Raw genomic sequence first — 57671 nt, forward strand, 5'->3', positions numbered from 1 at the left:
CTTCGGTCATCGGTCTTCCAACCAGTCAAGCAAAGAAAATAAGGCAACTGGCATGATTGTGGAGAATCAGAAAGAATTATAAGTCTTTAAACTTTTCCATGATATCCTCAGAAATTCCCGTGAAAGAATATCCTCCATCATGAAACAGGTTTTGCATAGTCACCATTTTAGTCAAATCAGAGAACATGGTCACGATGTAATCTGCACAGGCATCCGCAGATGCATTTCCTAGTGGAGATAAGGCCTCTGCAAAATTGAAGAAGGAGTCAAATCCTCCAATTCCAGTACCTGCCGTGGTTTTGGTTGGAGATTGGGAAATAGTATTCACTCTCACTTTCTTAAGCTTTCCAAATCTATAGCCATAACCTCTTGCTATGCTTTCCAATAAGGCTTTCGCATCTGCCATATCAGTGTAAAATGGGAATACTCTTTGAGCGGCGATATAGGACAAACCTACAATTGAACCCCACTCCTTCATCACATCCATTTTCTCTGCCACATGCATCATTTTATGAAATGAGATAGCAGAAACGTCGTAGGACTTATTCAGCCAATCGTAATTCAGCTCACCGTAAGAGCGTCCCTTTCTGATGTTAGGCGACATTCCTATTGAATGCAAGAGGAAGTCAAAATCAGCTCCTAAAAACTCCTTGGCTTCAGTGTACAATTTCTCGATATCCTCCACCACAGTGGCATCAGCCGGAATTACAATTGTGTCACATTCCTTTGCAAGCTCATTAATAGCTCCCATACGCATGGCGATTGGAGCATTTGTCAACACGAACTTTGCACCTTGTTCTTTAGCCTTGAGTGCTGTTTTCCAGGCAATTGAGTTTTCGTCTAAGGCACCAGTGATGATCCCTACTTTTCCTTTTAGCAAATTTTCTGGCATATAGCTTTTGATTGATGTCAAAAATACGCTGTAAAAATAGGAATTTTCCGGGAATAGCCGCCTTAATTCAACAAGAGCTCTCGAGCACTCTCTACTGCAGAGGAGGAAGGATTGGATCCGGCAATCATTTTTGCGAGTTCTTCGACCCGCTCCGAATCATTTAATAATTTGATTTTGCTGACTGTGCGTTCAGATTGATTATCCTTGAAAACAAAATAATGTCTATCTCCTTTTGCCGCTACTTGTGGTAAATGAGTAATGCAGATCACTTGGTGCCTCTTGGAAATTTCTTTCATCATCCTTACCATCTGCAAGGCAACTTCTCCCGAAATCCCTGTGTCAATTTCATCAAAAATTAAAGTAGGCAAAGCCATTTTATCAGCCATCAGGTACTTGATTCCAAAAAGCAATCTTGAGAACTCCCCTCCCGAGGCCACCTTTTTCAATGCTTGAGGTTGGGAGCCTTTATTTGCAGTAAATAACAACTCAATTTCATCCAATCCACTGGCAGATGGAGGTATACTCTTTTGTTCTATTTGAATTTTGGCATTCTCCATTCCCAAATCCCCCAAAAGCCCTTGCAAAGAGGATTCAAATGCCTTAAAACAAGATTTTCTTTTTTCGCTCAAAAGCATTCCGGCGTCCAGCATTTCTTTTTCAGATAGCTTGAGCTTCTTTTCTGCCTCAGCCAAATTCTCATCGAGATTCTGAAACTGAAAAACTTTGTCAGCCAATTCGCTTTCAATTCGAATCAGCTCTTCTACAGAATTTACTCCATGCTTCTTTTGCAGTTGGTAAATCTTACTTAACCTTTCTCTAATCTCTTCCAGCTTTTCGAAATCAATCTCCACTTTGCTTTCTTCATCGGCCAAAGTCTCAGCAAGGTCCTTCATTTCTATATAGGCCTCCTGAAATCTTTCCTGAATTCCGGAAAATTTATGAGCCAAACGAGCCAAGGACTGTAGTCCCTGTTGCACTTGTCCCAAGCCCTGAATCAAGCCGACTTGATCTTCGTGAAAAAGATTCAACATCTCATTGATTCGAAGCTTGATATCTTCCGCATTTTCAAGGATCTCCTGGCTGGATTCCAGCTCCTCCTGCTCGCCCTTTTGCAAGGTCAGTACGCTCAATTCATCCAATAAAAATTGATTGAAGTCAGCCTCCTTTTGTAGATCTGCCGCCTCTTTTTGAAGTTTCTCAAAGGCCTTCTTGATACTTCTGTAGTGTTGGAAGGCTTTTTTATAGGATTCGAGTTCACCCGAGCTTTGCGCAAAGGCATCCACTAATCCCAGCTGATAGTTACCGTCTGCGAGTTGGAGTGTGTCATGTTGCGAATGAACATCCATTAATTTTACTCCTAGCTCCTTAAGAACGTCCAAAAGCACAGGAGTATCGTTGATAAAGGATCTGGATTTACCACTAGGAGAGATTTCTCTTCGGATGATGCATTGATGATCAAAATCCAGTTCTTGGGCTTCGAAAAAAGCATTTAAGCCATAATTACCTATTTCAAAAATCCCTTCAATGATGCATTTTTTATCCTCATGCAACAGCACTTTGGTATCAGCTCTTTTCCCCAAAAGCAAGCCCACCGCACCCAGCATAATTGATTTACCAGCGCCAGTCTCACCCGTAATCATGCTCAAGGCAGAGCTAGGTTGCATTTGCAACTCATCCATCAAGGCATAATTGGAAATACTCAGTGATTTTAGCATGACTTTTTGTAATATTACAAAGCTAAAAAAAGAGGCTTAGCTTTTCAGCAGCTCATTGTACTTTCTGGCATTATTTGGATCCACCTGAAGCAGCAACTCCACCGCTTCGGTCCGAATTTCCAGCGGAGCATTCTTCAACACGTTAGAAATCTCGTCACTTTTGGCATCCATAAATGATATAGTGAAAATCCCATTGGGCTGAGTTTTGTTTGCATTCGCAACCAGTTTGATGGCCTCCAAAATGTTTTTGTAGGCTTGATCGGGCTCAATCTGTAAAATATCCAAACCCTGTCGGTGATAGAGATAATAAGCCTCTCTGATTGAGGAAAAAACGGATGAAGTGTAAATATCATTGATCAACCAATAGCGATTTCTACGGTCTGATGTACTTTGAACCCAGCCTGCACGACCAGATTGCTGGGCATTGTTTACTATATCATTGGCAATCGCAAAAAATGGATCTCCCCCCTTATTTTCGAAGGTATCATAATCCAATCCTAAAGCGATATTGGCATAGAATGCCAAAAGAGAACTGATATTATTCAAAAAGGTAAAACGGTTGAACTCCAGTGGCTGGGACTCTATAAATTCAAAATTCCAATTTCTGTCGGCAAAGTTGAATACCAAACTTTCATAATCGGTCCCATAGATGGGTCGGACAGTTTGAATCTGAACAGTTGCTGAATAAATACCAACCTGAGGCACCTCATTAATGGTAATCAATAGGTTTCCTTTAATTCTTTCTTCAGGTCTAAATTCATCCGAAGTCCAAGATCTCCCATTGAGAAACTGCTCAAAAGAAGTTTTCATCTGATCAAAAATATTGGTATTCTGTATCCTCGCCCGATCACTGTTAATGATAACGGTAAAATTGAGTTCCTGAGCAGAAACTCTCAATCCAAGTCCTAAAAAAAGAATAGCGAAGAGCAGTTTTTTCATTCCTCTAAAAATAAGTGAATTTATCAGGCTTCTTCCCAAAGCTCCAATTTTTTGATTTCATCCAGAATAAACTCTGCGATTTCAGTTTTTGGAGCCAGTGGAGATTCTATTTTTTCTGCTTTGTTGGTGAAAATGGTAACCTTGTTGGTATCTAAACGAAAACCTGCCCCTTTTTCTTTCATAGAATTGAGAACAATGAGGTCAAAGTTTTTCTTTTTCAATTTAGCCTGAGCATTTTCTGACTCATTCTCTGTCTCCAAGGCAAACCCAACGTGGATTTGATTAAGGTTTTTATTTGCACCTAATGATTGAGCGATATCCACATTTTTTTTGAGTTGAATACTCATTTGAGAATCGTTCTTCTTAATTTTTTCAGGGGCTACTTCAGCAGGTCCATAGTCAGCTACTGCTGCTGTAAAAACTGCATAATCACAATCAGTGTGAAAAGATTTTGCTGCATCATACATTTCTTGAGCTGATTTGACATCGACCCATTGGAACTTCTCTTTTTCTATAGGAATTGAAACTGGCCCTGAAACCACATAAACATCAGCGCCTCTATTTTTAAAAGATTCTGCGAGGGCGTATCCCATTTTGCCGCTGGAATGATTGCTGATATACCTTACTGGATCTATCGCTTCTTGAGTAGGTCCCATAGTAATCAGGACCTTTTTCCCTAAAAAATCATTTTTTTTTTGAAAGAATTTAAAAAGTTCCTCCAAAATGTGTTCTGGCTCCATCATTCTTCCCTGACCGGAAAGACCGCTTGCCAATTCTCCCGACTCCGCCTCCAAAATATAATTTCCAAAATTGGAGAGTGTTTGAATGTTTTTTTGCACCGATGGATGTTGATACATGTCCAAATCCATGGCTGGGGCAACCATAACAGGACATTTTGCAGATAAATAAACAGCAGTGAGTAGGTTGTCACAGATCCCGTTAGCAAACTTTGCTAAGGTATTGGCACTAATCGGTGCAACTAAAATTAAATCTGCCCAAAGCCCCAAGTCAACATGATTATTCCATTCGCCGGTTTCATCTTTTTGGAATTGATGTAAAACAGGCCTCTTGGATAAGGTAGATAATGTCAATGGGGTAATAAAATCAAGAGCAGAAGCGCTCATGATGATTTGCACTTCTGCTCCTTCTTTGACTAATAAGCGGGTTAGAAAAGCAGACTTGTATGCGGCAATACTACCGGTTACGCCAAGTATGATTCGCTTTCCTTTAAGGCTCATTTTTATTGGCCTTCTTCCTGCTCTGGGAATCTGTAAAACACCTTTTTCTCCATAAACTCTTCCATAGCAAGAGTTGACGGCTTAGGCATTCTTTCATAAAACTTGGAGATTTCGATCTGCTCCTTGTTTTCGAATACTTCTTCTAAGTTATCTACCGTAGATGCGAATTCGGAAAGTTTGTTATTCAACTCTTCCTTCAAATTGGTAGAAATCTGCTTAGCACGCTGTCCAATAATATGGATTGATTCGTAAATGTTGCCAGTGTGATCAGCAACCTTATCCAAATCTCTTGTGATGATGGATGGGTTTGTAGCCATTTTATATCAATTTAATTAATTATCAATTTTATTTATCTGAGCTACTTCTGCAGTTGCGTTAGCTTTTTCAGCCTCGGCAGCCCTCTCAGCTAATTCTTTTTTCCTTTTGAGATGAGACTCCAATTCCTGACGAGTTTCAGTCTCTATGTTTTTAACCTGCGCGGTAAATTTACTCTCAGGGTATCTGCGGTAAAAATTGGATGCAAACTTGATAGCATCATTCAATCTTTCCTCTTTTTTGTTGAAAATACTGTTTTCAGCATATCCAGAGCTCACCTCCACCAATTTGTAAGCTAACTCTTCATTGTATTTACTTTCAGGATAGTCCTTGGCAAAATTCTGAAAGTTGATGATGCAAGCCCGGTAAAAATCTCCAGGATAAAGCCCATCCTTTAATCTGTAATACATAGAAGCCTCTTGATAGGCTTTTTCTTCAAATCTCCGCTCCAAATCCTGAAGCATTTCTATAGCTCTTTCATAACTAGCCGATCCAGGGAATCTGGTCACAAACTGCTGAATGGCAGCTACGGCCTCTCTGCTGCTTTGCTGATCCAGATTATAATCAGGAGCATCTAGATAGAGAGAATACGCATGCATAAACAAAGCCTCTTCTGCTAAAGGGCTTCGATTGTATGTTCTATAGAAATTATTGAAATACCCTGCTGCCTCAATATACCTTTTGGTTTTGAAGTGACAGTTTGCATAGTTGTAATCAGCCAATTCGGCTTTTTCACTTCCACGAATCACCGGTAAAACCTTGTCATACAAGATGATTGCTTTATTATATTCTCCCTCCTGATAATATTTATTTGCTCCGTTGTAGAGCTCTTCCCAGTTGGTACTTTTTTCCAACTTGCTGAAAGGGCCGCATGAGCCTAATAAAAGGATTACTAGAAGAAGATTAAGGTACTGTAAGCGCATGTTCATTTTCAAGACCGCAAATATACGGGATATTAATTGGTATTCAAATGGATAGGATGGGATCTAAATTACTTCTTCACAACGAGCTTTTTGGTCACAATATTTTTATTGTTTACAAAAAGAGTGTAGAAATAAACTCCGGGATTGAAGTCAGAAACATTGATGACCAGGGTGTTTCTTTCCGGATCTAACTCATATTCAGCTACTGGATTTCCGATAAAGCTGTTAATTGTAATTTTTGCTTTCGCTTTTTCATTCTTGATATCGTAATCCAGCTGTGCGATACGATTGCTCGGATTAGGATATACATCTGAAAGGGTCAAATCCTCATAATCAAAGCCATCTGCCTTTTTATTAGGATTGTTGACATTATATTCTGCTTCCACCAAGAAAGATTCTCTCAAATTATCTACATTGACAAAAACCAAATCGAAAGAACCTCTCGTTTCAGCAATTCCCATTTCAAAATCCAGGTAAAAATCTGTCACAATTTCACCAGGCTTAAGAGTTAATTTGATTTTAGCCAAATCTCTTTTGGCATCATAACACTGCTCCCCTATACAAACTTTCATTTTTTGAGAGGAACCGATATTTCCAACCAAATTTTTCAAGAAAAAGGTTTTTGTCTTATCGGATTCATTTTGAAGAATTACAGTTTTTCTTTGGGAAGTGCCTATAGAGCCTGAAAAATCCAAACTTTCACTAAGCACATGAACTTGCTGAGCTTCCGAAAATAGCGGAAACGCAAGCACTAGCCACGCGAAAAGTTTGAGAAAATTCTTCATGTAAAGTTTTAATCGATAAGCCCTTGAGTTGTTTATACTTCAATGAATATACGTACAAATTTATGTCGAGGATAGTCTTTCGGTAAAAAATTTGGGTTAATTGTTGTTAACCTCCTTAAAATATTTTTTAGACTTATTCGTTACCTCAGTTGTTCTTAGTCTTCAGAGGTGTTAAAACAGGTTTTTTCTTATTCAAACCTCTTTTTTCCAGTGATTTTTGTATTTCCTCTTCGGTCGGCATCCTGATTTCCGCATTAGGTTCATTAAAAAGATTTTTTTGATTAGGATCGATTTCAATTACCGGTCTCCAAGCGAAAATTGAATCCAAAACTGGTTTTTCCTCCAACCTCCATAAAAAGCCATCGAGTCTTGAGCTCTTTTCATCCAATTTTTGCACTGGAATAAAACGCCCATCAGGCTTAATATCATACTTCACACGCTTAATTGCTCCTTCTTTGAACTTTAATTCAATAGTGGCTGACAAGGTTCGGTTGACACCCTGAGTCAAAGTATCGCCCTCCAGCGCAAAATATAATGACTCTCCATTCCCTTCAATATTCAGTTTACTGATTTGCCCTTCCTCAAAAAAGCCAGTCATCTTCCTGCCTTTCATTTGATTGAAGTTTGTCAAAGTATCAGTCATTATGGCAAAAGCCTTTTCCTTCATAAAGACCCGTTTCAACTCTTCATTTTCAATATAAAAAACCATAGAATCAGCAGAAATCTGGCTTTTTTGATTCCATATGACTGGGTCTTGAAACAGTTGAATGGTGGAATCATTGTAATTATAAACCAAAGAATCCGCAATCCCGGACAGGTCGGCTTTGATTAAATTTATAGAATGAAAAGCCAATAAATACTTTGCAGAATCCGACTCATGATCCTGAGAAATCAAGGTATCTGCAGTTAAATAAAGCGTATCTTTTTCGAAGTATCTTCTTACCAAAGCTTTACCATGCACCAAGCTATATCCTCTATCCTCCCAATATTGGCCTACATCCCCAAAAATCTCAACTTGCCTTTCCTTGTTAAAAACTCGGACATTCTCTTTTCCTTCATAATACGCTTCCAGCTCTTTGTACAAAAGCTCTTCCGCTTTCACTCTACTAGTCTCAGTCTCCACTACCCCGTCAAAAAATCGGAAATTCTTATTTTGAGTGTCATAAAAACTCCCTTTCTGAGCATCCAGCGTATTACCTTCTTTTGATACCAGGTTAGTCAACCCTTTGGTCTCTGCAGTTTTGGGGATTGTCAGATACACCAGATATTCAGTTTTCATGGTGTAATCTGGATTCACTAAGACCACCTTATCCAAAAAAGTGATACGTTCCCGATTCACTTCATACCTACCTCTTTCACTGGTCAGTACGTTGGTCGAGTCTACCACCTTCCCTTTGTTGAAATAAGTGGCTATATTTTGAGCTCTATCGTAGTTGAGATAATCTGTGTAAAGCGTGGTTTCTCCATTGGTGAAAACCACCTTATTTCTCAGCTTGGCCAACTTAGTATTTCCATCGTATTCAGCATAAGTACTTCGGGTGGTGACCGGATCTTCCTGATCCTCTATCAAAACTCTTCCATAAAGTTTTGCCATGTTGCTCGTTCTGAAAAAATGAGCCGAGTCACAGGAAATTAGTGTATTCTGATTCTTCATCCGAACAGACCCCAGCAATCTTTCGAAACCATTTGCACCTTTTAGGGAGTCAGCTTTCAAAATTTCCAGCGTATTGGTTCCCTGCCCAAAAGACGAAAAAGTCCAAAGGGTGAAAATCAAAACGGAAAGGAAACTGAACGGGGATTTTTTCATTGATGAATTCAAGTGGGCAAAATTAGTAGAAAAAGCTATTTTTGATCAATGATTACAGCTTTTAAAGAGCATATACGCCAAAAGTCTCTTTTAGATGAGAACTTCAGCTATCTTTTTGCCTGCAGCGGAGGAATAGACAGCATGGTATTGGGGGATTTATTGCTCAAATCGGATATTCAGTTTGAAGTTGCCCATGTCAATTTTGGATTAAGAAGTCATGAGAGCGACGGGGACGAAGAATTTGTAAAAAAATGGGCAGAGAAAAATCAGCTTCGCCTTCACAACCACCATGCTGATGCAATGGCGGTGGCAGAGGAAAAGAAGATTTCAATTCAGATGGCTGCCAGGGAAATTCGATACGCTTGGTTCGAAAAGCTGAATACTGAAAGAAAACTTTCCGGAATCATATTGGCTCATCAGGAGGATGATCAACTGGAAACCATTTTTTTAAACCTTTTAAGAGGAACCGGCATGGAAGGCATACAGGGTATGGCCGACAGAAAAGGCTTACTCATACGTCCTCTACTTCCATTTAGCAGAGGCGAAATCGAGAATTATGCAAAAGAAAACGGAATAAGCTGGAGAGAGGATAGCTCAAATCTCAAAACAGATTACAAGCGAAATAAATTGAGATTGGAAGCCTTGCCTGCTTTATATGAAGTAGCCAGTGATGCCCGGAAAAATATATTGGGCAGCTTTGTAAGACTAAAGGACTCTGCCAAAGCTTTTAATCATCTTTTTGAAAACTGGAAAAAGGATCAAATCCGAGTTGATGGGGATTACCAATTTCTACCATTTCATGCCATTCAAAACACCCCTGGTGCAGTTTCTTTGGTTTTTCACTGGCTCAAACCATTTGGGTTTAATTCAGATCAGGCTGAAGGAATAGTTGATGCTTGTAGTAATCCTCAAGCAGGAAAAATCTTTGAAACTGGAGCTTACCAAGCAAGTATTGACCGAGAGGAAGTTATTTTAAGTCCTAAGCATCAAAACTTCGATCCTATTGAGATCAACAGAGATGATATTGGTTTAACTATCGAAGAAGACCGCTACGAGTTGATCAAGATGGATACTGGCTCAAGGATGGATACATTGAGGGAAAATGCCATGTTGGATTTTGAAAAATTGGATTTTCCACTGGAAATCAGAAGCTGGGAATTGGGAGATCGATTTATTCCATTAGGAATGAAAAACAGCAAGAAAATCTCAGACTTTTTGATAGATTTGAAAGTATCTCTGGCAGAAAAATCCAAAGTGAAGGTATTGATCTCCAACGGAAAAATCGCATGGGTAATCGGTTACAGAATTGCCGACTGGGCTAAGTGTGATGCCTCCACCAGAAAAATTTATTACATCAAACATTTATCCTGATGCTGAACCCATTTTCTAAAACTTATACAGAGGAAGATCAGAAAACTTTTGATTTCCTGCGGATGATCAAGTTTTTTGAGCGTCTGAGAAATAAGGAAATGGCTCGTTTTCTTCCCGCTATGCATCAGAGAAAATATGCCAAAGACGAAGTGATATTTTTCAGCAAGGATCCGAGTCAGGCTTTATATCTGGTGAAAAAAGGTCAGGTAATCCTAACCATTGATATCAAGGATAATTTTGAGTCAATTTTGGAAATTAACAAAGGAGAAGCCTTCGGGGAGAATTCTCTTTTGGAAAATGCAAAAAGAACCTATACAGCCATCGTATCATCCGATGAAGCAGATCTGATCGTGATTCCTCATTTTGCTATCCAGGAAATCTTCGATTCCAATCCAAAAATCAAAGCTAAAATGATGACATCATTGGCAGAATATTACAACGAAAACAATCAGAGGCTATTCAGGTCCTACAGAGAATCGTTTGGCTTCTTCAGCTTGAGGCAGATGTTTGAATGAGAATAATCAATTAGGAAATTGATCCTTGAGGAAAATCATCCAAGCTTGATTGAATTTGGAAATCCTTTCAGAAAATCTAAAAGCTTAACCATTAATTTATCCCTTCAGAAAGCCGATAAACAAAGTATTGGCCTGAGGGTTTCTAATCCGTTCATTGTTTAATAACTTAGCGCCGCTTTTTAAAGGCTTTATCAATAAAAAAATCAATATATCATGAGCAAAGTAACCGTAGTAGGGGCTGGTAACGTAGGAGCAACCTGCGCTGACGTATTAGCCTATCGAGAAATCGCTGAAGAAATTGTTTTGGTAGATATCAAAGAGGGAGTTGCTGAAGGCAAGGCCTTGGATATTTGGCAAAAGGCTCCTATCAATCAGTACGACTCCAGAACTGTAGGAAGCACTAATGATTACAGCAAAACCGCAAATTCTGATGTGGTTGTAATCACGTCTGGTCTACCTCGTAAACCGGGAATGACTCGTGATGACTTGATCGAGACCAATGCAGGAATCGTAAAATCCGTAACTGAAAATGTGATCAAGCATTCTCCGAATGCAATCATTATCGTGGTATCCAACCCACTTGACGTAATGACTTATCAGGCGCATTTGACATCAAAACTTCCAAGAAACAAGGTAATGGGTATGGCTGGTATCTTGGATACTGCCAGATACAGAGCTTTCTTAGCCGATGAACTGAACGTTTCTGGAAAAGAAATTCAGGCAATTCTGATGGGTGGTCATGGTGATACCATGGTTCCTCTTCCTAGATATACTACAGTGGCAGGTATCCCGGTGACAGAATTGATCGCAAAAGACAAACTGGATGCAATCATTGAAAGAACCAAATTCGGAGGTGGAGAATTGGTGAAATTGATGGGTACTTCTGCTTGGTATGCGCCAGGATCTGCAGCTGCTCAGATGGTAGAAGCTATTTTGAAAAATCAAAGAAGAGTATTCCCTGTTTGTATCAAACTGGAAGGTGAATACGGAATCGATGACTGCTACCTAGGTGTGCCTGTAATTCTTGGTAAAAATGGTATCGAGAAAGTGATCGAACTAGACCTAAACGCTGAAGAAAAAGCATTGCTAGAAACTTCTAGAGGTCACGTGAAAGAAGTGATGAATGTATTGGATGGTTTATCCAAGTAATTCTTTCTGAACTCACAATAAATGACCCGAGATGCTTGGAATACCTTGCGTCTCGGGTCTGATTTTTGTTAATTTCAGAGAAGACTAAAACCGACTAAGTGAAAATCTGGAAAAGCTTACTTGTTCTCCTTACTGTTTTAACCCTGGCTGCTGCTGGATATTGGGTTTATACCAAGTATTTTTCTTCCTCTAAAATTAGTAATCTCGAACTACTCAGTCAGGATGCAGTTTTTGTCTTAGAGTCGCAACAAACAGGAGATTTTTGGAATGAGCTAGTCGCTCATCCTTCCTGGAATATTTTCAAAAATTACCCTGCCTTCCAAAAGCTATCATCTCACTTAATCACCTTAGATAGCCTTACCGGAAACAGTGGAAAAATCAACCAACTTCTCAATAAGAATACTTTCACGGTAAGTTATCATCCCACGGGTTCCGAAAACTTTGACTTGCTCTTCACTCTTCAGGCATCAGAAGGAACTGGTCAAAATCTCCAGGAAGAGATTACTCAAAAGCTTCCAAAAGGTGCAAGGTTAAGTACCAGAAGTTATTCTGATCAACCTGTGATTGAGTATTTCGATGAAAAAAATACGCGCAGTTGGAGCTTTTCATTTTTGGGGTCGGTAATCGTTGCCTCACAGTCTTCTTTATTGATAGAAGAAGCCATTCGAAATTTCATTAACCCAGAACTTCCAACCTATCAGGATCTCATCCCAAAAAACCAGCAAAACACTAAAAGCAGACCAACCTTATGGGTAAGCGGAAAAGGGCTTGGGAGTTTATTAAGAGGCGTGGGGAATCAAAGGGAAAGCCTTGCAGTTAGAAGCCTCCAAAATATAGAAGCAGTCACTGGACTTGAAATTTCCTTGGAAGAGGGAGAAATCAGGATGGAAGGCCCTATTTTCCTTCAGGAAAATATTAATTTCACCCCATCAATCTCTGCAAACCTCACAGAAATACAGAAAGCCATTTCCATGGCCACCTATTCCGTGACCCAGTTTAATCTGCAAAGCATTTTTGAGACGCAGGCTTTGGAAAATAGAGCCTTTTCAGGGAAATCCACTTTTTTGGCAGAAGTACAAAGAAATTTAGTGGACCGTGGTTTTCTCGACAGCTTTACTGGTGAACTTTACCTTTTAGAATTGGAGGCCTTTGGTGGATCCAGTCAAAACTTGGCGCTATTGGCGCGAAGCTCTGAAAGCCAACAAGCATTTGATCTTCTCAGAAATTTCGTCAATTCACAAGGGAGTCAAACTACAGACTTTTATGCTAATAAGGAAATCCTATATGTGGGAGATGAAGAGTTTCCTGCTCATCTTTTCAAAGGAAAATTTTTTGGATTCAATCAAACCTTCATCACACAAGTAGATGAGCTTTTGATTTTTGCCAACTCCCAACAAGCAATGAAGCTGATTTTGGATGATTACCAAAACCAAAACAATTGGGCTAATGAACAAAGAGCCCCAGAAGCAAAAAAAGCACTTAGTCCAACTTCCGGTTTTTCAAGGATTTATTTGACCTCAAAAATCTGGGATTCCTGGACCAAACTCGCAAACCCCTCTTGGAGCACCTTTTTGCAGAAATATGCGTCAGCATTTCAGGCCTTCCCCTATGTCAGTTTTAAAATTAATCAGATAGGAGATGAACGTCGGGCAACTTTGATTTTGCCTTTAGCTAGCACTGACATCAAAGAAATCAAGACCGAGACCATGGTCAGCTTGAAGGCTGAAAGCAAAATCCCATTTAACAGCAAATTAATATTCGGGCCCCAGGCTATCAGTAATTATCAGGATGGAACAGAGGACATAATTGTACAGGATCAGGAAAATGTGGTCTATCTGATAAATTCTGCCGGCGAAATTGTTTACAATCAAAAGCTCTCCGGACCTATTGTTTCAGATGTTTTCCAGATAGACTATTACAAAAACGGAAAACTTCAAGCCCTTTTAGCTACCTCTGATGCTATTTATGGAATTGACCGATTGGGTAATCCTTTACCCAATTATCCTTTCAGGTTTAATTCCGAAAAAATAAGACATCTGAATCTTGTAGACTACGATAACAACAAGGAATATCGATATTTCCTAAGTACAGAACAGGGAAGCCTGTATCTGTTGGATAAAACCGGGGAAAGACTGGAAGGCTGGAACCCACTTCAGATTGGAGGAAAAACCGTTTCCCCTCCTACTCACTATAGGGTGCCTGGTAAGGGAGACTTCATGGTTGCCAGCACTGAGTCTGGATCTCTATTTCTTTTCAACAGGAGAGGCGAAAAGCAAAGCGGCAGCCCAATCAAGCTTACAGATGAATTAAGTTCAGGTTTAGTTTACAATAGAACTGCAGGAAGTGCCGGCTTTTTCCTTTCAGCCATTTCCTCCAATGGAGAAATCATCCATGTCAACTTTGATGGGGAAGTCTCCTATAGAAATCAATTGATCATTGAGGACAAAGACAATGATTTTGTCCTAGTACCAGATCAGCAAGAGATGGATTTTGTGATTATTTCCAGAAACTTCAATCAAATCAAAGTGATGAACCGAGAAGAGGAAGAACTCTTTTCTGTTCGGGTTGCAGAAGGTAATTTAAAATACCAATATTTCGATTTTGGATCAGGAAGGAAAATAATAGTGATTACGGATCCCTTGCAGGAGTTTTCTTACCTCTACGATATGAGCGGAAATCTTTTGACGCAGCTCCCTCCTGAAAGTCTGGGCAAACTGGAAATCAGCTATCAGGCTAACCTAGGTCAATATTTAATCAGAACCATCAGCGGGAATTATCTGACTACCTATCAATTAAGCGACTAATTGATTTTAAATTGCCCTAGGCTTCTAAATTGAGTACCTTTGCGGGAATCATTAGAGATCCTATGCTTCAGAAATTTCTAGTCAACTGCCTTTTTACATTCTTTTTTATTGGATTTGCCTCTGCGCAGCTTATCACTGATAATCCAAAAGTTGAAACAGTCGCCAAAGAGGTAAATTTAAGCTCACCCTATCATACCACGCTTACTTTCTTCTATAATCTAGAGGAGAGCAACTATAAGCCTGAAAGAGCTTCGAGAGCCTTGGATTTCACAGGCTTGGAAGAAGAGTATGATGATGAAAAATTAAGTGTCAAGCTAAAGCAGATTTTTGAAGGGAAAGGCGTGATTATTCGCACCAGTTCTATCCCAAACTTACCTAATTACCAAGACACCACTTCAGGCGCACCTGAATCGGTTTATTTTTTTGATAAATCAAAAATGCCTGGGGTATTCCTGGAGAAAGTTGGAAAGCAGTGGAAATTTTCATCTTTCACAGTAAGTCAGATAGATGATCTCCATCAGCAGACTTATCCTTATGGGACGGACCGATTACTCAATCTCCTTCCTAAAATAGGAAATGATGAATATTTAGGTCTTCACCTGTGGCAATTAACAGGCATATTCTTCCTGATTTTATTGGTATTTGTTGCCCATTTCTTCTTCACTTTCGTGGTAGACAAGGTGCTGGTTTACTTTTTCAGAAGAGTAGGTTATCAAAAATTAGGAGAAAATTATCTTCTCCCCGTTGCTAGAGTGACTAGCTTCTATCTGATTGTAATGGTCTTGTCCTTGTTTCTTCCGGTATTACAGTTACCCGTAGAAATATGGTCCTGGATTGTGATTATCCTGAATACTTTAAAGCCATTCCTGATCACGGTCATTTTTTACAAATTGGTCAATGTGGTAGCCGTATATTTTGCAAGACTAGCAACCAAAACAGAATCTACCCTTGACGACCAGTTAGTGCCACTGATGCGCAAAACGCTAAAAGCATTTGTGGTCATCATCGGTACCCTTTTTATCCTCAGAGATGGCCTGAACCTAGACATTATCCCATTCCTAACTGGTCTTTCTATCGGTGGTGTGGCAATCGCTCTGGCAGCTCAAGACACCATCAAAAACTTCTTTGGTTCAGTCATGATATTTATTGACAAACCTTTTCAGGTGGGCGACTGGATTACATCCGGAGATATTGATGGTACAGTGGAAGAAGTAGGCTTTAGATCTACCAGAATCAGAACATTCAGAAATTCCTTGATGTATGTCCCAAATGGAAAAATTGCAGATGCTGTATTGGATAACCATGGACTGAGACAGTATAGGAGATTTTATACTACTCTAACCATTACTTATGATACTCCTCCACAGCTGATTGAGGAATTTGTCAAAGGATTAAAGGAGATTGTCTTAGCACATCCTAATACCCGAAAGGATTATTTTAATGTTTATTTCAACAACCTTTCAGCCTATAGCCAAGACATCATGTTTTACGTCTTTTTCGAAGTCCCAACCTGGCCGGAAGAGCTTCGCTGCAGACATGAATTATTGATACAAATAGTCAAGCTGGCAAATACTTTGGGCGTTAGATTTGCCTTCCCTACGCAAACCTTGCACATGGAATCTTTCCCTGAGAAAAAGGGATTAGTACCGGAATATGCGACTGAATCTGTGTACTACCAGAAAAAACTGGGGGAATTTATGCAGCAGGAGATTCATAAGAAAAACGACTAATCTAATCTTCTGCAGCTTTTACTTCGAAATAACTTTCCCAGCTTTGTGCGCTTCCATCTTCCGATTGATATTGAATAGACATTTGGTACAATCCCGGTAAATCTGAAGTTATAATTTTGACTTCAGAAAGATCTACCCTACCTCTAGCTTCTGATTTCCAGGTTAGTACAGACCTTAAGTCTTGAAGATTTCTGATTTCCTGAGGCTGACCGAATTCGGACTCAAGCTCCACGGGAATTTGGATACCTTGATAAGGAGAATAGATGGCATTGGTCGGTAAAGGAAAGCCACCAACATCACTTTTGTAAGAAGAGAAACTAATCACCCCTTCGTAGTTCTGTTCATTCAGGTAAAAGACCCTTGCCAGCACATCCAACTTTTCGAAGCTTTTTGGATTAAATGCCGCCAATTGATCCGAATTGAAAACTGGCATTCCATCTACCAGCATCAAGGGGTTACCTTCGAACCGATTCCCGAATTCATTATTAGATCTAAATTCTTTCTTCCCTGATCGGGTCCTAACTGCTACAGAAGGGACATATTCTTTGATCACCGTTTCCACACTTTCGAAGCGAGTATAATCATCGAGATTATAGGAGTAATCAGCAACAAAACCCGTGACTACTGGAACAGGTTCCTGATTCAATTTTTCTCGAAAATAAGTTTGCACTCCACTGCTCAATAATAGTTTTTGAAGCAACTCTTGATCTGCCAATGATATCTCAAGTTGAGGGAAAGTGAATCCATTCTTGAAACGGGTTTTTACTGCCGGAGATTGAAGTTCAAAATTCATCAGATCTCCATTTTGATCTGCCTGAGCAATCAAGAACTTCCAATGCTTCAGGCCACCGATATCAAAAAATAGATTTCCATTTGCATCTGGTCTATCTGAGTAGAGTGCTGACTCTATTCCATGAACAGAAAGAAAGTAAACCTTAGAGGTGTCCACTTCATTTGGGTTCACCTTGGCAGCTACGATATGTCCAAACAATTCTGGTATTAAAACTCCCTCGGCTTTTCCTTCATACAATTGAGAGGATGAGATTTGTCTTTCCTCTTCCAAGAATGGATTAACCAAGCTTACCTTGAGCTCTTGTATTTTTTGCCCCTTTAATTCTTCAGGAATATCTATAATTTCCTTTGGGTTGAATTGACCTTGGATCAAAGTATAGCTCTCTTTTTGATGTCCTTTTTTGACTATTTGCTCTGACCTATTGGCTACTACCTTCGGAGGGATTCTTGGATTGAAAATAGTAACCAATTGTTGCTTCATCCCATTTTCCAAATTGAGCAAGGGACTGATACGGGTATATATTCTCAATAAATAATGATCTGAAGGAAGATTGGAAGGAATTTCCAAAAAGTGCAATGCCTCTCCTTGTTCTAGTAAGATCTTCGCTAAATGAACGGACTCATTTTCCCGATTTAACAATTCTGCATAGAGCACCTGGGAGGAGCTAGGCTTTCCTTTCTGAGTAACTTCTGCAGAAATCCATATTTTTTCTTCAGTAAAATAAATAGTCTTAGGAATACTGTATGAAACCTGTTCTTCTACAAGATTTTGACAGAAAGCATTGGGCAAGTGATACATAAAAGCAAGAATCACTATGCATATGGGACGATATATTTTAGGCAGCATGCTCATTCTTCCCAAAAATCAGGTCTAATATTAGTTCCTCTTCGAGTACAGTCCACGCATCTTGGAGTGGAATACCTGTAGCCGATTGGCTCAATGGCATTTTCGAGATAAATAGGCAAAGCCGGTATATTGATTTCGGAGCGGAAAACAGCATCATAATTTGCTACAAAAACCGTATCAGCAGACAAAAAGCATCCTGCATACTCAGGAACTTCCGGCCTCCATGGTGCCACTTCTCTAATATCAATAAAAAGCCTCTTTTGTTGAACTTTCCCTAAACTCACCTGCCCAATTACCGGGACATCAGGGTTTTGGTCTTGCTTTATATTCCCTCTAATATTCGAAGGGAGTGGACTAAAAATTGAGCCTAAATCATCTGTATTTTTCTTTAAAATTTCCCAAAATTCAACTGCATCTTTGCTTAGAGCCTTTTGCGAGATCAAAATACTGTAGCGAAGGGAAAGTCGCTCATCTCCTAGATTGATTTGCTTGATAGATTGTCTAAATACAAATTGATCTTGAAATCTAGAGGAGGTCTCTAAAATCAGATCAGAATTTAAGGCACTTCGATAGCATAAATCAATTCGCTCTTCGGCTGAACGCGGAATAATCCTTTTCAATTCTGGATCATATTTGTCAAAAGAGATAATTGGAGGGCGAAAAGCCCAAGTTTCCTCATAAGTCCAGAGAAAATCATCTGCATCAGGATTACCTTTGGTGGTCAAAAACACCTCCACACCAGCCTCATTTTGTTCAAAACCAACATCAATAATCTCAGGAGTAATCACAGGCTTTAATTCACTAGAGGTATAGCTCGTACCATCATTGAGAAAAATCCTTAATTGATAAGTTTCATTTTCAGGAATATCATGTTGGAATTCATAGATACCCTCACCTCGCTCTAAAAGGGAATATCTCGCGCCGGAACTGCTTTCCAAGTAAACAGTAGCACCAAGCGCTGAAGGATTGAAATTAAATTCATCTTGGATATTGGAAGTAAAGCTCAATCTTAAATTACTACTTAATCCTTCCGAATCGAGATAACCTTCTACCACCAGAACATTGAGATCCCGTGCTTCAATCTCCGGCTCAAAAGGCTCCCTACACCCCCAAAAGAGCAAAAGAAGCAAGAAAAAAGAAAGGTTCTGTATTTTCATCAAAATCTGAAATTGTAAGTAATAAATGGAATTGGTTTAGCAAAAATGGATAATTGATACCCTCTTAATTTTCCTTCTACTGGGGTGTAATAGACTGAATAAGGATTACTTCTACCCAATACATTGTAGACTCCGACTGACCAGGACGAATGGGCGAGTTTTTTTACTTTATGATTTCCTTCCAAATTGACAGAAAGGTCAACTCTGAAATAATCCGGAATTCTGTAGGCATTTCTATCCGAAAAATAAACCCTTTCAGATCCGCCATACTCAAATTTTGAAATAGGTAAGGTTACCGGTCTTCCGGTGCTATAATTCCCATTTAAAGAAGCATTTATTCGCTTACTCAATTCGTAATTTGTCACTAATACGACATGGTGGGGCTGATCAAAATTACTGGAGTAAAAAGCACCCTGATTAATTTTTTCAATACTCGGTTCATCAGAGGTTCTCAGTAAGGAACGAGAATAGGTATATGCCAGTGAGCCTTTTAAAATGCCTGTGTTCTTTTTCAATAAAAATTCAATACCATAAGCTCTACCGAGGGAATTGAGTACATCTTGCTCTATATCCTCATTTAGAATAATAGATGCTCCTGACCTATAATCCAGAATATTACTCATGTACCGGTAGTAGACTTCAGAGGAAAATTCAAATTTTGTTACTCCAATATTTTGATAATATCCTAAAGAAAACTGCCCTCCTGTTTGAGGCTTGATATATGAATCACTGAGTTTCCATGAGTCTGTAGGAGCTATTACGGAAGTATTGGAGAGCAAATGAATGTTTTGCCTTGTTGTAGTAAACCCAGCTTTAATTGAAGATTGGTTGGTTAAGTTATACCTACCAGAAAGCCGGAATTCTGGTCCATGATAGGTCTGAATAGTTTCTCCTTTTCCAAAATTTCTTTCCCCCGTAAGGTTGCTTTCAATTATGGGTGCTCCGGGCACATACTCTTTCACGGTATTGGGACCATAAAATTGGTACAACATATATCGGCCTCCATAACTAACTGAAAGGCGCTCGTTGATCGTCCATTCGTCTCCAAAATAGATTGCTAACTCCCGCGCTTGTTCATTTTCCAAATCCTGAGGAATTACAATTGACTCTGTGCCAAAGGGGTTATTTGTCCCAGGATTTAATTGGTATTGGATTGCGTGGAGCCCAAATTTATAAATATGGTTGAGGTCCTTTCTGTATTCCCAATCGGTTCTCAAATGGACTTGCTTTACATCAAAATTGAAATCAAATGCATTTAAAGGATTATCCTGCCCGATAATTCCAAATTGATATGCATCATAACCAGCAGTAAACCGAGCTTCCAACTGTTCATTATAAAAGTGACGCCAAGTCGCTGCTACATTTAGATTTTGATAGGAATAGGTAGTGTCAGGATCAAAGGCAAACTCATCTTTGGAAATGTAGCTAGTGACTTCCAAATGATTTTTCTCGTTAAAAATATGCCTAACATTGGCATTAAAATCATAGAAAGAGGCTCTTGAACCATTTAAGGCAGCTTCATCATCCAATAAATTCAAAGCCCAATCAGAGTAAGTAGATCTCCCACCTAGAATAAAAGTGGTCTTTTCTCCTATAGGGCCTTCCAAGCTCAATCTGCCAGTCATGATTCCTATACCCCCACTTCCACCGATTTTATCAGATCTTCCAAACTTTGGACTTACCTGAAGCACTGAGGAAAGCCTGCCCCCATAATTAACAGGAACAGAACCTTTGTAAAGCTCCACTCCTGCCACCATATCAGGATTGAAGGCAGAGAAAAACCCAAAGACATGTGCAGGATTAAATACGGTCGATTGATTATAGAGAATTAGATTTTGATCAGCAGCACCTCCTCTTACATTGAAGCCAACACTCGCCTCTCCTACAGTATTTACACCGGGCATGGTTAATATGCCCCTCAGCACATCCACTTCTCCCAAAATAGCCGGAAGACGCTTTACCTCTGCCATAGAAATGGATTGAACTCCCATTTCAAGTTTGTTAATATTGGACAATGCCCCAGAGCTTACTACTACTTCATCTAAAGAAAGAAAACTTTCCTGTACCTCCATATTTAAGACTCCATTTCCGAAAAGCTCTATTTGACGCTGCTCTTGATAGCCTCCTGGATTTTGAATTATTAAAGTATGTCTTCCTTTAGGCAGGGTGATTTGATAGTACCCATTTTCATCAGTGATGGACTTTTGAAAACCAATGTTTTCATAAATCACTGTTCCCAGCATGGGCTCACCATTTTCTATGTTGCTTACTTTACCAGATAGCACTGCGGTCTTTTGAGCGGGGTCTTCTTTGTCCTTTCCGATTTCATATCGCATGTTCCTAGCAAAGGCACCTAAATCTTCCTGTTGATCTGTTGCCAACTTGGAAACCTGGTTTTTAGGCTCAAAATATCCCCTTACAAATTCAACAGGCATTTTTCTTCCTGAGGTAATAAATACCCTATTGTCGGCAGCTATGGAAAACTTCCAACTGGTCCCTTGAAAAATTGCGGTCAGGAGATCATCTAATTTCCCCTCTTTCGCCTGGATATTAACCGAAACTTCCTCCATCACCTTCGGATCAAAGACAAAGCGATAGGAGGTTTCCTTTTCTATGAGCTCAGCAAACCTTTCAAAAGATACTCCCGCAAAAAGTCCTGTGATTTTCTCCTGCGTTTGAGCCTCTGCTAGACCAAAGGACAGGCAAAAAACTCCTAGCAATGCGATTAAAAATCTTTTATTCATTTTCAGTACCTATTTGTGAATGAATTTGAATTAACATCTTTAGGTATCGTCTCTTGTTGCTTCCATAATAAATACCTTTTCTAGTCAGATTCTCCCGGACAAGTTTTTTACTCAATTCCAGAGTTTTAATCGCAGACTTCTTTGTTTTTATGGAAAAAAACTGGCCACCATCCCAAATAAAAAAATCTTCGAACTCCTCATATTTAGCCACATAATCTCCCAATTCGCGGGTGGGTTTCGGAATTTTATAATGCTTGGCGAGCAAGGTCACACTCCCCTCTTCCACAATTTCATAAAATCCGTTTTTATGGTGAGCATAAGACTCATTTCCGGTCAACTGCTCGAAATTGCTTCCATCCCCAAGTCTAAATGAATTGATTTTGGCTGGGTTTATAAGAAGCTTTTGCATGTAAATGGGATGTACTGTAATGACCTGATCATATCTGATATCATATAAAAGAGGGATGTCAGGGTAATACACTTGATTGATGGTTAAGCCGCCGTATTCAAAAGACCTGCCTTTCAAAAAAGGAAAGCCTTCATGGTTTTTGGGAGGCTCAGGGTATTGGGCTCCAGTGATCAACTCCTGAAAAAAAGGTAGCTTTTCCTGGTAAAATTCCAGGTTAGCCAAATTTTCTTGGAGGCTCTGAGCAAATGCCCCAACCATTGATAGGCTAATTAGGCCCAGTAAAAAAATTCTTTTCCTCATGGTCGAAAATACGAGAGAATCGATTTTTGATTCAGGTTTTTAAAAATTATGTTTAGAAAGGCAAAGTTTCCTTTTAGAAGGAAAAATCTATCCACTAAATGAGCCCCATATGACCAGTAGAAGACAAGTACTCAAAAGCATTGCCCTTTCATCCATAGCAGTGGGAGCTCCTCTTGCTGTAACGAAAGCAGCGGAAAAAACGCTACCTCAGTTTCGGTTTTCTCTCAATACTTCTACTATTCGCGGACAAAAATTGAGCCTTCCCCAAATCATCGAACTAGCCGCAAGAGCTGGATATGATGGCTTTGAGCCATGGATGATGGAGATTCAAACCTATTTGGATTCCGGAAAAAGCTTGGCTTCACTCAAGAAATTAGCATCCGATGCGGGGCTGGAATTTTTCGATTGCATAGGTTTTCCTACCTGGATGTCCCAAGATGCTGAAAAAAGTAAAGTTGGATTTGCTCAAATGGAAAAAGAGATGGGGGTCTTGGCTGAATTAGGCTGCCCTCGCGTAGCTGCTCCTGCTATTGGTTCGGAGGCACCTTTAAACTTGATGGAGGCGGGAGAGAAGTACAAACAATTATTGGATCTTGGCAGGAAAACAGGTGTAATGCCCCAACTGGAATTCTGGGGAGCTTTCCCTTCATTTCATCATTTGGGTCAAGCCATGATGGTTGCCGCTGTGGCTAACGATCCTGATGCAAAAATCCTTGCAGATGTGTATCACCTTTTCCGAGGAGGCTCCGGTTTTGAAGGCATGAAACTCCTAGACGGGCAAGCCATTGATATTTTCCATATGAATGATGTACCCGGTGATATTCCGCGCTTGGAGCAACAGGATAAGGATAGAGTTATGCCAGGCGACGGGGCTGCTCCCATGCAAGAACTTGCCAATACGCTCAAAGCTAAAGGAAAACCCATTATTTTGTCCTTAGAGCTTTTCAATCCAACCTACTATGCCATGGATGCGGAAGTGGTTGTGAAAGAAGGGTTGGAGAAAATGAAGCGGTTTTTTTGAAAAAAATTGGGCTCATTTAGCCTGAGTTTAAAGACAAAAAACTAACATTTATTTATGCTTTTCACCCAAACAAATCCGAACTCAAATACCGGTCTCCCCTATCGCAGGTAATGCAGACTATCACTCCTTCTTCAAGTTCTTTGGAAAGCTCGATAGCTGCATGTAAAGCTCCGCCACTACTCATTCCGGCTAATATTCCTTCTTCTTTGGCCATCCTACGTGTCATTTCAGTAGCCTGATCCTGTGAAACATCTATCACTCGGTCAACTCTCTCTTTTTCAAAAATCGCAGGCAAAAATTCTGGAGACCATCTTCTGATTCCTGGAATGCTCGATCCATCGGTAGGCTGGGTGCCCACTATCTGGATTGAAGGATTTTTTTCTTTGAGATATCTAGATACCCCCATGATAGTACCTGTGGTACCCATTGCAGATACAAAGTGAGTAACTTTCCCCTGCGTATCATTCCAGATTTCTGGTCCAGTGGTTTTGTAATGGGCCAAATAATTATCCGGATTGGCAAATTGATTCAGCATGAAATAGCCTTCTTTCTCATTCATTTCCTCCGCCAGAGTTCTAGAATACTCGATGGTTTTAGCTGCTGGTGTCAAAATAACTCTTGCCCCATAAGCCTCCATGGAAAGTACCCGTTCTCGAGTTGAGTTGTCCGGCATAATCAAGGTCATATCCAGTCCCAAAACTTTGGCTACCATTGCCAAGGCAATTCCAGTATTACCGCTGGTAGCCTCAACCAATTTATCACCCCTTTTTATTTCCCCTCTATCCAAGGCAGATTGAAGCATATTAAACGCAGCTCTGTCCTTGACACTTCCGCCCGGGTTTTGGCCCTCCATTTTACAAAGAAACTTGACTTTTGGATTGGTCGGGATATGGGAAAGCTCCACCAAAGGAGTATTGCCAATTAATTCAAATAGCTTCATGGGAATCGTTTTTGAATACATACACATCCGTCACTTCTGAATCTGCATGGTACATTTGGGCCTGATAATAAACTTTAGACCCTGCTGCCACAGATTTAGTCAGCCAGACATTCCCACCAATAGTACTCCCTTTTCCAATGACAGTTTCGCCACCCAAAATAGTGGCTCCAGCGTAAATCACTACATGATCTTCAATGGTTGGATGACGCTTGCTATCTGCATCAGCTTTTGCTACGCTTAAAGCACCAAGAGTAACCCCTTGGTAAATTTTTACATGCTCTCCTATTACTGTGGTTTCTCCGATCACTACACCAGTACCATGATCTATACAGAAATACTTGCCAATTTTAGCCCCTGGATGGATGTCAATTCCCGTACGACTATGAGCAATTTCTGTAATCATTCTGGGAATTAACTTAATTCCCAACATATGCAGTTCATGAGCAATTCTATAGGCTGCTATCGCATAAAACCCTGGATAAGAACGAAGAATCTCAGTTCTGGATTTGGCTGCTGGATCTCCTGAATACATTGCATCCACGTCCAAGTGAATCCAATCGTATACTTTCTCCAGTCTATTGAAAAACTCAGCTGCCAATTCCTTTCCGTTTTGACCATGAAGCTGGGTATTCCTCTGAAGGATCACTTCCAAAGTGAATTGGCTTGCGGCTAATTTTTGTTCTACCTCAGACTCATCCTTGATCTTTTGTACAGAATACTCTGGAAATAATAATCCCAAAACCTCTTCAAAAAATTGTTGTATCACCTTGGGAGAGGGGCAATCTGAGCACTCCTGATGAGCGCGGTGAATTTTAGAAACAAAAGAATTCATAGGTTTGAGTTGAGAGACTTACAACACAAAACCAACTCGAATCACATAAGGTTCACCATAAGGAGACCTTAAATTATCATGAAGCACATTATATAGGAAAGTAAAGTTGGCTCCTCCCCTTCCTCCACCGAAAGGAGCAAAGTAGCCTCCGCCTAAGAACAGGGCATTGGACCAAATCCTCTCAAAACGCTCAGATTGGGTATTATAATTTTCAAAATTCAAGGATTCGAACTCCCCATGAATAAAAATATTAGGTAGTACATTAAACCTATTGAATACCCTTCCGCCATAAGATGAAAATTCATTCCCAAAAAATCTCCTGTCATTAAAATATTGATAAGTAACCCCAATTCCTGCAGAATATCTATTAGTGATCATAACACCAACAAGAGGAGAAATGTCTAATAGAGTAACTGTTCCAAACTGCATCCCAAAGTTCCCTCCGAAATACAGCCTGTCTTTGAATGATACAGAATCTGAATAGATTTCTCTTTGGGCCTGCGCTTGAAAAAACAGACCAAAGGATAAAAGAAAAGTAAGAGTGAGGAGTTTATTTTTTGACAATAACATAGAGATCTTCGCTTGGCTTCTTCATCAGGTATTTTTCACGGGCAAACTTCTCTAAGAGTTCGGGATTACTCATTAATTCTTCTCTTTCAGACTTAATTTTCACTTTTCGCTCTTGATAATATTCCTTTTGATCCTCCAGCTGATTCAGTTTTTGACTTAGTTTAAACTGGTTTACCAAGTTATTGGAGTCAATAAAGATCATCCAAGACAGGAAACAAAGAGTTGCCAATCCATAAAAATTACCACCTAGTTTGAGAAGCTTCTTCATAGTATAAACAGAACAGAAAGTTAAATTACAAAAATGATGCAAAAATGAAGCGAGTGGAGGATAATTGTGGGTTTTGAAATCTCTTGAAGTAAAAAAATGCTCGCAGCGGCGCAGCGACGCAAAGCTTATTTTCTCCCGCAAAGGATAGAAGAAGCAAAGAAATTTTTGAAAGAGTTATCAAATCGCGCCGTTGGTTCTCTGGAATTCTTATTCAAATTTATTGCTACAATCAAAACACGCCTCTGGCGCTTCAAATAGTTAGGCTGTCAAGCATCGGAGAGGCGCTCTGATTGCAGACTTTGGTTTGAAAGAGACTATCAGAGATTCAGAGATGCGATTTGATTGTTTAAAGCTGAAATTAAAAATTCAAAATCTGGCTCTTCTGTGGTGAGAAAATCTCGCAGCGGCGCAACGAAGCAACGTTTATGTGGATGAAAAAATGTTATGCTGTAATTTTCCGATAACAATTTCTTTACTGCCCGTAAATCGTACCCCGATAGCTATCGGGGCGTAAATCAAAAATCATTTCCCTCTGTGGTGAAAAAATAATATCAAAGAAGAAATTGAAACCTAACTTCCAGACCCTACCTTTTTAAACAAAAAATCCCCTGTCTTTATGACAGAGGATTTTAAAAGTTTTATGAGCTAGTAAGACTTACTTCAATCTTCCTTTAAAAACTGCCGCATCGCCAAGTTGCTCCTCAATTCTAAGCAACTGGTTGTATTTAGCCATTCTATCAGATCTAGAAGCAGATCCAGTTTTGATTTGACCACAGTTAACTGCCACAGCCAAATCAGCGATGGTTGAATCTTCAGTTTCTCCGGATCGGTGAGACATTACAGCTGTAAATCCAGCCTTATGTGCCATACTGATTGCATTTAAGGTCTCAGTTAATGTTCCGATTTGATTTACTTTAATCAAAATGGAATTAGCCGATTTTTCTTGGATACCTCTTTGCAGGAATTTCACGTTTGTTACAAACAAGTCATCACCTACCAGCTGTACTTTATCTCCGATTTTAGCGGTCAACATAGCCCATCCTTCCCAGTCTTCTTCAGCACATCCGTCTTCGATAGAATCGATTGGATATTTCTCAGTAAGTGAAGCTAAATAGTTTACTTGCTCTTCTCTGCTTCTGATTACTCCTGTATCACCTTCAAACTTCTTGTAATCATAATTTCCATCCTTGAAAAACTCAGATGCAGCACAGTCCAAAGCAATAGTCACATCGTCACCAGCTTTATAACCAGCTTTTTCGATTGCATCTAAAATACAACCCAAAGCTTCCTCTGTCCCGCCGGAGAAGTTTGGAGCAAATCCACCTTCGTCTCCTACTGCGGTACTCAAACCTTTATCGTGAAGGATTTTTTTCAAATTATGGAAGATTTCAGCTCCCATACGGATTGCCTCGGAGAAGCTAGGAGCTCCTACAGGGCGAATCATAAACTCCTGGAATGCGATAGGTGCATCAGAGTGAGATCCACCATTGATGATATTCATCATTGGTACAGGAAGCGTATTAGCATTTACACCGCCGATATAGCGATATAATGGCTGACCTGCTTCCATTGCTGCTGCCTTGGCAACAGCCAAAGAAACGCCAAGTATTGCATTCGCTCCCAAGCGGCTTTTAGTGGAAGTCCCATCCAAGTCAATCATGATCTGGTCAATCATGTTTTGCTCAAAAACTTCCATTCCTACCAATTCCGGGGCAATGATATCATTCACATTGGAAACGGCTTTCAATACGCCCTTTCCTAAATATACACTCTTGTCACCGTCACGAAGCTCTACGGCCTCGTTAACTCCTGTAGATGCACCACTAGGAACAGCCGCTCGGCCAAATGCACCATTTTCTGTTACCACATCCACCTCTACGGTTGGATTACCTCGTGAATCGAGGATTTGTCTTGCATGAATTGATTGAATCAACGTCATAGTCTAAAAGGTTTATAAGATTTAATTTTGATTGATTAAGGCGATAAAGTCATCAAAAAGATACCGGGAATCGTGCGGTCCAGGTGAAGACTCCGGGTGATACTGCACAGAAAAGGCCGGTTTATTTTTCAGCTTGATGCCCGCCACTGTATTGTCATTCAGATGAACATGAGTAATCTCCACCTCAGGATGCTTTTCAGTATCTTCTCTTACGATATTAAAGCCGTGGTTTTGAGAGGTAATTTCACTTTTACCTGTCACCATATTTTTGATAGGATGGTTGATTCCTCTATGCCCATGGTGCATCTTGTAAGTAGAAATACCTACTGACTCTGCCAATAATTGGTGTCCGAGACAAATTCCAAAAACAGGTTTTCCTGTATTTAGAATATCCTTTACAGTTTCCACTGCATAATCCATCACAGCTGGATCGCCAGGACCATTGGATAAGAAATAGGCATTTGGCTGCCACTCTTCCATTTCCGCCAATTTTGTTTTAGCTGGATATACTTTACAATAAACTCCGCGTGAGGCTAAGTTTCTCAGGATATTTTTCTTAATCCCGAAATCCATACAGGCAACTTTGATTGAAGCATTTTCATCCCCATAATAATAAGGCTCTTGAGTACAAACTTGAGATGAAAGTTCCAGGCCGTTCATGTCCGGTAACTTCTCAAGCTCAACTTTAAGACCTTCCAAATTGCCTTCAAATTCAGAACTGATGATTGCATTCATCGCTCCTTGGGAGCGGATATGTCTCACCAACTTACGGGTATCGATATCTGCTATTCCGGTGATTTTATATTTCACCAAATAATCCTGAAGAGAACCATGCCCATCCAGTCTGGAGTAAACTTCTGAGAAACTATTGACAACGATACCGCCAATAGTAGGATGATCAGACTCTACTTCTTCATTATGTACACCATAATTCCCAATGTGTGAAGTGGTAGTGACAATAACCTGACCTGTATAAGAAGGATCTGTATAGATCTCTTGATAGCCAGTCATACCGGTATTGAAACAAATCTCACCCCCATTGGTACCGGGGTTTCCAATCAATGAACCGTGGAAAACGGTTCCGTCAGCTAGAAGTAAGGTTGCTTTATGTTTAATCATGTTTGAGAAAGTTGCCCAAAGTTAAAGATTTCTTGCAAGGAGGAGGAATGTATGGGTATAAAAAAAGGATTGAACGAGAGTCCAATCCTTTCTATATTTTAAATTGAATATCAATTTACTTTTCTTCTGTGTCAGCATCAGTTGAATCAGCAGAAGCTTCTGGAGCCTTAGGCTCTTCAGTTTTTGCTTCAGCAGCAGGTGCAGCAGCAGTAGTTTCAGCAGGCTTGCTAGAACCTCTTCTAGATCTTCTAGTAGTTTTCTTAGCAGGCTTCGCATCTTTCAACATCAATTCGTTGAAGTCAACCAATTCGATGATACACATTTCAGCGTTATCACCCAATCTGAAACCAGTTTTGATGATACGAGTGTATCCTCCGGGACGAGTACCAACTTTCGCGATTACTTCACCAAACAAAGCAATGATAGCTTCTTTGTTTTTCAAGTAAGAGAAAGCCATACGTCTGTTGTGAGTGGTATCTTCCTTTGCTCTAGTGATCAAAGGCTCCACATATTTCTTCAATTCTTTTGCCTTGGCAAGCGTGGTTGAGATACGCTTGTGAAGAATCAGCGAAGTTGCCATGTTGGAAAGCATTGATTTCCTGTGAGCAGCCTTCCTTCCAAGGTGGTTAAATTTCTTACCGTGTCTCATTTTATTTATTCTTCATCAAGTTTATACTTTGAAATATCCATTCCAAAGGTCAAGCCTTTTTCCTGAATCAACTGCTCCAATTCAGCAAGTGACTTCTTACCGAAGTTTCTGAATTTCATCATATCAGAAATTTCTAACTTGGCAAGATCTCCCAAGGTCTTCACATCAGCAGCTTTCAAACAGTTGAAAGCACGTACAGAAAGATCTAGATCGCTTAGAGAAGTCTTCAAAAGCTTTCTCATGTGAAGGAACTCTTCATCGATTGGCTCTGGCTCGGCAACTCCAGTAGAGTCAAGAACCATAGTCTGATCAGAGAATAGCATAAAGTGCTGAATCAAAATCTTAGCAGATTCCTGAAGTGCTTTCTCAGGATGGATAGAACCATCAGTTGAAACTTCAAGGATTAATTTTTCGAAGTCAGTCTTTTGCTCCACACGGGTATTTTCTACGCTGTACTTTACATTTTTGATTGGTGTAAAGATGGCGTCGATGGCAATTTGCCCGAATACCTGCTCTTTTGGTTTGGATTCTTCAGCTGGTAAGTAGCCTCTTCCTTTTTCGACATTCAATTCGATCTCGAAAGTTTTGGACTCATCGATGTGGCAAATAACCAAATCCGGATTCAATACCTCGAAGGAAGAAGTGAACTTCGCAATGTCCCCTGCAGTGAAGACAGACTGATTTTTTACTTCCACAGTGATCTTTCCGTCAAATGCTTCATGCACTTTCTTGAAACGTACCTGCTTCAGGTTCAAAATAATGTCGGTCACATCCTCCACTACACCATCGATGGTGGAAAATTCATGCACCACTCCAGGAATCTTGATGGAAGTGATGGCATAACCCTCCAACGAAGAAAGCAAAATTCTTCTTAGGGCGTTACCGATGGTAACTCCATAGCCTTTTTCCAGTGGTTTGAAAGTAAACAAGCCATGGAAGTCATCGGCTTTTTCCATTACCACTTTTTCGGGCATTTGAAATGCTAGTATGGACATATATCTTGTTCTTTTTTTAAAAGCTGAAAATAGTAAATATTACTTAGAGTAAAGTTCGACGATGAGCTGCTCCTTGATATTTTCTGGAATATCATCTCTAGAAGGCACACTGACGAATTTGCCGGACAAAGAAGCGCTATCCCACTCTAACCAGGAATACTTGTTTGCACCTCTACCAGCTAAGCTATTGGTAATAGCCTCCAAAGACTTGGAACGTTCTCTTACAGAAACCACATCTCCTGGCTTCAATGAGTAAGAAGGAATGTTCACTACTTCACCGTTTACTAGAATATGCTTGTGAGAAACCAATTGTCTTGCACCTCTTCTAGTTGGGGAGATTCCCATTCTATAGACGGTGTTATCCAATCTAGCTTCCAAAAGCTGAAGCAAGTTCTCACCTGTGATACCCTGCTTTCTAGAAGCGATATCAAACATTTTAGCGAACTGTCTTTCCAATACACCGTAGATGTATTTTGCTTTTTGCTTTTCAGCAAGCTGGATAGCATATTCTGACTGCTTCTTTCTTCTTCCACGACCATGCTGTCCTGGAGGATAGTTTTTCTTTTGAAGCGCTTTGCTATGCCCTTCGATAGGCTCGCCAAACTTTCGGGCGATCTTTGCTTTAGGACCTGTATATCTAGCCATTTCTTACAATTTTATAATTAAACTCTTCTACGCTTAGGTGGACGACATCCATTGTGTGGCATTGGAGTCACATCGATGATAGTAGTCACATCCAAACCTACATTTTGCAATGTTCTGATCGCGGATTCACGACCAGCACCTGGACCTTTTACGAATACTTCGATTTTTCTCAAACCTAAGTCGTAAGCAACCTGACCGCAGTTTTGAGCGGCCATTTGCGCAGCGTAAGGAGTATTTTTCTTAGAACCTCTGAAACCCATTTTACCGGCAGAAGCCCAAGAGATTACTTGTCCTGCATTATTGGTAATAGAGATGATGATATTGTTGAAGGAGGCTTTGATATGCGCCTGACCTACAGCTTCTACCTTTACTACTCTTTTTTTACCTTTTGCTTTATCGTTTCTTTTCTGAGCCATAATCTAAATCAGGTTTTATTTAGTTGCCTTCTTCTTGTTAGCAACAGTCTTTCTCTTACCCTTCCTTGTTCTGGCGTTGTTTTTAGTCTTTTGACCACGCACCGGAAGTCCTTTTCTGTGTCTCAAACCTCTATAACAACCAATATCCATTAGTCGCTTGATGTTCAATTGGATCTCTGATTTCAAAACACCTTCGGTTCTGAATTCTTCGGCAATGATATTACGGATAGCGGTAGATTCGTCATCATTCCACTCACCTGCTTTCTTGTCGAAAGAGATACCGGCTTTGCTCAGGATAGCTCTGGCGGAGCTTCTTCCGATTCCGAAGATGTAGGTAAGACCTACTTCCCCGCGCTTATTGTCTGGTATATCTACACCTGCAATTCTAGCCATGATTAACCTTGTCTTTGTTTAAACTTAGGATTCTTCTTATTGATGACATAAAGTTTCCCATTCCTTCGGATCAACTTACAGTCAACGCTTCTCTTTTTGATAGATGCTTTAACTTTCATATGAGTATAATTTTATTGTCGGCCATATGATATCTCGCTTGTCAGTGGATCATCTTTAATAAAGAAAATCCGACTTGCTCGATTTCATATCAGTTTATTTATATCGATATACTATTCTACCTTTAGATAAATCATATGGAGAAAGTTCTAATTTGACACGATCTCCAGGTAGGATTTTAATGTAATTCATCCTCATCTTGCCGGAAATATGCGCAATCAACTGGTGGCCGTTTTCCAACTCGACTTTGAACATTGCATTGGATAAAGCTTCGATGATTGTTCCGTCTTGCTCTATTGATGTCTGTTTTGCCATATTAGAATTTAAAATTCTCTTCTATGTATTTATGGGTCGTTAAGACCTCAGTTCTATCTTCGAAAATCGCTACTGTATGCTCATAATGTGCAGATGGTTTTCTATCCGAAGTCCGGATTGTCCATCCATCAGCCTCTTGGACAATATTTCTAGATCCAAGATTTACCATGGGCTCAATCGCAATTACCATCCCTGCTTTTAACAGAGGACCGCTCCCCCTTTTACCATAATTGGGTACTTCTGGTGCCTCATGCAAATTTTTACCAAGTCCATGGCCTACAAGTTCTCTTACAACTGTATAGCCTTTGGCTTCAACAAATTTTTGAATGGCATTGCCAATATCCCCAATACGGTTACCAAAAATTGCCTGTTCGATTCCCAAGTAAAGTGAATCTTTAGTGGCTCTAAGTAAATTCAGAACAGGAGTGGAAACTTCACCGACAGGGTAAGTATAAGCGGAATCGCTATGAAAACCTTGGTGAAAGACTCCACAATCTACTGAGATTATATCGCCATCTTTCAATTCATATTCGCTGGGAAAACCGTGAACAACAACTTCGTTCACAGAAATACAGAGTGATGCGGGAAAACCGTTGTAGCCCTTAAATGAAGGAACTGCACCGTGATCCCGAATAAACTCTTCAGCAATTTTATCTAGGTGAGAGGTCTTTTCCCCTACCTTGATATGTTTGGCTACTTCCCCGTGGGCTTTCGCCAAAATATCTGCACTTTCTTTAATCTTTTGAACCTCCTCTGAGGTCTTGTAATGAATCATCTTAAGCTACTTGGTAATTAGAAGGATTATTCTTCATATTACCAGACTTCATCATTCCTTCGTAATGTCTCATCAATAGATAACTTTCAATCTGACGAAGTGTATCCATAATAACACCTACCATAATCAACAAGGAAGTACCTCCATAGAACTGAGCAAACTCTCCACCAACACCAGCAATTATAGCCAAGGCAGGAAGAATCGCTACAGCTGCCAAAAGGATAGAACCTGGCAATGTGATTTTGGAAATGATTCCATCTATAAACTCAGAGGTAGGAGCTCCAGGCTTAATACCCGGTACAAACCCACCATTTCTCTTCATATCTTCTGCAATCTGCTCAGGATTAACCGTGATGGCAGTGTAGAAGAAAGTGAATACAATGATCAATACTGCAAAGAGCAAGTTATACTGCCAAGAAGTGAAGTCAGAGAAGGTCGTTCCGATATAGTTAGCTATATCACTTTCACCTGCCCAAATCTGAGCGATCAAAGCTGGAACGAACATTAAAGACTGAGCAAAGATGATAGGCATTACACCAGACGCATTCACTTTAATTGGAATGTACTGACGCTGTCCTCCATAAACCTTGCCGCCTACAACTTGCTTGGCATATTGAACCGGAATTCTTCTTGTAGCTTCTGTCAAGGCAATCACCCCAACTACTACAAAGAACAACACACCCGCTTCAATTAATAGAAGCAAAAGACCTGAGGATCCTTTCTCAACACCTTCAGCAATTAATGCTCCAGGGAATCGAGAAATAATACCAATCATGATCAACATTGAGATACCGTTTCCGATACCTTTCTCTGTGATTTTCTCTCCTAACCACATACAGAACATAGTTCCAGCAGAAAGCAACACAAGGGAGCTGAACATGAACAAGGAAGTACTTACCATCACTGCGCCAGTAGGTAGTATAGTAGCTGTAACGTAGCCTATACCTTGCGCGATTGTAATCAGAATGGTAAGAACTCGAGTGATCTGGTTGATTCTTTTTCTTCCAGATTCACCCTCCTTTTGCATTTTTTGAAAGTAGGGTACTCCGACAGTCAACAGCTGCAACACGATGGAAGCAGAAATGTAAGGCATAATACCCAGTCCAAAGATGGAGGCATTACTAAACGCACCACCTAGGAATGTATCTATCAGACCAAATATCCCTTCTTGAGGTCCTCCTAATTTAGAAGGATCAACTCCAGGAAGTACGATAAAAGAACCCAATCTGAAAATGATCAAAAAACCGATCGTATTCAAGATTCTCACTCGTAGGTCTTCGATAGAGAAAATGTTCTTAACTGTCGAAATAAACTTTTTCATTTAATTAAATCTTGTTTACTGAACCACCCGCTTTTTCAATGGCAGCTACAGCGCTGGCAGAGAAGCTATGAGCAGTTACTGATACTTTGGAACTCAATTCACCTCCGCCCAAAATCTTGATTTTGTCGTTTTTGGAAGCGATGCCATGAGACACCATTGTATCCATATCGATTGATTCAAGATTGTAGGTCGTTGCAAGGCTTTGCAAGGTATCCAAATTTACCGGTTTGAACTCAACTCTGTTCAAGCTTTTGAAACCAAATTTAGGAACTCTTCTTTGAAGTGGCATTTGACCACCTTCAAAGCCCAATTTAGTCTTATAACCGGATCTTGATTTTGCACCTTTATGACCTCTTGTAGAAGTTCCCCCTCTACCGGATCCAGTACCTCTACCAATTCTCTTACGATTTTTGGTTGATCCTTCGGCTGGTTGTAATGTATGCAGTTTCATAATTAAGCTTCCTCCACTTTTACAAGGTGATTAACTTTCTTGACCATACCGGCAATCTGTGGAGTATTTTCTACTTCAACAGATTTGTTGATTTTGCCTAGACCTAAAGCAGTAATGGTAGCTTTTTGATCTTTTGGTCTGTCAATAACAGATTTCGTTTGTGTGATTTTGATCTTAGCCATGATGATTATCCATTAAAAACTTTAGACATTTTCACACCTCTCTGTTGTGACACAGAGATAGCATCTCTCAGTTGCATCAACGCATCGATGGTTGCTTTCACCACGTTGTGTGGGTTGGAAGAACCTTTGGACTTAGCCAATACGTCAGTTACACCTGCAGATTCCAATACGGCACGCATCGCACCACCGGCGATAACACCAGTACCTGCAGCAGCTGGTTTGATAAGGACAAAACCTCCACCAAACTTACCAATCTGCTCATGCGGAATAGTACCTTTCAAAACCGGTACTTTTACCAAGTTTTTCTTTGCGTCCTCGATGCCTTTAGTGATTGCATCAGTTACTTCGTTGGCTTTACCCAAGCCGTAACCTACAACACCATTGCCATCTCCGACTACTACGATTGCGGAAAAAGAGAATCTCCTACCACCTTTTACCACTTTGGCTACTCGGTTGATCGCTACTACTTTTTCTTTTAAATCTGTATCTGTGGCCCTAATGGGCTTCTTTTTCAGTTGAGACATAATAATTAAAATTTAAGGCCTCCCTCTCTGGCACCATCTGCCAAAGCTTTCACTTTTCCGTGATACAAGTAGCCATTTCTGTCAAATACTACTTCGCTAACACCATTGGCAACGGCTCTCTCAGCGAGTTTTTTACCAACCTCCGTAGCGATTGATACATTGGTGTTTTCTTTAGCGCCCAACTCCTTAGAGGAAGCCTGAGCCAAAGTACGACCCTTAAGGTCATCCACCAATTGCGCGTAGATACCAGTATTACTTTTGAATACTGATAAACGTGGTCTGGAATCGGTACCGGAGATCTTTCTGCGGATACCCTGCTTGATTCTAAGTCTTCTGGAATTCTTATTAAATGCCATAACCTATTATTTTTTACCGGCAGTTTTACCAGCCTTACGTCTAATTTGTTCACCAACGAAGCGCACACCTTTGCCTTTGTAAGGCTCGATCTTACGAAGAGATCTAATTTTTGCCGCTACTTGTCCGATCAATTCTTTGTCTATTGCTTCCAAAGAGATGATTGGATTTTTACCTTTCGGAGTCTCAGTCTTCACAGATACACTTTCAGGAAGTGCAAAGAAGATGTTGTGAGAATATCCCAAGTTCAATTCTAATACTTGACCTTGGTTGGTTGCCTTATAACCTACACCTACAAGTTCCAAGTCTTTCTTGAATCCTTCAGAAACTCCGATCACCATATTGTTGATCAAAGATCTGTAAAGACCATGCATAGACTTATGTCTTTTAGAGTCAGTAGGTCTGGAAACAACGATCTGGTTGTTTTCCACTGTCACCTGAATATCAGGATTCACATCCTGAGTCAGTGTACCCTTTGGACCTTTAACAGTAACTACACCTTTTGTAGCCACGTCTACAGTAACACCGCTGGGTAGATTTATTGGTTTTTTACCTATTCTTGACATGATAGTAAATTAATATACGTAGCAAAGTACTTCGCCCCCGATACCTTCGGTGCGGGCTTCTTTGTCTGTCATTACCCCTTTAGAGGTCGAAATAACGGCAATACCAAGTCCATTGATGACTCTTGGTAGCTCGTCATGTTTTACATACTTTCTTAAACCTGGCGTACTAACTCTCTTCAGGCTCACGATTGCATTCTTCTTGGTAGTTGGATTGTATTTCAAAGCAATTTTGATTGTGCCTTGAGGTCCGTTATCCTCAAACTTATAGTTCTGGATATACCCTTTGTCATGCAATACTTTAGTGATCTCCTTCTTGATATTAGAAGCAGGTATCTCAACGATTCTGTGAGAAGCCTTAATGGCATTTCTCAATCTAGTCAGATAATCGGCTATTGGATCAGTCATGGTATTATATAGTCTAGCTCCACCCGTTTTGAGCGTGCAAAGTTACGAATTGATTTTTTAAATAAAAACTACTGTCGTTATTTTACCAGCTGGACTTAGTCACTCCCGGAATCTTGCCTGCTGAGGCCATTTCTCGGAAGGTTACCCTGTTGATACCAAACTTTCTCATGTAGCCTTTTGGACGACCGGTCAACTTACATCTGTTGTGAAGTCTAACCGGAGAAGCGTTCTTTGGCAATTTATCAAGTGCCTCATAATCGCCAGCTGCTTTCAGCTCAGCTCTTTTCTTGGCATACTTGGCTACCAGACGTTCTCTTTTTCTCTCACGAGCTTTGATGGACTCTCTTGCCATGATTATTCTTCTTTATTTTTATTAACGAACGGCATACCGAAAGCCTTCAACAACGCGAAGCTTTCTTCGTCAGTATTTGCGGTAGTCACAAATGTGATATCCATACCGGAAATTCTATTTACTTTTTCGATAGAGATTTCTGGGAAGATGATTTGTTCGGTAACACCTAAAGTGTAGTTACCTCTTCCATCAAATCCTTTGTCAGAAATTCCTTTGAAGTCACGAACACGTGGAAGTGCCACGGTCATCAATCTATCAAGGAATTCATACATTTTCTCTCCTCTCAAAGTAACTTTAGCTCCGATAGGCATGCCTTCTCTTAGCTTAAAGTTAGAAACAGAAGTTTTAGCTTTGGTAGAAACTGCTCTTTGACCTGTGATCAAAGAAAGTTCTTCCACGCCTTGGTCAACCAATTTCTTATCAGCTACTGCAGCACCGATACCTTTGTTAAGCACAATTTTGCTCAACTTAGGAACCTGCATTACAGAAGAATACTGGAATTTTTCTTTCAAAGCAGGAACGATATCGTTCACATACTTTTGCTTCATTCTAGGATTAGCCATTGATCACCTCCCCTGTTTTCTTAGAGTATCTTACTAATTTACCATTTTCGCCTGCCTTGCGTCCAGTTCTGGTAGCTTCACCAGTCTTAGGATCTACAAGCATCAGGTTACTGATATGTACAGAAGCTTCTTTCTTCTCGATACCACCTTGAGGCTTAGCAGCAGTAGGCTTCACGTGTTTAGTCACGATATTGATACCTTCTACATAAGCTCTGCTTTTAGCAGTATCTACAGAAAGAACTTTCCCTGTTTTACCTTTGTCATCACCTGCGATCACTTTCACAGTGTCTCCGGTTTTGATGTGCAGTTTAGACTGCTTGTTGAATTTTCTTTCCATGATTACAATACTTCAGGGGCCAAAGAAACGATTTTCATAAACTGCTTCTCTCTCAATTCTCTAGCCACAGGGCCGAAAATACGAGTACCTCTAGGTTCATCGTTGTTGTTCAACAATACAGCAGCGTTGTCCTCGAAACGAATGTAAGAACCGTCTTTACGTCTTACTTCTTTCTTGGTACGTACGATAACCGCTCTTGAAACGGTACCTTTTTTCATGTTGCTGGAGGAAAGGGCAGACTTTACAGTCACGACTACTTTATCACCGATAGAAGCATATCGTTTTTTAGTTCCTCCCAATACGCGGATGACCAATACCTCTTTGGCACCGGAGTTGTCCGCCACACTTAGTCTGGATTCTTGCTGTATCATGATTACTTAGCCCTTTCAATAATTTCAACTAATCTCCAACGCTTGTTCTTACTCAGCGGACGAGTTTCACTTATTTTCACGATGTCACCTGGGTTACACTCGTTTTTCTCGTCATGAGCCATAAATTTGGTAGTCTTTGCAACGAACTTACCGTACATTCCGTGTTTTACTCTTCTCTCCACGGCTACAGTAATGGACTTATCCATCTTGTTGCTTACGACTTTACCAATTCTTTCTTTTCGAAGATTTCTTTCGATCGTAGCCATTTTATTTTCTGTTAGCTATTATTTGCCAGCCAATGCAGTCTTCAATCTTGCGATAAGACGCTTGGTTTCGCGTATTCTGTTAGGATTCTCGATGGGAGAAATTGAGTGAGCAAATTGAAGTTTGCTCAGATTCGTTTTCTCGGCGCTGATTTTCTCAGCGATTTCACTTGCGGAAAGTGATTGGATCTCTGTATTTTTCATAGTTCCTAATTATTCTGCGTAGTCTCTACGAACAACAAATTTGGTGCTTACAGGAAGTTTCTGCTGAGCCAATCTTAAGGCTTCCTTAGCAGTTTCCAAAGGTACACCAGTAGCTTCGAAGAGGATGGTTCCAGGCTTGATAACTGCTACCCAATATTCAGGAGCACCTTTACCTTTACCCATACGTACTTCAGCAGGCTTCTTAGTGATAGGTTTGTCAGGGAAAATTCTGATCCAAACCTGACCTTCTCTTTTCATTGCTCTTGTCATAGCGATACGAGCTGCCTCGATCTGACGAGAGGTGATCCATCCTGCTTCCAGGGACTTGATGCCAAAGTTGCCAAAAGCGAGCGTATGCCCTCTTTGTGCAATGCCTTTGACACGGCCCTTTTGCATTTTTCTATATTTAGTTCTTTTCGGCTGTAACATGATTTCTCACTTATCGGTGAAAATTAGTTATTTCTTTTTCTGCGTCTAGGACCTCCGTCTCTCTTAGGACCAGCATTTCTTGGGCCTTTTGGCTCATTAGCTGCACCTTGATTAGGAGACAAGTCTCTCTTACCGTACACTTCACCTTTGAAGATCCACACTTTGATACCGATAATACCGTAAACAGTCAATGCTTCGGAAATAGCGTAATCAATGTCGGCTCTCAATGTGTGTAGAGGAATACGACCCTCTTTGTACATTTCAGAACGGGCCATTTCGGCACCACCTAAACGACCAGAAAGTTTTACTTTGATTCCTTCTGCTCCCACTCTCATGGATGCTGCAATGGCTTGTTTCATTGCTCTTCTGAAGGAAATTCTAGCCTGAAGCTGCTGAGCGATAGACTCACCTACTAACTTGGCATCCAATTCAGGTCTCTTGATTTCGAAGATATTGATTTGAATGTCTTTGTTGGTGATCTTTTTAAGCTCTTCTTTTAGCTTATCTACTTCGGCTCCACCTTTACCAATAACTACACCTGGTCGAGCGGTATGAATGGTAAGTGTGATTCTCTTAAGCGTACGCTCAATGATCACCTTAGCAATCCCACCCTTAGGAATTCTGGCAAGGACGTACTTACGGATTTGCTGATCTTCGTATAGTTTTTCAGCGAAGTCTTTCCCACCATACCAGTTGGAATCCCAGCCTTTGACTACACCAAGTCTAAATCCTATTGGGTTAATCTTTTGTCCCATAGTCTGTTCTTAATTTGCCTTTTCGTTTGTTTCTACTACATCAGCGGTAACATCCTCAGCATTGAAAGCATCAATTACTAGGGTTACATGATTGGATCTTTTGCGGATTCTGTGACCACGACCCTGAGGAGCAGGTCTCAATCTCTTAAGAGATCTACCTTCATCCACCATGATGGTTTTCACATATAGATCAGCTTCTTCAAGCTTTGCATCAGGATTTTTTGCCTGCCAGTTTGCCACTGCAGAAAGAAGAAGTTTTTCCAATTTCATGGCTCCATGATTAGGAGTAAACTTCAAAATGCTGAGCGCCAATCCCACTCTTTTGCCTCTGACCAAGTCAGCCACCAAACGCATTTTGCGTGGGGAAGTAGGAACATTATTTAATCTTGCTATTGCTTCCATGATTATCTCTTTCCTTTATCTTTTTTGGCAATGTGGCCTCTGAAATTTCTGGTAGGAGCAAATTCACCTAGCTTGTGACCTACCATGTTGTCTGTTACAAATACCGGGATGAATTTATTTCCGTTATGCACAGCGAAGGTATGTCCTACGAAATCTGGAGAAATCATGGATCTTCTTGACCAAGTCTTGATGACGGATTTCTTTCCGGACTCGTTCATAGCATCCACTTTTTTCGCTAGATGGTGCTCGATATAAGGACCTTTTTTTAATGAACGTGCCATAATTATTTAGATCTTTTGCTAACGATGAACTTGTTTGAATACTTCTTAGGTGATCTGGTTTTCTTACCTTTAGACAACAAGCCCTTACGGGATCTTGGATGTCCACCGGAAGATCTACCTTCACCACCACCCATTGGGTGATCTACTGGGTTCATAGCTACACCTCTTACTCGAGGTCTTACTCCTAACCATCTCTTACGACCGGCTTTACCCAACACTACGTTCATGTGGTCTCCGTTGGAAACTGTACCTACAGTCGCCATACAAACACCCAAAACGAGTCTCATCTCTCCGGATGGAAGTTTGATGGTCACATATTTACCCTCACGGGCAACAATCTGTGCATAACCACCAGCACTTCTTACCATTGCAGCACCTTTACCTGGTTTCAATTCCACGCAGTGTACAATAGTACCCATTGGGATATTCATCAAGTGCATTGCGTTACCCACTTCAGGAGCAACTTGCTCACCGGAAATCACTGTTTGTCCCACTTGCAAACCTTCCGGGGCGATAATGTAGGCTTTAGCACCGTCAGCATAATATAGTAGGGCTAGACGAGCTGTTCTGTTTGGATCGTACTCGATTGCCTTTACGGTAGCAGGTACACCAAACTTATTTCTTTTAAAGTCAACTACTCTGAGTCTTCTTTTATGACCACCACCCATATAGCGGGCAGTCATTTTGCCTTCATTATTTCTACCGCCTGACTTCTTAATAGGAGCAAGAAGAGATTTTTCCGGCGTTGACTTGGTAATCTCGTCAAACGCTGGAGCTACTCTGAATCTTGTTCCTGGAGTTACAGGCTTCAATTTTTTAATTGCCATGATATTGATTCAATTAAATTTCTCCGTAAAAATCAATTACCTCTCCATCAGCTACTTGCACGATTGCTTTTTTGAAAGCGTTAGTGAAGCCTGATACGATTCTTGTCTTGGTGTATCTTGTCTTATGCTTCGCAGCATATCTCATGGTTCTTACTGATACCACTTTCACACCATATGCTTTTTCTACAGCATTCTTGATTTCTGGTTTCTTTGCGGTTTTCTCCACAATGAATCCATAAACGCCTTTTTCGTTCATGGCAGAAATCTTTTCTGTAATCAAAGGCTGCTTTAGAATATCCATTGTCTTATTTCGATAAAATGGTTTCCAATTTACTTACAGAATCTTCACAGATCACCAAGTGATCAGCATTCAGAAGCTGGTAAGTATTTACATCATTCACAGTCACAACTTTCGCCTTAGGAAGGTTTCTGCTGGATAGGTAAACGTTCTTGTTATCTTCAGGGAGAACCAAAAGCGTCTTCTTATCGGATAGCGCCAATCCATTAAGCAAAGCCAGATAGTTTTTAGTTTTTGGAGCATCAAAAGAGATGTTTTCTAAAACTGAAAGGCTGTTATCTTTCACTTTGTAGGAAAGAGCAGATTTTCTGGCTAGTTGTTTTACTTTCTTATTCAATTTGAAAGAGTAGTCTCTTGGCTTAGGACCAAAAACTCTACCTCCACCTCTGAAAAGCGGGGATTTCAAAGATCCAGCTCTAGCACCACCGGTACCTTTTTGCTTTTTGATCTTCTTGGTAGATCCTGCTACTTCATTTCTTTCTTTAGACTTATGAGTACCCTGTCTCTGATTAGCCAGGTACTGTTTTACATCCAGATAGATAGCGTTGTCATTTGGCTCGATTGCGAAAATCTCGTCAGACAATTGCACCTTTCTTCCGGTGTCTTCTCCTTTTTGATTAATTACTGCTAATTCCATGGCTTACTTCTCTAGAATTACATAAGAATTTTTTGGACCTGGTACTGAACCGGACACCAGAAGGAGATTTTGCTCAGCGTAAATTTTCAATACTCTGAGGTTCAATACTTTCACTCTGTCACCACCGGTTCTTCCAGCCATTCTCATACCCTTGAATACGCGGGATGGCCAAGAACAAGCACCAATGGAACCTGGGTGTCTCTGTCTGTTGTGCTGACCGTGAGTTTGTCCACCCACACCACCAAAACCATGACGCTTCACTACACCCTGGAAGCCTTTACCTTTAGAAGTACCGATAGCATCGACGAAGTCACCTTCTACGAATACCTCTCCGGCCTTCACAGTAGCTCCTAGATTTACCTGGCCTTCAAACTCGACCCGGAAATCACGGAACTCAACAACTTTGTGCTTCGGCGTTGTACCTGCCTTTTTAAAGTGACCTATCAGTGGCTTAGGAGTGTTTTTCTCCTTACGCTCACCGTAGGCCAACTGCACTGCGTTGTACCCGTCTGTTTCAACGTTTTTTACTTGCGTCACTACGCAAGGACCAGCTTCTATTAGCGTGCATGCGACATTACGTCCATCGGCACTAAAAATGCTAGTCATTCCTACTTTTTTTCCAATTATACCAGACATCTTTTATAAGATAATTTGATAATCCACAAGCATTTATACGCTTGGGCCCTTTTTAAGGACTGCAAAGTTACTGAAATAAAATTCTGCAACAAACCCCAACTCCTATATTTTCAAACATTTAGAAAATATTTCATTTGGAATTTGCCCTTTGGCCAGTCCAAAGGCCAATGAATCGTTGTTAATTTTTAAAAAAACAAAAGACCTGCATAGAAATGCAGGTCTGATAAGTTTGAGTTTTCAGGTTTTATCAAACCTTGATCTCTACATCCACTCCGCTTGGAAGTTCGATTTTCATCAAAGCATCCACAGTTTTAGAAGAGTTAGAGTAGATATCTACCAATCGCTTATAAGTACAAAGCTGATACTGGTCTCTTGCTTTCTTGTTTACGTGTGGGGATTTCAACACGGTAAACTTTTCTTTTTTGGTTGGCAATGGGATAGGTCCCACTACTACAGCACCAGTAGCTTTTACAGCTTTCACGATCTTCTCTGATGACTTGTCCACCAGGCTGTGATCGTATGATTTTAGTTTTATTCTAATTTTCTGATTCATCGCAAATATTGATTAGGCTTTCTGACCTTTTACGTTAGCAATTACAGTCTCCGCTATGTTGTTTGGCACTGGCTCATAGTGAGAGAATGTCAACGAAGCAGTAGCTCTACCGGAAGAGATAGTTCTCAAATCGGTGATATAACCAAACAGTTCAGATAAGGGAACAGACGCTTTGATTACGGAAGAAGTACCTTTGGTATCCATTCCTTTCATCAAACCTCTTCTTCTGTTCAAGTCACCGGTGATAGGACCAGTGTATTCATCTGGAGTAACCACGTCTACTGACATGATTGGCTCTAGTAACTGAGGCTTACATTTTTTAGCAGCTTCTTTGAATCCGATTCTAGCAGCCAATTCAAAAGATAGTGCATCTGAATCGACGTCGTGGAAAGAACCGTGGAACAATCTAACCTTCATAGACTCGATAGGATAACCTGCCAAAGGACCATTCTTCATAGCTTCAGCAAATCCTTTCTGGATAGATGGAATAAATTCTTTTGGAATTACACCACCCACGATTCCGTTTACGAAATCCAATCCCGGTTTGATTTCTCCTGTTTCCGGATCTGGATCTTTTGGACCCAATTCGAATACGATATCGGCAAATTTACCTTTACCACCAGTTTGCTTCTTGTAAACTTCTTTGTGTTCTACTGAACCAAACAAAGCTTCTTTGTAAGCAACCTGAGGAGCACCTTGGTTAATTTCAACTTTGAATTCACGCTTCAATCGGTCGATGATGATATCCAAGTGAAGTTCACCCATACCTCTCAAGATAGTCTGGCCAGTTTCGTGGTCAGTGTTTACTTGAAGAGTTGGATCTTCTTCTACCAATTTGGCGATAGCCATACCTAGTTTATCAACATCCGCCTGAGTTTTAGGCTCAATTGCGTAACCGATAACTGGCTCAGGGAAGATCATGGACTCTAATACAACCTTACGCTTTTCGTCGCAAAGAGTATCTCCAGTCTTGATATCTTTAAATCCTACTACTGCACCGATATCACCGGCAACCAATCTTTCGATTTGGTTTTGCTTGTTGGCATGCATTTGGAATACTCTGGAGATACGCTCCTTGTTTCCAGAACGGCTATTGAATACATAAGACCCAGACTCAAGAATACCTGAGTAAGCTCTTACGAAACAAAGTCTACCTACGAATGGGTCAGTAGCAATTTTAAAGGCCAAACCAGCAAATGGTTCAGACTCATCTGGAGCGATTCTTACATCTTTCTCCTCGTCATTCAAATCATGAGCGATGATATCATCTTTGTCCAATGGAGAAGGAAGCAATTCCATCACCAAGTCCAACATGGTTTGAACACCTTTATTTTTGAAAGAAGATCCACATACCATAGGGACAATTTTCATGTCAATGGTTGCTTGTCTTAAAGCATTGAGGATTTCTTCTTCAGTGATTGAGTTTGGATCTTCGAAGAACTTCTCCATCAAAGACTCATCGTAGTCAGCAACAGCCTCAAGCAAATGCTCTCTCCACTGTTCAACTTCCTCTTTCAAGTCTTCAGGAATAGGAACTACTTCGTAAGTCATTCCCATATCCTCTTCGTTCCAAACGATACCTCTATTGTTGATCAAATCAACTACTCCTTTGAATTTGTCTTCAGAACCGATAGGAATCTGCAATGGAACAGCATAGCTACCCAACATTTCCTTCACCTGCTTACAAACTTCCAAGAAGTTAGCTCCTGCACGGTCCATTTTATTAACGAACCCGATACGAGCTACTTTATAATTATCAGCTAATCGCCAGTTGGTCTCAGACTGTGGCTCAACGCCGTCCACAGCACTGAACAGGAAAACCAATCCATCCAATACTCTTAGGGAACGGTTTACCTCAACGGTAAAGTCAACGTGTCCTGGAGTATCGATGATGTTGATTTGATATTTCTGATCTCTGTAGTTCCAAAAAACGGTAGTAGCAGCAGAAGTAATGGTGATACCTCTTTCCTGCTCCTGAGCCATCCAGTCCATAGTAGCAGCACCGTCGTGTACTTCACCTATTTTGTGGGAAACTCCAGAGTAAAAAAGGATTCGCTCTGTGGTAGTCGTTTTACCGGCATCAATGTGAGCGGCGATACCGATATTTCTGGTGTATTTTAAATCTCTTTTCGCCATCCTAATTAAAATCTAAAGTGAGAGAATGCTTTGTTGGCTTCTGCCATTCTGTGCGTATCATCTTTCTTCTTTACTGCAGCGCCTTCGCCTTTTGCAGCAGCGATGATTTCGCCAGCAAGTCTATCCATCATGGTTTTCTCACCTCTTTTTCGAGCATAGTTGATCATCCACTTGATTCCAAGGGCCATCTTTCTTTCAGGTCGGACTTCCATTGGAACTTGGAATGTAGCACCACCAACTCTACGACTCTTCACCTCTACGGATGGAGCAATATTGTTAAGCGCTTTTTTCCAAACTTCAAGACCATTCTCACCTACTTTGGATTCTACCTTTTCTACTGCATCGTAGAAAATCTTGTAAGCAATACTCTTCTTCCCATCTACCATCAGACAGTTCACAAACTTGGTAACCAAGGTATCATTGAACTTTGGATCAGGAAGAATATATCTCTTCTTTGGTTTCGCTTTTCTCATTTCTTCTTAAACATTAAATAAATTACTTTTTGGCTGGAGCAGCCTTAGGTCTTTTAGCACCGTACTTGGAGCGACCTTGCTTACGGTCTTTTACTCCTGCAGTATCCAATGCACCGCGGATGATGTGATATCTTACACCTGGTAGATCCTTCACACGACCACCTCTGATCAATACGATTGAGTGCTCTTGCAAATTGTGACCTTCACCTGGAATGTAAGCGTTCACTTCTTTTCCATTTGTCAATCTCACCCTTGCCACCTTTCTCATAGCTGAGTTAGGCTTTTTAGGGGTAGTAGTGTACACTCTGGTACAAACCCCTCTTCGCTGAGGACAAGCGTCCAAAGCTCTTGATTTAGATTTGGTTTCCAGCGTTGTTCTACCTTTTCTTACTAACTGTTGAATAGTAGGCATTAACTGATAAAATTTAGTTTTCCTGTAAACTGTTAAATTTTGGACTGCAAAGGTAGAAAAAGTAATAAGACAAACAAAATTAAGCAGTTATATTTTTGTTATGCCTCTCCGGGCGTACCAAAGGTGATCGGGAACTCCGGAGCACCTCCATTTTGGTTGATTTTACCAAATGCAGCCTCATACTTTTCTATATTATCCTTCAATGCTGCCAATAATCTTTTGGCATGATCCGGAGTCACTATAATTCTTGACTTCACCTTTGCCTTTGGAACTCCCGGCATCAAACGGATAAAGTCAATCACAAATTCTGAATTGGAATGGGCAATCATAGCCAAATTGGAATATACTCCTTCAGCAACTTCCTCTGAAAGCTCTACATTGATCTGTTGATCTGGTCTGTTTTGTCCTTTTTCGTCACTCATTTTATTGGGATTAAAAAAGGCCTGTACGCATACAGGCCTTTCCGTTTATAAACTCACTATGTATTATAAAATCGCTTCACTAGATCTGCGAGTGGATTTTTCCATGTTTTCAGAAAGCTTATCATACTCTTCCTGAGATCCAACGATCAAGTTTTGCAACCTTCTCTGACCTGTACCGGCCGGAATTAGGTGACCTACGATCACGTTTTCTTTCAATCCGAGTAGCTCATCTCTCTTACCTCTGATAGCTGCTTCAGAAAGTACTTTGGTAGTTTCCTGGAAGGAAGCTGCTGAAATAAATGATTCTGTACCCAAAGAAGCTGCTGTGATACCTTGAAGTGTAGGAGCAGAAACCGCAGTTTCAGCATCTCTCACCTGTACCAATTTCAGGTCTTTACGCTTCAAGCTGGAGTTTTCATCTCTCAGTCTTCTTGAAGAAATAATCATACCTGGCTTCAAAGTGCTAGAGTCTCCAGCATCCATCACCACTTTCTTATCTAGGATATTGTCATTTTCCTCACGGAAAGCCCACTTATCTACTACCTGTCCTTGCAAGAATCCAGTATCTCCAGCATCAAGAATTTCAACTTTCTGCATCATTTGAGATACAATCACCTCAATGTGCTTATCATTGATCTTCACACCCTGAAGTCTGTAAACTTCCTGAATTTCATTTACCAAATATTCCTGAACGGCAGTTGGTCCTTTAATGGATAGGATATCATTTGGAGTAATTGCTCCATCTGACAATGGCTCACCCGCACGGATGAAGTCATTTTCCTGAACCAAGATATGCTTGGAAAGAGATACCATGTACTTCTTAATCACCCCATCCTTAGACTCGATGATAATTTCTCTGTTACCTCTCTTGATTCCGCCGTAAGTTACCACACCGTCGATTTCAGAAACCACAGCCGGGTTGGATGGGTTACGTGCCTCAAACAATTCAGTTACTCTTGGAAGACCACCGGTAATATCTCTTGTCTTACCCACGGATCTTGGGATTTTCACCAATACCTGTCCAGCCTTCACCTTATCTCCAATTTCAACAGCCAAGTGAGCTCCCACTGGAATATTGTATGCTTTGGAATCCTCTCCGTAGTCTACAATAATTGCAGGGTTCTTGGTTCTGTCTTTGGTATCGATGATAACTTTTTCACGGAATCCAGTCTGATCATCGGCAACTTCTTTGTAAGTGACACCCTCTACAATAGACTCAAAGTCAACTTTGCCGTCGAATTCAGAAAGAATTACGGCGTTGTATGGATCCCAAGTACATAAAGAATCACCTTTGGCGATTTTCTGACCATCTTTCACGTTCAATAATGCTCCGTAAGGCACGTGGTTTGAAACCAAAGTCTTACCGGATTTCACATCATTGATTTTTATTTCTCCGGATCTACCCATTACAACTGTAACTGGTTCACCGTCTTTATTGGTAGTTTCGATTAGTCTTAATTCCTCATCGAATTCTACTACACCTTCGAATTTAGCATTGATGCTCGCCTCTACAGCCATGTTGGAAGCAGTACCCCCTACGTGGAATGTTCTTAGCGTCAACTGTGTACCTGGTTCACCGATAGACTGCGCTGCAATAACTCCTACTGACTCACCTGCCTGTACCATATTACCGGTAGCAAGGTTACGTCCATAGCATTTAGAACAAACCCCTCTTCTGGTTTCGCAAGTCAAGACAGATCTTATCTCAACCTCTTCAACAGCTGATTCATCTACTCTCTTCGCAATTTCGTCGTCGATTTCAACTCCTGCCGGAACGATCAATTCGTCTGTAAGCGGGTCGTAAACATCATGAACAGATACTCTACCCAAGATTCTTTCAGAAAGTGGCTCAACGATTTCGTCGTTGTCTTTCAATGGCTGAACAACCAAACCTCTCAAAGTACCGCAATCCTCTTCAGTGACGATCATGTCTTGAGCTACGTCTACCAAACGACGAGTCAAATAACCCGCATCGGCAGTTTTCAAAGCTGTATCCGCAAGACCCTTACGTGCACCGTGAGTGGAGATAAAGTACTCGAGTACGTCCAAACCTTCTTTAAAGTTGGAAAGGATTGGGTTTTCGATGATTTCACCTACTGAACCTTGTAAGTTTTTCTGAGGCTTAGCCATCAGACCTCTCATACCACCCAGCTGACGAATTTGCTCTCTTGAACCTCTAGCTCCGGAGTGCATCATCATGTAGATAGCATTGAATCCCTGCTTGTCCTCCTCCATCTTCTTCATCAGATTATTAGTCAAATGAGAGTTGGTACGAGTCCAAATATCAATTACTTGGTTATATCTTTCGTTGTCTGTGATCAGACCCATCAAGTAGTTATTCCAAACCTGATCTACCTCTTCTTTCGCTTTGGCGATCATTGGCTCTTTTTCCTCAGGGATGATTACATCGTTAAGACCCATTGACAAACCACCTTGGTAAGCCATCTGGAATCCTAGATGCTTGATATCATCCAAGAACTGGGCAGTACGTGCAATACCACAAACTTTCACTACTTGAGCGATAATCTGCTGAAGCTTTTTCTTAGTCAAAAGCTCGTTTACATATCCTACCTCAGCCGGAACAAACTGGTTGAAGATCAAACGTCCTGCAACTGTATCGATGATTTGGCTGGTAATTTCCCCATCCTCACCTCTTACAGGTACTTTACACTTGATGTTCGCATGCTTGGAAATCTGTCCTTCATTCAAAGCAATAATTACTTCCTCTTGGCTGTAGAAAGTCATTCCTTCACCTGGAACTGGCTCTTCAGGAGTAGACTTCTTGCCTTTGGTTACATAATACAGACCCAAAACCATGTCTTGAGAAGGTACCGTAATCGGTGCTCCGTTGGCAGGGTTCAAGATATTATGAGAGGAAAGCATTAATGTAGAGGCTTCCAAGATAGCTTCATGTCCAAGTGGTACGTGAACCGCCATTTGGTCACCGTCAAAGTCAGCGTTGAATGCTGTACACACTAATGGGTGCAACTGAATCGCTTTTCCTTCGATCAATTTTGGCTGGAATGCCTGGATACCCAATCTGTGAAGAGTTGGGGCACGGTTCAAAAGAACAGGGTGTCCTTTCAATACGTTTTCCAAAATATCCCAAACCACTGGATCTTTACGATCCACAATTTTCTTAGCTGATTTTACTGTCTTCACAATACCTCTTTCAATCAGTTTTCTGATGATAAAAGGTTTGAAAAGCTCAGCTGCCATATTTTTAGGAAGACCGCACTCGTGAAGCTTCAATTCTGGCCCTACTACGATCACAGAACGACCGGAGTAATCCACACGCTTACCGAGCAAGTTTTGACGGAAACGACCTTGCTTACCTTTCAACATATCAGAAAGGGATTTCAATGCTCTGTTTCCATCAGATCTTACCGCATTTACTTTTCTGGAGTTATCGAAAAGAGAATCTACAGCTTCCTGCAGCATACGCTTTTCGTTTCTCAAGATTACTTCTGGAGCTTTGATGTCTATCAATCTCTTCAGACGGTTGTTTCTGATGATTACTCTTCTGTACAAGTCATTCAAGTCAGAAGTAGCGAATCTACCACCATCCAATGGTACCAATGGGCGCAATTCCGGTGGAATCACAGGAACCATTCTTACCACCATCCACTCAGGACGGTTTTCGATTCTTGTTCTTGCATCACGGAATGCTTCTACTACCTTCAAACGCTTCAAGGCTTCTGCCTTACGCTGCTGAGAGGTATCTGTAGCCGCTTGATGACGAAGAGAATAAGAAAGATCATCCAAGTCCAATCTAGCCAACAACATTTCCAAAGCTTCAGCACCCATTTTGGCGATGAATTTATTTGGATCGTCATCATCTAGCATATGATTTTCCTTAGGAAGCTTATCCATGATATCCAAATACTCATCTTCAGTTAAGAAGTCTAGGTATTGAATTCCATCTTCAGCTTTTATACCTGGCTGAACAACTGCATATCGCTCATAATAAACGATTTGGTCCAACTTTTTGGTAGGAAGACCCAACAAGTAACCAATCTTGTTAGGCAAAGATTTGAAGTACCAGATGTGTGCAACAGGAACCACTAACTCAATGTGACCCATTCGCTCACGACGTACTTTCTTTTCAGTCACCTCTACTCCACAACGGTCGCAGATGATGCCTTTATATCTGATGCGCTTGTATTTACCACAATGACACTCCCAGTCTTTCACTGGACCAAAGATTCTCTCACAGAACAGACCACCCATTTCTGGCTTGTAAGTTCTGTAATTGATAGTCTCTGGCTGGGTCACCTCTCCATTTGAACTATCCAGAATAGATTCCGGGGAAGCCAAACTGATGGTGACTCTCGAAAAGTCATTGTTTAGTTTTTTGTTTTTTCTGAACGCCATAGTTTTTTGAAAGATATATGAAGGGCAGTTTGACCTGCCCTATTGAGCCAATTTAATCTAAGGTAATTTCAAGAGCCAAGCCTCTCAGTTCATGAACCAATACGTTGAATGATTCAGGGATGTTAGGCTTAGGAAGGTTTTCACCCTTCACAATTGCTTCATAAGCTTTCGCTCTACCGATTACGTCATCAGATTTTACTGTCAGGATTTCCTGAAGTACGTGAGATGCACCGAATGCTTCAAGAGCCCAAACCTCCATCTCTCCGAATCTCTGACCACCAAACTGGGCTTTACCACCCAATGGCTGCTGAGTAATCAAAGAGTAAGGTCCGATAGATCTTGCGTGCATCTTATCATCAACCAAGTGACCAAGCTTTAACATGTAAGCTACACCTACAGTCACAGGCTGATCGAATTTAGCTCCGGTCAATCCATCATATAGGTAGGTACGTCCATAAGAAGGCAATCCAGCAGCATCCAATTCAGCAGAAACCTCTTCCATAGAAGCTCCATCGAAAATCGGAGTAGCATATTTTTTACCTAATTTTTGTCCGGCCCAAGCCAATACTGTTTCGAAAATCTGTCCGATGTTCATTCGAGAAGGTACACCCAATGGGTTCAGAACGATATCCATTGGAGTTCCGTCTTCCAAGAAAGGCATGTCTTCGTCTCTTACGATTCTGGCAACAATACCTTTGTTACCGTGACGACCAGCCATCTTATCACCCACTTTCAGCTTACGCTTCTTTGCGATGTAAACTTTAGCAAGCTGAACGATACCTGCTGGTAACTCGTCTCCAACTTCCAAAGTGAATCTTTCTCTCTTGAATCTACCACTGATCTCATTTCTTGAGTTAGTGTAGTTTTTCACCAATTGAACAATCAGATTGTTGGTGTGTGCATCATCAGTCCAATCATCCAAGATGATATCAGAAATCAAATTCGCCTCTTCAGGAACATTGTAGTTAGACTCATCTCTGTAAGGGTTCTTAGCAGGGAATAAGTTGTTTTCAATGTTCTTCGCGTTGAACTTCATTCCTTTGGAGATGATCTCATCACCAAACTTATGCTTCACTCCCAAAGAAGTCTTACCATCCAATATAGTTACCAGCTTATTGATCATTCTGGCTCTGATGCCCAAAAGATCTTTGGAATACTTAGCTTTCAGTTTTTCAACCTCTGCCTTAGCTTTCGCTCTATTGTCTTTGTCCTTCTTAGGTCTGGAGAACAATTTGGTTTCGATTACCACACCATTCAAGGATGGAGAAGCTTTCAAAGAAGCATCTTTCACATCACCAGCTTTATCACCGAAGATTGCTCTTAGCAATTTCTCTTCAGGAGTTGGATCAGTTTCACCTTTTGGAGTAATCTTACCGATAATGATATCTCCTTCTTTTACTTCAGCACCTACTGCGATGATACCATTTTCGTCCAAATGCTTCACTGCATCTTCAGAAACGTTAGGAATTTCAGAAGTTAATTCTTCTTCTCCACGCTTGGTATCTCTTACCTCTAGCTGGAATTCTTCAACGTGGATGGAAGTAAAGATATCTTCACGAACTACTCGCTCAGAAATTACAATCGCATCCTCAAAGTTGTATCCTTGCCAAGGCATGTAGGCAACTTTCAAGTTTTTACCCAAGGCCAACTCACCATTGTTGGTAGAGTAACCTTCCACCAAAACCTGACCTTTTTCAATTCTCTGACCCTTCAAAACTAAAGGAGTCAAGTTGATGGTAGTATCTTGGTTGGTTCTTCTGAACTTAATCAGATCGTAGGTTTTGTATTCATCTGTGAAATTCACCAACAACTCATCATCTGACAAGTCATACTTAATGGTGATTTTCTTAGCATCTACATAATCAACTACACCATCAGCCTCTGCAATAATCAAAGATCTGGAGTCAATAGCAGCTTTTGCTTCTAAGCCTGTACCTACGATAGGTGCTTCAGCTTTCAACAATGGAACTGCCTGACGCTGCATGTTGGATCCCATCAATGCACGGTTCGCATCATCATGCTCCAAGAAAGGAATCAAAGATGCCGCAACAGATACAATTTGGTTTGGAGCAACGTCCATGTAGCTGATTTCAGAAGGCTCCAACACTGGGAAGTCACCTTCAAATCTTGCTTTTACTCGCTCATTTACGAAAGTTCCTTTTTCATCCAAAGGAGCATTTGCCTGAGCAATGTTATGGTCATCTTCTTCTTCAGCAGTCAAGAATACAATATCCTCCTGCTTCATACCCACTTTACCTTCTTTCACCTTTCTATAAGGTGTCTCAAGGAATCCCATGGAGTTTACTTTTGCGTGAACGCAAAGAGAAGAAATCAAACCGATGTTTGGACCTTCAGGAGTTTCGATAGTACAAAGACGACCATAGTGTGTATAGTGAACGTCACGAACCTCGAAACCTGCTCTTTCTCTGGATAAACCACCTGGACCCAAAGCAGAAAGTCTACGCTTGTGCGTCAACTCTGCCAATGGATTGGTTTGATCCATGAACTGAGAAAGCTGGTTAGTACCGAAGAAAGAATTGATTACTGAGGAAAGCGTACGAGCGTTGATCAAATCAACTGGTTTGAAGTCTTCGTTGTCACGTACGTTCATACGCTCACGAATTGTTCTGGCCATTCTCGCCAAACCAACTCCAAACTGGCTGTAAAGCTGCTCCCCTACAGTTCTTACTCTTCTATTGGAAAGGTGATCGATATCATCGACTACTGCTTTTGAGTTGATCAAACCGATCAAATATTTCACGATGGAAATAATATCCTCTTTAGTCAATACGATTTTTTCAGCCTCAATGTCCAGACCCAATTTTTTATTGATTCTGTATCGGCCTACTTCACCTAAGTCATATCGCTTATCAGAGAAGAATAGAGAGTGAATCACCTCACGGGCGGTAGCCTCATCAGGAGCTTCAGTGTTTCTCAATTGACGGTAAATTACTTCTACCGCTTCTTTCTCTGAGTTAGAATTATCTTTTTGAAGTGTATTGTAGATGATAGAGTAATCGGCAATGTTTACATCCTCTCTGTGAAGAATGATAGACTTAGAGCCTGAATCCAAAATCATTTCAATATCCTCATCTGTCAAAACAGTATCACGCTCAAGCAATACTTCGTTTCTATCGATGGAAACTACCTCACCTGTATCTTCATCTACGAAGTCTTCAACCCATGTTCTCAAAACTCTAGCAGCTAATTTTCTGCCTGAAGCTTTTTTCAAAGCAGTTTTGGTTGCTGATACTTCTTCAGATAAGCCAAATAAATCCAAAATGTCTTTATCCGAACCGTAACCGATAGCTCTAAGCAGGGTAGTAACAGGGAATTTCTTCTTACGATCGATGTAAGCATACATGACATTGTTGATGTCAGTAGCAAACTCAATCCAAGAACCCTTGAAAGGAATGATACGGGCAGAGTATAATTTCGTACCATTAGTGTGCTTACTTTGAGCAAAAAATACACCTGGTGATCTGTGCAATTGAGATACAATCACACGCTCTGCGCCATTGATTACAAACGAACCCTTCTCAGTCATGTAAGGCAAGTTGCCTAAGAAAACTTCTTGTTCGATTGTTTCGAAATCCTCATTGTCCTCATCATGGCAAAGTAATCTTAATTTTGCTTTCAAAGGTACTGAGTAGGTCAAACCACGATCTATACATTCACCCACACTATATTTAGGTGGATCCACTGCATAATCGATAAATTCCAAAGTGAAGTTTTCTCTGGAATCAGAGATCGGAAAATTCTCAGAAAACACTTTGAATAATCCGTCAGCCCGGCGCTTTTCTGCAGGCGTATCCAGCTGGAAGAAATCTTTGAAAGACTGCAACTGAATATCGAGAAAATCCGGATAGTCTTTGACCACCTTAATGGAGGAGAAACTTTTCCTTTCGGTTTGATTCTTGATAGCCAAGGTAGTGTATGTTTATAGTGAAATTAAATAACGAAATATTAATATTTTCGCAAGAAATAATGCAATTTTTTACCTGTGCATAAACAGGAAAAGACCTGACTTGTATAGTCAGGTCTTAGGGCTAAACCTAAACCAGATGGTTCGGTTTCGCCAAATTATTTGATCTCTACTTCAGCACCAGCTTCTTCTAGAGACTTCTTCAAGCCTTCAGCTTCGTCTTTAGCGATACCTTCTTTCAAAGCTTTAGGAGCAGAATCCACTAGGTCTTTAGCTTCTTTCAAGCCAAGTCCAGTCAATTCTTTTACAAGCTTAACTACTGCAAGTTTCTGACCGCCAGCTGCCTTCAAGATAACGTCAAAAGAAGTTTTCTCTTCTTCTGCAGCGCCACCGTCAGCACCACCAGCAGCAGGACCTGCAACAGCAACTGCCGCAGCAGCTGGTTCGATTCCGTACTGATCCTTAAGGATATCTGTCAATTCTTTAACCTCTTTTACAGTCAAGTTTACCAACTGATCTGCAAGTTGTGTAAGATCTGCCATCGTATTATTAATTTAAATTTTTCGTGATTTGTGATTGAATTGAAGTATTATTTTTCTTCTCTGCTTTCAAGGGCCTTAAGCACACCTGTGATGTTGTTCTGACCACTTTGCAATGCAGAGATGAGGTTCATTGCAGGAGACTGTAGCAAACCGATAAGGTCGCCCAACAACTCTTGCTTTGATTTAAGATTAGAAAGCATTTCAAGGTTTGCTTCACCTACGAAAATATCCGCATCGATAGAAGCTCCTTTGAACTTTGGTCTCGTCTCTTTTTTACCTAGTTTTTTTCTGAATTCCAGCAATACTTTTGCTGGCAGGTTACTGGTCTCTTTGGAGAAAATAATTCCAGAGAATCCTTTCAATGAACTATCCAAAGGAGAGAAGTCTGCATCCAGATTTTCTAAAGCTTTCTTGATCAATGTGTTTTTGTACACTTTGTACTCAACACCCTTCTCAAAACATGCTCTTCTGAAAGCGTTCACTTCCTTCACACTGAATCCTCCTGCATCTGTGATGTAGAAGAAAGGGTTTTCTCTAAATTTCTCGGTAAGACCGTCGATTATTTCTTTCTTTTCGTCTCTAGTCATGATTATATACCTTGAATACTACCCTTGTCCACTGCGATACCAGGAGACATTGTACTGGATAATGAAATACTCTTGAAATATGTTCCCTTAGAAGATGCCGGCTTAAGCTTGGAGATAGTTAAGATCAACTCTCTCACATTTTCCTGAATTTTTTCAGGGCTGAAAGATACCTTACCTACGCTCGCGTGAATGATACCGAATTTATCAACTTTGAAGTCGATTTTACCAGCCTTCACTTCTTTTACAGCTTTACCTACTTCTAGAGTTACCGTTCCTGCTTTAGGATTTGGCATAAGACCTCTCGGTCCCAATACTCTACCTAGTCTACCTACTTTTGCCATTACGTTAGGCATAGTGATGATGACATCAATGTCAGTCCATCCACCTTCGATTTTAGCAATGTAGTCGTCCAATCCAACGTAATCTGCACCTGCTTCTTTAGCTTCTGCTTCTTTATCAGGAGTGCAAAGAACCAATACTTTGATATCTTTACCTGTACCATGAGGAAGGGCAACAACCCCTCTAACCATTTGATCTGCTTTACGAGGGTCAACGCCCAAACGAACGTCAACATCGACAGAAGCATCAAACTTCGTCATGGTGATTTCCTTCACGATAGAAGAAGCTGCCTCCAGGGAGTACATTTGGCTTGGGTCGTACTTA

63 protein-coding genes (1 of these 63 running past the window's edge) are annotated in these 57671 nt (G+C 40.6%); 6 read left to right on the plus strand and 57 right to left on the minus strand.

Going from position 1 to position 57671, the window contains the following annotated elements:
* Window positions 1–76 precede the first annotated feature (76 nt).
* The 8 genes from B2906_RS00135 to B2906_RS00170 all read right to left on the minus strand — a co-directional run bounded on the left by B2906_RS00135 (window position 77) and on the right by B2906_RS00170 (window position 8614).
* Window positions 77–892 (minus strand): enoyl-ACP reductase FabI, encoded by an 816-nt coding sequence (locus tag B2906_RS00135; protein ID WP_091652950.1) that lies wholly within the window; start codon window positions 890–892, stop codon window positions 77–79.
* Window positions 893–954: 62 nt separating this feature from the next.
* Window positions 955–2607, minus strand: a complete 1653-nt coding sequence (recN, locus tag B2906_RS00140) for a DNA repair protein RecN (protein ID WP_219956884.1) — start codon at window positions 2605–2607, stop codon at window positions 955–957.
* Between the two features lie 36 nt (window positions 2608–2643).
* Entirely contained in the window at window positions 2644–3546 is a 903-nt protein-coding gene (locus tag B2906_RS00145) for a DUF4835 family protein (RefSeq protein WP_091652943.1), read from the minus strand.
* Window positions 3547–3569: 23 nt separating this feature from the next.
* Window positions 3570–4784 carry a bifunctional phosphopantothenoylcysteine decarboxylase/phosphopantothenate--cysteine ligase CoaBC gene (gene coaBC / locus B2906_RS00150; RefSeq protein WP_219956885.1) on the minus strand — a complete coding sequence of 405 codons (1215 nt, stop codon included), beginning with the start codon at window positions 4782–4784 and terminating at the stop codon, window positions 3570–3572.
* 2 nt (window positions 4785–4786) lie between these two features.
* A complete protein-coding gene (locus tag B2906_RS00155) occupies window positions 4787–5101 on the minus strand; it encodes a DNA-directed RNA polymerase subunit omega (RefSeq protein WP_091652937.1) in 315 nt (104 codons plus the stop codon).
* A gap of 15 nt (window positions 5102–5116) precedes the next feature.
* Window positions 5117–6028 carry an outer membrane protein assembly factor BamD gene (locus tag B2906_RS00160; RefSeq protein ID WP_370627633.1) on the minus strand — a complete coding sequence of 304 codons (912 nt, stop codon included), beginning with the start codon at window positions 6026–6028 and terminating at the stop codon, window positions 5117–5119.
* Between the two features lie 62 nt (window positions 6029–6090).
* A complete protein-coding gene (locus B2906_RS00165) occupies window positions 6091–6807 on the minus strand; it encodes a T9SS type A sorting domain-containing protein (RefSeq protein ID WP_091652931.1) in 717 nt (238 codons plus the stop codon).
* 145 nt (window positions 6808–6952) lie between these two features.
* Window positions 6953–8614, minus strand: a complete 1662-nt coding sequence (locus B2906_RS00170; RefSeq protein ID WP_219956887.1) for an OstA-like protein — start codon at window positions 8612–8614, stop codon at window positions 6953–6955.
* Window positions 8615–8662: 48 nt separating this feature from the next.
* Here B2906_RS00170 and tilS point away from each other — a divergent pair, with 48 nt between their 5' ends.
* The 5 genes from tilS to B2906_RS00195 all read left to right on the plus strand — a co-directional run bounded on the left by tilS (window position 8663) and on the right by B2906_RS00195 (window position 16183).
* Window positions 8663–9985: a tRNA lysidine(34) synthetase TilS gene (gene tilS, locus B2906_RS00175; protein ID WP_219956888.1), complete on the plus strand. Its 1323-nt coding sequence runs from the start codon at window positions 8663–8665 to the stop codon at window positions 9983–9985.
* On the plus strand, window positions 9985–10500 hold the full coding sequence (locus tag B2906_RS00180) for a Crp/Fnr family transcriptional regulator (protein ID WP_219956889.1): 516 nt from the start codon (window positions 9985–9987) through the stop codon (window positions 10498–10500). Before tilS ends, B2906_RS00180 begins: the two co-directional genes overlap by 1 nt.
* A 213-nt stretch (window positions 10501–10713) precedes the next feature.
* Window positions 10714–11649, plus strand: coding sequence for a malate dehydrogenase (mdh, locus tag B2906_RS00185; RefSeq protein WP_219956890.1), 936 nt, complete (start codon window positions 10714–10716; stop codon window positions 11647–11649).
* A gap of 98 nt (window positions 11650–11747) precedes the next feature.
* Entirely contained in the window at window positions 11748–14453 is a 2706-nt protein-coding gene (locus B2906_RS00190) for a hypothetical protein (RefSeq protein ID WP_219956891.1), read from the plus strand.
* Between the two features lie 62 nt (window positions 14454–14515).
* The gene (locus tag B2906_RS00195) at window positions 14516–16183 is read left to right on the plus strand and encodes a mechanosensitive ion channel family protein (protein ID WP_219956892.1); all 1668 of its coding nucleotides are present in this window, start codon (window positions 14516–14518) and stop codon (window positions 16181–16183) included.
* Window position 16184: 1 nt separating this feature from the next.
* Here the strand turns inward: B2906_RS00195 and B2906_RS00200 are convergent, their stop codons facing one another.
* Genes B2906_RS00200 through B2906_RS00215 form a run of 4 tightly spaced genes read right to left on the minus strand, consistent with a single transcriptional unit; the run spans window position 16185 to window position 22390 of the window.
* Window positions 16185–17774, minus strand: coding sequence for a hypothetical protein (locus B2906_RS00200; protein ID WP_219956893.1), 1590 nt, complete (start codon window positions 17772–17774; stop codon window positions 16185–16187).
* A gap of 50 nt (window positions 17775–17824) precedes the next feature.
* On the minus strand, window positions 17825–18979 hold the full coding sequence (locus B2906_RS00205) for a DUF4249 domain-containing protein (RefSeq protein ID WP_219956894.1): 1155 nt from the start codon (window positions 18977–18979) through the stop codon (window positions 17825–17827).
* Entirely contained in the window at window positions 18979–21723 is a 2745-nt protein-coding gene (locus B2906_RS00210) for a TonB-dependent receptor (RefSeq protein ID WP_219956895.1), read from the minus strand. The genes B2906_RS00205 and B2906_RS00210 overlap by 1 nt, the downstream gene beginning before the upstream one ends.
* Window positions 21716–22390: a hypothetical protein gene (locus B2906_RS00215; protein ID WP_219956896.1), complete on the minus strand. Its 675-nt coding sequence runs from the start codon at window positions 22388–22390 to the stop codon at window positions 21716–21718. The genes B2906_RS00210 and B2906_RS00215 overlap by 8 nt, the downstream gene beginning before the upstream one ends.
* A gap of 151 nt (window positions 22391–22541) precedes the next feature.
* Between B2906_RS00215 and B2906_RS00220 the strand changes: the two genes are divergently transcribed.
* Window positions 22542–23453, plus strand: coding sequence for a sugar phosphate isomerase/epimerase family protein (locus B2906_RS00220; protein WP_219956897.1), 912 nt, complete (start codon window positions 22542–22544; stop codon window positions 23451–23453).
* Window positions 23454–23514: 61 nt separating this feature from the next.
* Here the strand turns inward: B2906_RS00220 and cysM are convergent, their stop codons facing one another.
* The 45 genes from cysM to rplA all read right to left on the minus strand — a co-directional run.
* The gene (cysM, locus tag B2906_RS00225; protein WP_219956898.1) at window positions 23515–24393 is read right to left on the minus strand and encodes a cysteine synthase CysM; all 879 of its coding nucleotides are present in this window, start codon (window positions 24391–24393) and stop codon (window positions 23515–23517) included.
* A complete protein-coding gene (locus B2906_RS00230; RefSeq protein WP_219956899.1) occupies window positions 24380–25225 on the minus strand; it encodes a serine O-acetyltransferase in 846 nt (281 codons plus the stop codon). The genes cysM and B2906_RS00230 overlap by 14 nt, the downstream gene beginning before the upstream one ends.
* Before the next feature lie 18 nt (window positions 25226–25243).
* The gene (locus tag B2906_RS00235; RefSeq protein WP_219956900.1) at window positions 25244–25795 is read right to left on the minus strand and encodes a hypothetical protein; all 552 of its coding nucleotides are present in this window, start codon (window positions 25793–25795) and stop codon (window positions 25244–25246) included.
* Window positions 25776–26063: an FtsB family cell division protein gene (locus B2906_RS00240; RefSeq protein ID WP_091652892.1), complete on the minus strand. Its 288-nt coding sequence runs from the start codon at window positions 26061–26063 to the stop codon at window positions 25776–25778. Before B2906_RS00240 ends, B2906_RS00235 begins: the two co-directional genes overlap by 20 nt.
* A gap of 655 nt (window positions 26064–26718) precedes the next feature.
* Window positions 26719–28002, minus strand: a complete 1284-nt coding sequence (eno, locus tag B2906_RS00245) for a phosphopyruvate hydratase (RefSeq protein ID WP_144606826.1) — start codon at window positions 28000–28002, stop codon at window positions 26719–26721.
* 21 nt (window positions 28003–28023) lie between these two features.
* Entirely contained in the window at window positions 28024–29121 is a 1098-nt protein-coding gene (carA, locus tag B2906_RS00250; RefSeq protein WP_219956901.1) for a glutamine-hydrolyzing carbamoyl-phosphate synthase small subunit, read from the minus strand.
* Between the two features lie 115 nt (window positions 29122–29236).
* Complete coding sequence (gene rplQ, locus B2906_RS00255; protein ID WP_144606829.1) at window positions 29237–29770, minus strand: 50S ribosomal protein L17; 534 nt, start codon at window positions 29768–29770, stop codon at window positions 29237–29239.
* Between the two features lie 5 nt (window positions 29771–29775).
* Window positions 29776–30765, minus strand: a complete 990-nt coding sequence (locus B2906_RS00260; RefSeq protein WP_091652882.1) for a DNA-directed RNA polymerase subunit alpha — start codon at window positions 30763–30765, stop codon at window positions 29776–29778.
* Between the two features lie 39 nt (window positions 30766–30804).
* Window positions 30805–31410 (minus strand): 30S ribosomal protein S4, encoded by a 606-nt coding sequence (gene rpsD, locus B2906_RS00265; RefSeq protein ID WP_091652879.1) that lies wholly within the window; start codon window positions 31408–31410, stop codon window positions 30805–30807.
* A 17-nt stretch (window positions 31411–31427) separates the two neighbouring features.
* The gene (gene rpsK / locus B2906_RS00270) at window positions 31428–31826 is read right to left on the minus strand and encodes a 30S ribosomal protein S11 (protein ID WP_091652876.1); all 399 of its coding nucleotides are present in this window, start codon (window positions 31824–31826) and stop codon (window positions 31428–31430) included.
* A 15-nt stretch (window positions 31827–31841) separates the two neighbouring features.
* A complete protein-coding gene (gene rpsM, locus B2906_RS00275) occupies window positions 31842–32219 on the minus strand; it encodes a 30S ribosomal protein S13 (RefSeq protein ID WP_091652874.1) in 378 nt (125 codons plus the stop codon).
* A 2-nt stretch (window positions 32220–32221) separates the two neighbouring features.
* Window positions 32222–32338, minus strand: coding sequence for a 50S ribosomal protein L36 (rpmJ, locus tag B2906_RS00280; RefSeq protein ID WP_091652871.1), 117 nt, complete (start codon window positions 32336–32338; stop codon window positions 32222–32224).
* A gap of 94 nt (window positions 32339–32432) precedes the next feature.
* A complete protein-coding gene (gene infA / locus B2906_RS00285) occupies window positions 32433–32651 on the minus strand; it encodes a translation initiation factor IF-1 (RefSeq protein WP_008202999.1) in 219 nt (72 codons plus the stop codon).
* Window position 32652: 1 nt separating this feature from the next.
* Window positions 32653–33426, minus strand: a complete 774-nt coding sequence (map, locus tag B2906_RS00290) for a type I methionyl aminopeptidase (RefSeq protein ID WP_091652868.1) — start codon at window positions 33424–33426, stop codon at window positions 32653–32655.
* 1 nt (window position 33427) lies between these two features.
* A complete protein-coding gene (gene secY / locus B2906_RS00295; protein WP_091652866.1) occupies window positions 33428–34747 on the minus strand; it encodes a preprotein translocase subunit SecY in 1320 nt (439 codons plus the stop codon).
* Window positions 34748–34751: 4 nt separating this feature from the next.
* The gene (gene rplO / locus B2906_RS00300) at window positions 34752–35198 is read right to left on the minus strand and encodes a 50S ribosomal protein L15 (protein ID WP_091652863.1); all 447 of its coding nucleotides are present in this window, start codon (window positions 35196–35198) and stop codon (window positions 34752–34754) included.
* Between the two features lie 2 nt (window positions 35199–35200).
* Complete coding sequence (rpmD, locus tag B2906_RS00305) at window positions 35201–35380, minus strand: 50S ribosomal protein L30 (RefSeq protein ID WP_091652860.1); 180 nt, start codon at window positions 35378–35380, stop codon at window positions 35201–35203.
* Between the two features lie 5 nt (window positions 35381–35385).
* On the minus strand, window positions 35386–35904 hold the full coding sequence (gene rpsE / locus B2906_RS00310) for a 30S ribosomal protein S5 (RefSeq protein ID WP_091652857.1): 519 nt from the start codon (window positions 35902–35904) through the stop codon (window positions 35386–35388).
* A gap of 5 nt (window positions 35905–35909) precedes the next feature.
* Window positions 35910–36260 (minus strand): 50S ribosomal protein L18, encoded by a 351-nt coding sequence (gene rplR / locus B2906_RS00315; protein WP_219956902.1) that lies wholly within the window; start codon window positions 36258–36260, stop codon window positions 35910–35912.
* A gap of 6 nt (window positions 36261–36266) precedes the next feature.
* Complete coding sequence (gene rplF, locus B2906_RS00320) at window positions 36267–36824, minus strand: 50S ribosomal protein L6 (RefSeq protein ID WP_219956903.1); 558 nt, start codon at window positions 36822–36824, stop codon at window positions 36267–36269.
* A 9-nt stretch (window positions 36825–36833) separates the two neighbouring features.
* Window positions 36834–37229 (minus strand): 30S ribosomal protein S8, encoded by a 396-nt coding sequence (rpsH, locus tag B2906_RS00325; protein ID WP_091652847.1) that lies wholly within the window; start codon window positions 37227–37229, stop codon window positions 36834–36836.
* Between the two features lie 82 nt (window positions 37230–37311).
* Window positions 37312–37581 (minus strand): 30S ribosomal protein S14, encoded by a 270-nt coding sequence (gene rpsN / locus B2906_RS00330; RefSeq protein WP_026956459.1) that lies wholly within the window; start codon window positions 37579–37581, stop codon window positions 37312–37314.
* Between the two features lie 2 nt (window positions 37582–37583).
* A complete protein-coding gene (gene rplE, locus B2906_RS00335) occupies window positions 37584–38144 on the minus strand; it encodes a 50S ribosomal protein L5 (protein ID WP_219956904.1) in 561 nt (186 codons plus the stop codon).
* Window positions 38137–38481 carry a 50S ribosomal protein L24 gene (rplX, locus tag B2906_RS00340; RefSeq protein ID WP_091652843.1) on the minus strand — a complete coding sequence of 115 codons (345 nt, stop codon included), beginning with the start codon at window positions 38479–38481 and terminating at the stop codon, window positions 38137–38139. The genes rplE and rplX overlap by 8 nt, the downstream gene beginning before the upstream one ends.
* A gap of 2 nt (window positions 38482–38483) precedes the next feature.
* A complete protein-coding gene (rplN, locus tag B2906_RS00345; RefSeq protein WP_026956456.1) occupies window positions 38484–38852 on the minus strand; it encodes a 50S ribosomal protein L14 in 369 nt (122 codons plus the stop codon).
* 2 nt (window positions 38853–38854) lie between these two features.
* Window positions 38855–39118: a 30S ribosomal protein S17 gene (rpsQ, locus tag B2906_RS00350; RefSeq protein ID WP_091652840.1), complete on the minus strand. Its 264-nt coding sequence runs from the start codon at window positions 39116–39118 to the stop codon at window positions 38855–38857.
* A gap of 18 nt (window positions 39119–39136) precedes the next feature.
* Window positions 39137–39319 (minus strand): 50S ribosomal protein L29, encoded by a 183-nt coding sequence (gene rpmC / locus B2906_RS00355; RefSeq protein ID WP_091652837.1) that lies wholly within the window; start codon window positions 39317–39319, stop codon window positions 39137–39139.
* 9 nt (window positions 39320–39328) lie between these two features.
* A complete protein-coding gene (gene rplP / locus B2906_RS00360) occupies window positions 39329–39748 on the minus strand; it encodes a 50S ribosomal protein L16 (RefSeq protein WP_091652834.1) in 420 nt (139 codons plus the stop codon).
* A 23-nt stretch (window positions 39749–39771) separates the two neighbouring features.
* Window positions 39772–40503, minus strand: a complete 732-nt coding sequence (gene rpsC, locus B2906_RS00365) for a 30S ribosomal protein S3 (RefSeq protein ID WP_091652832.1) — start codon at window positions 40501–40503, stop codon at window positions 39772–39774.
* A 9-nt stretch (window positions 40504–40512) separates the two neighbouring features.
* Window positions 40513–40905 carry a 50S ribosomal protein L22 gene (rplV, locus tag B2906_RS00370; protein ID WP_091652829.1) on the minus strand — a complete coding sequence of 131 codons (393 nt, stop codon included), beginning with the start codon at window positions 40903–40905 and terminating at the stop codon, window positions 40513–40515.
* Between the two features lie 2 nt (window positions 40906–40907).
* The gene (gene rpsS, locus B2906_RS00375) at window positions 40908–41186 is read right to left on the minus strand and encodes a 30S ribosomal protein S19 (RefSeq protein WP_106566639.1); all 279 of its coding nucleotides are present in this window, start codon (window positions 41184–41186) and stop codon (window positions 40908–40910) included.
* A gap of 2 nt (window positions 41187–41188) precedes the next feature.
* Complete coding sequence (gene rplB / locus B2906_RS00380) at window positions 41189–42013, minus strand: 50S ribosomal protein L2 (RefSeq protein WP_091652826.1); 825 nt, start codon at window positions 42011–42013, stop codon at window positions 41189–41191.
* A 13-nt stretch (window positions 42014–42026) separates the two neighbouring features.
* Window positions 42027–42314, minus strand: a complete 288-nt coding sequence (gene rplW, locus B2906_RS00385) for a 50S ribosomal protein L23 (RefSeq protein WP_026956448.1) — start codon at window positions 42312–42314, stop codon at window positions 42027–42029.
* Between the two features lie 4 nt (window positions 42315–42318).
* A complete protein-coding gene (gene rplD / locus B2906_RS00390) occupies window positions 42319–42948 on the minus strand; it encodes a 50S ribosomal protein L4 (RefSeq protein WP_091652823.1) in 630 nt (209 codons plus the stop codon).
* A 3-nt stretch (window positions 42949–42951) separates the two neighbouring features.
* Window positions 42952–43584: a 50S ribosomal protein L3 gene (gene rplC / locus B2906_RS00395; protein ID WP_219956905.1), complete on the minus strand. Its 633-nt coding sequence runs from the start codon at window positions 43582–43584 to the stop codon at window positions 42952–42954.
* Window positions 43585–43831: 247 nt separating this feature from the next.
* Window positions 43832–44137 carry a 30S ribosomal protein S10 gene (rpsJ, locus tag B2906_RS00400; protein ID WP_024284766.1) on the minus strand — a complete coding sequence of 102 codons (306 nt, stop codon included), beginning with the start codon at window positions 44135–44137 and terminating at the stop codon, window positions 43832–43834.
* Window positions 44138–44149: 12 nt separating this feature from the next.
* Window positions 44150–46273: an elongation factor G gene (gene fusA, locus B2906_RS00405; RefSeq protein WP_219956906.1), complete on the minus strand. Its 2124-nt coding sequence runs from the start codon at window positions 46271–46273 to the stop codon at window positions 44150–44152.
* A 5-nt stretch (window positions 46274–46278) separates the two neighbouring features.
* The gene (gene rpsG / locus B2906_RS00410; RefSeq protein ID WP_091652815.1) at window positions 46279–46746 is read right to left on the minus strand and encodes a 30S ribosomal protein S7; all 468 of its coding nucleotides are present in this window, start codon (window positions 46744–46746) and stop codon (window positions 46279–46281) included.
* A 22-nt stretch (window positions 46747–46768) separates the two neighbouring features.
* The gene (gene rpsL / locus B2906_RS00415) at window positions 46769–47158 is read right to left on the minus strand and encodes a 30S ribosomal protein S12 (RefSeq protein ID WP_009183384.1); all 390 of its coding nucleotides are present in this window, start codon (window positions 47156–47158) and stop codon (window positions 46769–46771) included.
* A gap of 98 nt (window positions 47159–47256) precedes the next feature.
* Entirely contained in the window at window positions 47257–47580 is a 324-nt protein-coding gene (locus B2906_RS00420) for a DUF3467 domain-containing protein (protein ID WP_091652813.1), read from the minus strand.
* A gap of 63 nt (window positions 47581–47643) precedes the next feature.
* Window positions 47644–51954 carry a DNA-directed RNA polymerase subunit beta' gene (gene rpoC, locus B2906_RS00425; RefSeq protein WP_219956908.1) on the minus strand — a complete coding sequence of 1437 codons (4311 nt, stop codon included), beginning with the start codon at window positions 51952–51954 and terminating at the stop codon, window positions 47644–47646.
* Between the two features lie 52 nt (window positions 51955–52006).
* Window positions 52007–55882, minus strand: coding sequence for a DNA-directed RNA polymerase subunit beta (gene rpoB, locus B2906_RS00430; RefSeq protein ID WP_286935209.1), 3876 nt, complete (start codon window positions 55880–55882; stop codon window positions 52007–52009).
* Window positions 55883–56037: 155 nt separating this feature from the next.
* Complete coding sequence (gene rplL / locus B2906_RS00435; protein ID WP_091652805.1) at window positions 56038–56421, minus strand: 50S ribosomal protein L7/L12; 384 nt, start codon at window positions 56419–56421, stop codon at window positions 56038–56040.
* Window positions 56422–56468: 47 nt separating this feature from the next.
* Complete coding sequence (gene rplJ / locus B2906_RS00440; RefSeq protein WP_286935210.1) at window positions 56469–57008, minus strand: 50S ribosomal protein L10; 540 nt, start codon at window positions 57006–57008, stop codon at window positions 56469–56471.
* Between the two features lie 2 nt (window positions 57009–57010).
* Window positions 57011–57671, minus strand: the 3' portion of a protein-coding gene (gene rplA, locus B2906_RS00445; RefSeq protein ID WP_091652800.1) for a 50S ribosomal protein L1. Its footprint extends 38 nt past the window's final position; 661 of the gene's 699 nt are visible here — the last part of the coding sequence; its start codon lies off the right edge, out of view; it ends in the stop codon at window positions 57011–57013.

Origin of the sequence: Algoriphagus sp. UBA3586, assembly GCF_002376385.1 — a bacterium.
Taxonomy (GTDB): Bacteria; Bacteroidota; Bacteroidia; order Cytophagales; family Cyclobacteriaceae; genus Algoriphagus; species Algoriphagus ornithinivorans.

Coding starts and splice junctions, on each gene's coding strand:
- B2906_RS00135 (WP_091652950.1), bottom strand. CDS start 892: ATGCCAGAAAATTTGCTAAAAGGAAAAGTAGGGATCATCACTGGTGCC.
- recN (WP_219956884.1), bottom strand. CDS start 2,607: ATGCTAAAATCACTGAGTATTTCCAATTATGCCTTGATGGATGAGTTG.
- B2906_RS00145 (WP_091652943.1), bottom strand. CDS start 3,546: ATGAAAAAACTGCTCTTCGCTATTCTTTTTTTAGGACTTGGATTGAGA.
- coaBC (WP_219956885.1), bottom strand. CDS start 4,784: ATGAGCCTTAAAGGAAAGCGAATCATACTTGGCGTAACCGGTAGTATT.
- B2906_RS00155 (WP_091652937.1), bottom strand. CDS start 5,101: ATGGCTACAAACCCATCCATCATCACAAGAGATTTGGATAAGGTTGCT.
- B2906_RS00160 (WP_370627633.1), bottom strand. CDS start 6,028: ATGAACATGCGCTTACAGTACCTTAATCTTCTTCTAGTAATCCTTTTA.
- B2906_RS00165 (WP_091652931.1), bottom strand. CDS start 6,807: ATGAAGAATTTTCTCAAACTTTTCGCGTGGCTAGTGCTTGCGTTTCCG.
- B2906_RS00170 (WP_219956887.1), bottom strand. CDS start 8,614: ATGAAAAAATCCCCGTTCAGTTTCCTTTCCGTTTTGATTTTCACCCTT.
- tilS (WP_219956888.1), top strand. CDS start 8,663: ATGATTACAGCTTTTAAAGAGCATATACGCCAAAAGTCTCTTTTAGAT.
- B2906_RS00180 (WP_219956889.1), top strand. CDS start 9,985: ATGCTGAACCCATTTTCTAAAACTTATACAGAGGAAGATCAGAAAACT.
- mdh (WP_219956890.1), top strand. CDS start 10,714: ATGAGCAAAGTAACCGTAGTAGGGGCTGGTAACGTAGGAGCAACCTGC.
- B2906_RS00195 (WP_219956892.1), top strand. CDS start 14,516: ATGCTTCAGAAATTTCTAGTCAACTGCCTTTTTACATTCTTTTTTATT.
- B2906_RS00200 (WP_219956893.1), bottom strand. CDS start 17,774: ATGTATCACTTGCCCAATGCTTTCTGTCAAAATCTTGTAGAAGAACAG.
- B2906_RS00205 (WP_219956894.1), bottom strand. CDS start 18,979: ATGAAAATACAGAACCTTTCTTTTTTCTTGCTTCTTTTGCTCTTTTGG.
- B2906_RS00210 (WP_219956895.1), bottom strand. CDS start 21,723: ATGAATAAAAGATTTTTAATCGCATTGCTAGGAGTTTTTTGCCTGTCC.
- B2906_RS00215 (WP_219956896.1), bottom strand. CDS start 22,390: ATGGTTGGGGCATTTGCTCAGAGCCTCCAAGAAAATTTGGCTAACCTG.
- B2906_RS00220 (WP_219956897.1), top strand. CDS start 22,542: ATGACCAGTAGAAGACAAGTACTCAAAAGCATTGCCCTTTCATCCATA.
- cysM (WP_219956898.1), bottom strand. CDS start 24,393: ATGAAGCTATTTGAATTAATTGGCAATACTCCTTTGGTGGAGCTTTCC.
- B2906_RS00230 (WP_219956899.1), bottom strand. CDS start 25,225: ATGAATTCTTTTGTTTCTAAAATTCACCGCGCTCATCAGGAGTGCTCA.
- B2906_RS00235 (WP_219956900.1), bottom strand. CDS start 25,795: ATGTTATTGTCAAAAAATAAACTCCTCACTCTTACTTTTCTTTTATCC.
- B2906_RS00240 (WP_091652892.1), bottom strand. CDS start 26,063: ATGAAGAAGCTTCTCAAACTAGGTGGTAATTTTTATGGATTGGCAACT.
- eno (WP_144606826.1), bottom strand. CDS start 28,002: ATGACGTTGATTCAATCAATTCATGCAAGACAAATCCTCGATTCACGA.
- carA (WP_219956901.1), bottom strand. CDS start 29,121: ATGATTAAACATAAAGCAACCTTACTTCTAGCTGACGGAACCGTTTTC.
- rplQ (WP_144606829.1), bottom strand. CDS start 29,770: ATGAGACACGGTAAGAAATTTAACCACCTTGGAAGGAAGGCTGCTCAC.
- B2906_RS00260 (WP_091652882.1), bottom strand. CDS start 30,765: ATGTCCATACTAGCATTTCAAATGCCCGAAAAAGTGGTAATGGAAAAA.
- rpsD (WP_091652879.1), bottom strand. CDS start 31,410: ATGGCTAGATATACAGGTCCTAAAGCAAAGATCGCCCGAAAGTTTGGC.
- rpsK (WP_091652876.1), bottom strand. CDS start 31,826: ATGGCTCAGAAAAGAAACGATAAAGCAAAAGGTAAAAAAAGAGTAGTA.
- rpsM (WP_091652874.1), bottom strand. CDS start 32,219: ATGGCTAGAATTGCAGGTGTAGATATACCAGACAATAAGCGCGGGGAA.
- rpmJ (WP_091652871.1), bottom strand. CDS start 32,338: ATGAAAGTTAAAGCATCTATCAAAAAGAGAAGCGTTGACTGTAAGTTG.
- infA (WP_008202999.1), bottom strand. CDS start 32,651: ATGGCAAAACAGACATCAATAGAGCAAGACGGAACAATCATCGAAGCT.
- map (WP_091652868.1), bottom strand. CDS start 33,426: ATGATTCATTACAAGACCTCAGAGGAGGTTCAAAAGATTAAAGAAAGT.
- secY (WP_091652866.1), bottom strand. CDS start 34,747: ATGAAAAAGTTTATTTCGACAGTTAAGAACATTTTCTCTATCGAAGAC.
- rplO (WP_091652863.1), bottom strand. CDS start 35,198: ATGAAACTGCATACATTACAACCAGCCGAAGGATCAACCAAAAATCGT.
- rpmD (WP_091652860.1), bottom strand. CDS start 35,380: ATGGCTAAGATCAAAATCACACAAACGAAATCTGTTATTGACAGACCA.
- rpsE (WP_091652857.1), bottom strand. CDS start 35,904: ATGTCTCAACTGAAAAAGAAGCCCATTAGGGCCACAGATACAGATTTA.
- rplR (WP_219956902.1), bottom strand. CDS start 36,260: ATGGCATTTAATAAGAATTCCAGAAGACTTAGAATCAAGCAGGGTATC.
- rplF (WP_219956903.1), bottom strand. CDS start 36,824: ATGTCAAGAATAGGTAAAAAACCAATAAATCTACCCAGCGGTGTTACT.
- rpsH (WP_091652847.1), bottom strand. CDS start 37,229: ATGACTGATCCAATAGCCGATTATCTGACTAGATTGAGAAATGCCATT.
- rpsN (WP_026956459.1), bottom strand. CDS start 37,581: ATGGCAAGAGAGTCCATCAAAGCTCGTGAGAGAAAAAGAGAACGTCTG.
- rplE (WP_219956904.1), bottom strand. CDS start 38,144: ATGGCTAATCCTAGAATGAAGCAAAAGTATGTGAACGATATCGTTCCT.
- rplX (WP_091652843.1), bottom strand. CDS start 38,481: ATGGAAAGAAAATTCAACAAGCAGTCTAAACTGCACATCAAAACCGGA.
- rplN (WP_026956456.1), bottom strand. CDS start 38,852: ATGATACAGCAAGAATCCAGACTAAGTGTGGCGGACAACTCCGGTGCC.
- rpsQ (WP_091652840.1), bottom strand. CDS start 39,118: ATGGCTACGATCGAAAGAAATCTTCGAAAAGAAAGAATTGGTAAAGTC.
- rpmC (WP_091652837.1), bottom strand. CDS start 39,319: ATGAAAAATACAGAGATCCAATCACTTTCCGCAAGTGAAATCGCTGAG.
- rplP (WP_091652834.1), bottom strand. CDS start 39,748: ATGTTACAGCCGAAAAGAACTAAATATAGAAAAATGCAAAAGGGCCGT.
- rpsC (WP_091652832.1), bottom strand. CDS start 40,503: ATGGGACAAAAGATTAACCCAATAGGATTTAGACTTGGTGTAGTCAAA.
- rplV (WP_091652829.1), bottom strand. CDS start 40,905: ATGGAAGCAATAGCAAGATTAAATAATGTTCCTACTTCCCCACGCAAA.
- rpsS (WP_106566639.1), bottom strand. CDS start 41,186: ATGGCACGTTCATTAAAAAAAGGTCCTTATATCGAGCACCATCTAGCG.
- rplB (WP_091652826.1), bottom strand. CDS start 42,013: ATGGCAATTAAAAAATTGAAGCCTGTAACTCCAGGAACAAGATTCAGA.
- rplW (WP_026956448.1), bottom strand. CDS start 42,314: ATGGATATTCTAAAGCAGCCTTTGATTACAGAAAAGATTTCTGCCATG.
- rplD (WP_091652823.1), bottom strand. CDS start 42,948: ATGGAATTAGCAGTAATTAATCAAAAAGGAGAAGACACCGGAAGAAAG.
- rplC (WP_219956905.1), bottom strand. CDS start 43,584: ATGTCTGGTATAATTGGAAAAAAAGTAGGAATGACTAGCATTTTTAGT.
- rpsJ (WP_024284766.1), bottom strand. CDS start 44,137: ATGAATCAGAAAATTAGAATAAAACTAAAATCATACGATCACAGCCTG.
- fusA (WP_219956906.1), bottom strand. CDS start 46,273: ATGGCGAAAAGAGATTTAAAATACACCAGAAATATCGGTATCGCCGCT.
- rpsG (WP_091652815.1), bottom strand. CDS start 46,746: ATGAGAAAAGCGAAACCAAAGAAGAGATATATTCTTCCTGATCCAAAG.
- rpsL (WP_009183384.1), bottom strand. CDS start 47,158: ATGCCTACTATTCAACAGTTAGTAAGAAAAGGTAGAACAACGCTGGAA.
- B2906_RS00420 (WP_091652813.1), bottom strand. CDS start 47,580: ATGAGTGACGAAAAAGGACAAAACAGACCAGATCAACAGATCAATGTA.
- rpoC (WP_219956908.1), bottom strand. CDS start 51,954: ATGGCGTTCAGAAAAAACAAAAAACTAAACAATGACTTTTCGAGAGTC.
- rplL (WP_091652805.1), bottom strand. CDS start 56,421: ATGGCAGATCTTACACAACTTGCAGATCAGTTGGTAAACTTGACTGTA.
- rplJ (WP_286935210.1), bottom strand. CDS start 57,008: ATGACTAGAGACGAAAAGAAAGAAATAATCGACGGTCTTACCGAGAAA.